The 55,129-nt window shown below is 66.4% G+C and carries 54 protein-coding genes, 1 tRNA gene and 1 pseudogene (2 of these 56 only partly in view); 26 read left to right on the top strand and 30 right to left on the bottom strand.

Going from position 1 to position 55,129, the window contains the following annotated elements:
• A protein-coding gene (locus AC6UUM_RS04885; protein WP_500804215.1) for an argininosuccinate synthase crosses the window boundary here: on the bottom strand, positions 1 to 170 show its beginning. 1,048 nt of this gene lie to the left of the window's left edge; 170 of the gene's 1,218 nt are visible here — the first part of the coding sequence; it begins with the start codon at positions 168 to 170; the stop codon falls past the left edge of the window.
• Positions 171 to 394: 224 nt separating this feature from the next.
• Between AC6UUM_RS04885 and AC6UUM_RS04880 the strand changes: the two genes are divergently transcribed.
• Entirely contained in the window at positions 395 to 793 is a 399-nt protein-coding gene (locus tag AC6UUM_RS04880) for an acyl-CoA thioesterase (RefSeq protein ID WP_500804214.1), read from the top strand.
• Positions 794 to 1,032: 239 nt separating this feature from the next.
• Here AC6UUM_RS04880 and AC6UUM_RS04875 read toward each other — a convergent pair whose 3' ends face one another.
• The 3 genes from AC6UUM_RS04875 to AC6UUM_RS04865 form a co-directional block, all read right to left on the bottom strand.
• Positions 1,033 to 1,467, bottom strand: a complete 435-nt coding sequence (locus AC6UUM_RS04875; RefSeq protein WP_500804213.1) for a hypothetical protein — start codon at positions 1,465 to 1,467, stop codon at positions 1,033 to 1,035.
• Between the two features lie 450 nt (positions 1,468 to 1,917).
• Complete coding sequence (locus tag AC6UUM_RS04870; RefSeq protein ID WP_500804212.1) at positions 1,918 to 3,414, bottom strand: S10 family peptidase; 1,497 nt, start codon at positions 3,412 to 3,414, stop codon at positions 1,918 to 1,920.
• Positions 3,415 to 3,629: 215 nt separating this feature from the next.
• Complete coding sequence (locus tag AC6UUM_RS04865; RefSeq protein WP_500804211.1) at positions 3,630 to 3,923, bottom strand: hypothetical protein; 294 nt, start codon at positions 3,921 to 3,923, stop codon at positions 3,630 to 3,632.
• 94 nt (positions 3,924 to 4,017) lie between these two features.
• On the opposite strand from AC6UUM_RS04865, the gene AC6UUM_RS04860 reads away from it, so the two are divergent.
• Positions 4,018 to 4,419: a hypothetical protein gene (locus AC6UUM_RS04860; RefSeq protein WP_500804210.1), complete on the top strand. Its 402-nt coding sequence runs from the start codon at positions 4,018 to 4,020 to the stop codon at positions 4,417 to 4,419.
• On the opposite strand, the gene AC6UUM_RS04855 is transcribed toward AC6UUM_RS04860, so the two are convergent.
• Positions 4,403 to 5,080, bottom strand: a complete 678-nt coding sequence (locus AC6UUM_RS04855) for a hypothetical protein (protein WP_500804209.1) — start codon at positions 5,078 to 5,080, stop codon at positions 4,403 to 4,405. The genes AC6UUM_RS04860 and AC6UUM_RS04855 overlap by 17 nt on opposite strands.
• Position 5,081: 1 nt before the next feature.
• A complete protein-coding gene (locus AC6UUM_RS04850; protein ID WP_500804208.1) occupies positions 5,082 to 5,759 on the bottom strand; it encodes a DJ-1/PfpI family protein in 678 nt (225 codons plus the stop codon).
• Positions 5,760 to 5,889: 130 nt separating this feature from the next.
• Between AC6UUM_RS04850 and AC6UUM_RS04845 the strand changes: the two genes are divergently transcribed.
• From AC6UUM_RS04845 to AC6UUM_RS04835, 3 genes are all read left to right on the top strand, one after another.
• Positions 5,890 to 7,794: a potassium transporter Kup gene (locus tag AC6UUM_RS04845; RefSeq protein WP_500804207.1), complete on the top strand. Its 1,905-nt coding sequence runs from the start codon at positions 5,890 to 5,892 to the stop codon at positions 7,792 to 7,794.
• Positions 7,795 to 8,267: 473 nt separating this feature from the next.
• Positions 8,268 to 9,644 carry an HD domain-containing phosphohydrolase gene (locus tag AC6UUM_RS04840; RefSeq protein WP_500804206.1) on the top strand — a complete coding sequence of 459 codons (1,377 nt, stop codon included), beginning with the start codon at positions 8,268 to 8,270 and terminating at the stop codon, positions 9,642 to 9,644.
• Positions 9,645 to 9,724: 80 nt separating this feature from the next.
• Positions 9,725 to 10,720, top strand: coding sequence for an NADP-dependent oxidoreductase (locus AC6UUM_RS04835; RefSeq protein ID WP_500804205.1), 996 nt, complete (start codon positions 9,725 to 9,727; stop codon positions 10,718 to 10,720).
• Between the two features lie 147 nt (positions 10,721 to 10,867).
• Here the strand turns inward: AC6UUM_RS04835 and recR are convergent, their stop codons facing one another.
• A complete protein-coding gene (gene recR, locus AC6UUM_RS04830; protein ID WP_500804204.1) occupies positions 10,868 to 11,464 on the bottom strand; it encodes a recombination mediator RecR in 597 nt (198 codons plus the stop codon).
• Between the two features lie 144 nt (positions 11,465 to 11,608).
• On the opposite strand from recR, the gene acnA reads away from it, so the two are divergent.
• Both acnA and AC6UUM_RS04820 read left to right on the top strand, forming a co-directional pair.
• Entirely contained in the window at positions 11,609 to 14,290 is a 2,682-nt protein-coding gene (gene acnA, locus AC6UUM_RS04825) for an aconitate hydratase AcnA (RefSeq protein WP_500804203.1), read from the top strand.
• On the top strand, positions 14,290 to 14,538 hold the full coding sequence (locus tag AC6UUM_RS04820; RefSeq protein WP_500804202.1) for a CBU_0592 family membrane protein: 249 nt from the start codon (positions 14,290 to 14,292) through the stop codon (positions 14,536 to 14,538). The genes acnA and AC6UUM_RS04820 overlap by 1 nt, the downstream gene beginning before the upstream one ends.
• 3 nt (positions 14,539 to 14,541) lie before the next feature.
• Here the strand turns inward: AC6UUM_RS04820 and AC6UUM_RS04815 are convergent, their stop codons facing one another.
• A complete protein-coding gene (locus AC6UUM_RS04815) occupies positions 14,542 to 15,258 on the bottom strand; it encodes an HAD family hydrolase (RefSeq protein ID WP_500804201.1) in 717 nt (238 codons plus the stop codon).
• A gap of 50 nt (positions 15,259 to 15,308) precedes the next feature.
• On the opposite strand from AC6UUM_RS04815, the gene AC6UUM_RS04810 reads away from it, so the two are divergent.
• The 7 genes from AC6UUM_RS04810 (at position 15,309) to AC6UUM_RS04780 (ending at position 21,795) form a co-directional block, all read left to right on the top strand.
• Positions 15,309 to 16,439 carry an ABC transporter permease gene (locus AC6UUM_RS04810; RefSeq protein ID WP_500804200.1) on the top strand — a complete coding sequence of 377 codons (1,131 nt, stop codon included), beginning with the start codon at positions 15,309 to 15,311 and terminating at the stop codon, positions 16,437 to 16,439.
• Entirely contained in the window at positions 16,439 to 17,266 is an 828-nt protein-coding gene (locus tag AC6UUM_RS04805) for an ABC transporter ATP-binding protein (RefSeq protein WP_500804199.1), read from the top strand. The genes AC6UUM_RS04810 and AC6UUM_RS04805 overlap by 1 nt, the downstream gene beginning before the upstream one ends.
• A complete protein-coding gene (locus tag AC6UUM_RS04800; RefSeq protein WP_500804198.1) occupies positions 17,266 to 18,225 on the top strand; it encodes an MlaD family protein in 960 nt (319 codons plus the stop codon). Before AC6UUM_RS04805 ends, AC6UUM_RS04800 begins: the two co-directional genes overlap by 1 nt.
• Positions 18,222 to 18,833 carry an ABC-type transport auxiliary lipoprotein family protein gene (locus AC6UUM_RS04795; protein WP_500804197.1) on the top strand — a complete coding sequence of 204 codons (612 nt, stop codon included), beginning with the start codon at positions 18,222 to 18,224 and terminating at the stop codon, positions 18,831 to 18,833. The genes AC6UUM_RS04800 and AC6UUM_RS04795 overlap by 4 nt, the downstream gene beginning before the upstream one ends.
• Positions 18,834 to 18,911: 78 nt before the next feature.
• Entirely contained in the window at positions 18,912 to 19,847 is a 936-nt protein-coding gene (locus AC6UUM_RS04790) for an alpha/beta hydrolase (RefSeq protein ID WP_500804196.1), read from the top strand.
• Positions 19,844 to 20,341: an RNA pyrophosphohydrolase gene (locus AC6UUM_RS04785; RefSeq protein ID WP_500804195.1), complete on the top strand. Its 498-nt coding sequence runs from the start codon at positions 19,844 to 19,846 to the stop codon at positions 20,339 to 20,341. Before AC6UUM_RS04790 ends, AC6UUM_RS04785 begins: the two co-directional genes overlap by 4 nt.
• On the top strand, positions 20,338 to 21,795 hold the full coding sequence (locus AC6UUM_RS04780) for a CehA/McbA family metallohydrolase (protein WP_500804194.1): 1,458 nt from the start codon (positions 20,338 to 20,340) through the stop codon (positions 21,793 to 21,795). Before AC6UUM_RS04785 ends, AC6UUM_RS04780 begins: the two co-directional genes overlap by 4 nt.
• On the opposite strand, the gene AC6UUM_RS04775 is transcribed toward AC6UUM_RS04780, so the two are convergent.
• From AC6UUM_RS04775 to rpmH, 7 genes are read right to left on the bottom strand one after another with little or no spacing between them, the layout of a single operon-like run.
• Positions 21,792 to 23,048, bottom strand: coding sequence for an MFS transporter (locus tag AC6UUM_RS04775; protein ID WP_500804193.1), 1,257 nt, complete (start codon positions 23,046 to 23,048; stop codon positions 21,792 to 21,794). The two genes, AC6UUM_RS04780 and AC6UUM_RS04775, sit on opposite strands and share 4 nt — an antisense overlap.
• A gap of 57 nt (positions 23,049 to 23,105) precedes the next feature.
• Entirely contained in the window at positions 23,106 to 24,089 is a 984-nt protein-coding gene (gene thiS, locus AC6UUM_RS04770) for a sulfur carrier protein ThiS (protein ID WP_500804911.1), read from the bottom strand.
• The gene (yihA, locus tag AC6UUM_RS04765; RefSeq protein WP_500804192.1) at positions 24,089 to 24,736 is read right to left on the bottom strand and encodes a ribosome biogenesis GTP-binding protein YihA/YsxC; all 648 of its coding nucleotides are present in this window, start codon (positions 24,734 to 24,736) and stop codon (positions 24,089 to 24,091) included. Before yihA ends, thiS begins: the two co-directional genes overlap by 1 nt.
• Before the next feature lie 2 nt (positions 24,737 to 24,738).
• On the bottom strand, positions 24,739 to 26,541 hold the full coding sequence (gene yidC, locus AC6UUM_RS04760) for a membrane protein insertase YidC (RefSeq protein ID WP_500804191.1): 1,803 nt from the start codon (positions 26,539 to 26,541) through the stop codon (positions 24,739 to 24,741).
• 50 nt (positions 26,542 to 26,591) lie between these two features.
• On the bottom strand, positions 26,592 to 26,801 hold the full coding sequence (gene yidD / locus AC6UUM_RS04755; protein ID WP_353200261.1) for a membrane protein insertion efficiency factor YidD: 210 nt from the start codon (positions 26,799 to 26,801) through the stop codon (positions 26,592 to 26,594).
• Positions 26,798 to 27,202, bottom strand: a complete 405-nt coding sequence (gene rnpA, locus AC6UUM_RS04750; protein ID WP_500804190.1) for a ribonuclease P protein component — start codon at positions 27,200 to 27,202, stop codon at positions 26,798 to 26,800. Before rnpA ends, yidD begins: the two co-directional genes overlap by 4 nt.
• Before the next feature lie 5 nt (positions 27,203 to 27,207).
• The gene (gene rpmH / locus AC6UUM_RS04745; protein WP_310475467.1) at positions 27,208 to 27,342 is read right to left on the bottom strand and encodes a 50S ribosomal protein L34; all 135 of its coding nucleotides are present in this window, start codon (positions 27,340 to 27,342) and stop codon (positions 27,208 to 27,210) included.
• A 140-nt stretch (positions 27,343 to 27,482) separates the two neighbouring features.
• Here rpmH and argJ point away from each other — a divergent pair, with 140 nt between their 5' ends.
• Both argJ and AC6UUM_RS04735 read left to right on the top strand, forming a co-directional pair.
• The gene (gene argJ / locus AC6UUM_RS04740; protein WP_500804188.1) at positions 27,483 to 28,706 is read left to right on the top strand and encodes a bifunctional glutamate N-acetyltransferase/amino-acid acetyltransferase ArgJ; all 1,224 of its coding nucleotides are present in this window, start codon (positions 27,483 to 27,485) and stop codon (positions 28,704 to 28,706) included.
• 47 nt (positions 28,707 to 28,753) lie between these two features.
• The gene (locus AC6UUM_RS04735; RefSeq protein ID WP_500804187.1) at positions 28,754 to 29,668 is read left to right on the top strand and encodes a glutathione S-transferase N-terminal domain-containing protein; all 915 of its coding nucleotides are present in this window, start codon (positions 28,754 to 28,756) and stop codon (positions 29,666 to 29,668) included.
• A 144-nt stretch (positions 29,669 to 29,812) separates the two neighbouring features.
• On the opposite strand, the gene trxA is transcribed toward AC6UUM_RS04735, so the two are convergent.
• The 6 genes from trxA to AC6UUM_RS04705 form a co-directional block, all read right to left on the bottom strand.
• A complete protein-coding gene (gene trxA / locus AC6UUM_RS04730; protein ID WP_500804186.1) occupies positions 29,813 to 30,130 on the bottom strand; it encodes a thioredoxin in 318 nt (105 codons plus the stop codon).
• A gap of 49 nt (positions 30,131 to 30,179) precedes the next feature.
• Positions 30,180 to 33,701, bottom strand: a complete 3,522-nt coding sequence (gene addA / locus AC6UUM_RS04725) for a double-strand break repair helicase AddA (protein ID WP_500804185.1) — start codon at positions 33,699 to 33,701, stop codon at positions 30,180 to 30,182.
• Entirely contained in the window at positions 33,659 to 36,679 is a 3,021-nt protein-coding gene (addB, locus tag AC6UUM_RS04720; protein WP_500804184.1) for a double-strand break repair protein AddB, read from the bottom strand. Before addB ends, addA begins: the two co-directional genes overlap by 43 nt.
• 34 nt (positions 36,680 to 36,713) lie before the next feature.
• Entirely contained in the window at positions 36,714 to 37,493 is a 780-nt protein-coding gene (locus tag AC6UUM_RS04715; RefSeq protein ID WP_500804183.1) for a winged helix DNA-binding protein, read from the bottom strand.
• A 16-nt stretch (positions 37,494 to 37,509) separates the two neighbouring features.
• Positions 37,510 to 37,866 carry a hypothetical protein gene (locus tag AC6UUM_RS04710; protein WP_500804182.1) on the bottom strand — a complete coding sequence of 119 codons (357 nt, stop codon included), beginning with the start codon at positions 37,864 to 37,866 and terminating at the stop codon, positions 37,510 to 37,512.
• 146 nt (positions 37,867 to 38,012) lie between these two features.
• On the bottom strand, positions 38,013 to 38,273 hold the full coding sequence (locus AC6UUM_RS04705; protein WP_500804181.1) for a hypothetical protein: 261 nt from the start codon (positions 38,271 to 38,273) through the stop codon (positions 38,013 to 38,015).
• A gap of 216 nt (positions 38,274 to 38,489) precedes the next feature.
• Between AC6UUM_RS04705 and AC6UUM_RS04700 the strand changes: the two genes are divergently transcribed.
• The 4 genes from AC6UUM_RS04700 (at position 38,490) to AC6UUM_RS04685 (ending at position 40,505) form a co-directional block, all read left to right on the top strand.
• Entirely contained in the window at positions 38,490 to 38,873 is a 384-nt protein-coding gene (locus AC6UUM_RS04700; RefSeq protein WP_500804180.1) for a VOC family protein, read from the top strand.
• Complete coding sequence (locus AC6UUM_RS04695; protein WP_500804179.1) at positions 38,873 to 39,361, top strand: GlcG/HbpS family heme-binding protein; 489 nt, start codon at positions 38,873 to 38,875, stop codon at positions 39,359 to 39,361. Before AC6UUM_RS04700 ends, AC6UUM_RS04695 begins: the two co-directional genes overlap by 1 nt.
• Before the next feature lie 125 nt (positions 39,362 to 39,486).
• Positions 39,487 to 40,008: a translation initiation factor IF-3 gene (infC, locus tag AC6UUM_RS04690; protein ID WP_500804178.1), complete on the top strand. Its 522-nt coding sequence runs from the start codon at positions 39,487 to 39,489 to the stop codon at positions 40,006 to 40,008.
• Positions 40,009 to 40,013: 5 nt separating this feature from the next.
• Positions 40,014 to 40,505: a GAF domain-containing protein gene (locus AC6UUM_RS04685; protein WP_500804177.1), complete on the top strand. Its 492-nt coding sequence runs from the start codon at positions 40,014 to 40,016 to the stop codon at positions 40,503 to 40,505.
• Positions 40,506 to 40,551: 46 nt separating this feature from the next.
• On the opposite strand, the gene AC6UUM_RS04680 is transcribed toward AC6UUM_RS04685, so the two are convergent.
• Together AC6UUM_RS04680 and AC6UUM_RS04675 are read right to left on the bottom strand one after the other, a co-directional pair.
• Positions 40,552 to 42,117 carry a M56 family metallopeptidase gene (locus AC6UUM_RS04680; protein WP_500804176.1) on the bottom strand — a complete coding sequence of 522 codons (1,566 nt, stop codon included), beginning with the start codon at positions 42,115 to 42,117 and terminating at the stop codon, positions 40,552 to 40,554.
• Positions 42,114 to 42,479 (bottom strand): BlaI/MecI/CopY family transcriptional regulator, encoded by a 366-nt coding sequence (locus tag AC6UUM_RS04675; protein WP_500804910.1) that lies wholly within the window; start codon positions 42,477 to 42,479, stop codon positions 42,114 to 42,116. Before AC6UUM_RS04675 ends, AC6UUM_RS04680 begins: the two co-directional genes overlap by 4 nt.
• A gap of 151 nt (positions 42,480 to 42,630) precedes the next feature.
• Here AC6UUM_RS04675 and AC6UUM_RS04670 point away from each other — a divergent pair.
• Together AC6UUM_RS04670 and AC6UUM_RS04665 are read left to right on the top strand one after the other, a co-directional pair.
• A tRNA-Gly gene (locus tag AC6UUM_RS04670) sits at positions 42,631 to 42,704 on the top strand.
• Positions 42,705 to 42,805: 101 nt separating this feature from the next.
• The gene (locus AC6UUM_RS04665) at positions 42,806 to 43,282 is read left to right on the top strand and encodes a D-Ala-D-Ala carboxypeptidase family metallohydrolase (protein ID WP_500804175.1); all 477 of its coding nucleotides are present in this window, start codon (positions 42,806 to 42,808) and stop codon (positions 43,280 to 43,282) included.
• 14 nt (positions 43,283 to 43,296) lie between these two features.
• Here the strand turns inward: AC6UUM_RS04665 and AC6UUM_RS04660 are convergent, their stop codons facing one another.
• The 4 genes from AC6UUM_RS04660 to AC6UUM_RS04645 all read right to left on the bottom strand — a co-directional run bounded on the left by AC6UUM_RS04660 (position 43,297) and on the right by AC6UUM_RS04645 (position 47,914).
• On the bottom strand, positions 43,297 to 43,464 hold the full coding sequence (locus AC6UUM_RS04660) for a hypothetical protein (RefSeq protein WP_500804174.1): 168 nt from the start codon (positions 43,462 to 43,464) through the stop codon (positions 43,297 to 43,299).
• Between the two features lie 64 nt (positions 43,465 to 43,528).
• Positions 43,529 to 44,659 carry an aminotransferase class I/II-fold pyridoxal phosphate-dependent enzyme gene (locus AC6UUM_RS04655; protein ID WP_500804173.1) on the bottom strand — a complete coding sequence of 377 codons (1,131 nt, stop codon included), beginning with the start codon at positions 44,657 to 44,659 and terminating at the stop codon, positions 43,529 to 43,531.
• 41 nt (positions 44,660 to 44,700) lie between these two features.
• Positions 44,701 to 46,692 carry a S41 family peptidase gene (locus AC6UUM_RS04650; protein ID WP_500804172.1) on the bottom strand — a complete coding sequence of 664 codons (1,992 nt, stop codon included), beginning with the start codon at positions 46,690 to 46,692 and terminating at the stop codon, positions 44,701 to 44,703.
• A gap of 88 nt (positions 46,693 to 46,780) precedes the next feature.
• A complete protein-coding gene (locus AC6UUM_RS04645; RefSeq protein WP_500804171.1) occupies positions 46,781 to 47,914 on the bottom strand; it encodes a helix-turn-helix domain-containing protein in 1,134 nt (377 codons plus the stop codon).
• 81 nt (positions 47,915 to 47,995) lie between these two features.
• On the opposite strand from AC6UUM_RS04645, the gene AC6UUM_RS04640 reads away from it, so the two are divergent.
• The 3 genes from AC6UUM_RS04640 to AC6UUM_RS04630 are packed head-to-tail and all read left to right on the top strand — an operon-like array spanning position 47,996 to position 50,740.
• Complete coding sequence (locus tag AC6UUM_RS04640; protein ID WP_500804170.1) at positions 47,996 to 48,970, top strand: NAD(P)H-dependent flavin oxidoreductase; 975 nt, start codon at positions 47,996 to 47,998, stop codon at positions 48,968 to 48,970.
• Positions 48,967 to 49,788, top strand: a complete 822-nt coding sequence (locus AC6UUM_RS04635; RefSeq protein ID WP_500804169.1) for an enoyl-CoA hydratase-related protein — start codon at positions 48,967 to 48,969, stop codon at positions 49,786 to 49,788. Before AC6UUM_RS04640 ends, AC6UUM_RS04635 begins: the two co-directional genes overlap by 4 nt.
• Positions 49,789 to 49,816: 28 nt before the next feature.
• Complete coding sequence (locus AC6UUM_RS04630) at positions 49,817 to 50,740, top strand: MBL fold metallo-hydrolase (protein WP_500804168.1); 924 nt, start codon at positions 49,817 to 49,819, stop codon at positions 50,738 to 50,740.
• Between the two features lie 27 nt (positions 50,741 to 50,767).
• Here AC6UUM_RS04630 and alr read toward each other — a convergent pair whose 3' ends face one another.
• On the bottom strand, positions 50,768 to 52,048 hold the full coding sequence (gene alr, locus AC6UUM_RS04625) for an alanine racemase (protein WP_500804167.1): 1,281 nt from the start codon (positions 52,046 to 52,048) through the stop codon (positions 50,768 to 50,770).
• Complete coding sequence (locus AC6UUM_RS04620) at positions 52,045 to 53,571, bottom strand: N-acyl-D-amino-acid deacylase family protein (protein WP_500804166.1); 1,527 nt, start codon at positions 53,569 to 53,571, stop codon at positions 52,045 to 52,047. The genes alr and AC6UUM_RS04620 overlap by 4 nt, the downstream gene beginning before the upstream one ends.
• 120 nt (positions 53,572 to 53,691) lie before the next feature.
• On the opposite strand from AC6UUM_RS04620, the gene fumC reads away from it, so the two are divergent.
• A complete protein-coding gene (gene fumC, locus AC6UUM_RS04615; RefSeq protein WP_500804165.1) occupies positions 53,692 to 55,077 on the top strand; it encodes a class II fumarate hydratase in 1,386 nt (461 codons plus the stop codon).
• Between the two features lie 25 nt (positions 55,078 to 55,102).
• Here fumC and AC6UUM_RS04610 read toward each other — a convergent pair.
• Positions 55,103 to 55,129, bottom strand: a pseudogene (locus AC6UUM_RS04610) (PEPxxWA-CTERM sorting domain-containing protein); its annotated part runs 90 nt beyond the window's last position; the annotation flags it as partial.

Raw genomic sequence — 55,129 nt, 5'->3', positions numbered from 1 at the left:
ATGCCGAGCAGCAACGCCTTGGCCCGCGCCGGCTCCAGCTCCTCGCCCTGCCCCAGATCGGCGGTGAAGGTCACCACCTCGCAGCCATATTCCGTCTGCAACCATTTCAGGATGACACTGGTATCCAGCCCGCCCGAATAGGCGAGAACGACCTTGTTGACGTGCGACATGGGCGGTTCCTTGAACGTCGTGATTCGTATGGCGGCCTTGTGCGGCGCTTGTCCTCATCCTGCAACAGGCGAGGCCAATCCTGCCCGGCATAGCGGACGGCAATCACCGGTGAAAAACCCCTGTTGTCTCGGCGGGTTTTTGCCATAGTCCGCACGGGGCTCCGGATCGCCGGTTCTGGCCGGGGACGGGGCGGGGCCCGTGTCAATCAAGTTGGGGGCTTCACATGGCAACGCAAACCGGTTTTCGGGAACCCGCCATCCGCATCACTGCGATGCCGGCCGATGCCAATCCGGCCGGCGACATCTTTGGCGGCTGGCTGATGGCGCAAATGGACATGGCGGCCGGGATTGCGGCCGCGCGGCGGAGCAAGGGCCGGTGCGCAACCGTGGCCGTGGAGGCCATGACCTTCCTGCAACCGGTGCGCATCGGCGATGAAGTCACGGTCTATGCCGATCTGGTCAAGACCGGGCGAACCTCCATCACCATCGAAGTGGAGGCCTGGCGCCGACCCCGCAGCGCCGAAGAGCGGACCCAGGTGACCCACGCCCGCTTCATCTTTGTGGCCATCGACGCCGACGGCAAGCCAAGGCCGATACCGCCAGCGGAAGGCGCGCCGGCATGAGGGAAGAACGGGGGCCTCCGGCGGCAAGGGTCGCAGACCCTTGACCCATAAGTTTTGGGGCGGCCCTTCACCACATCACCTCTCCCCCTGGGGGAGAGGTCGAGAGACGGCGCAGCCGGCCCGGGAGAGGGGTTTGACACCACCCGTGGTCACGAACAACCCTTCTCCCGCCCCCGGATCAAGTCCGGGGCAGGCTGCGCTGCACGCGAGTCGACCTCTCCCCGGCGGGGAGAGGTGAGTCAGAACAACTTGCCCTGTTCCTTCGCCTCCACCGGCGCGGCCTTGAACATCGCCGGGTTCACATTGGGAATCACCGGGCGTTTGCCGGCAAAAAGTTCAACCAGCCGCGCCGCCATCATCGCCAGATAGGCCATCAACGCATTGTCATGCAGGAAACTGCGCATCGCGCTCAGCAATTGCGCCACATCGGTGTTGTGGCCCCTAATCACCCGATCATAGGCGGCCTCGGCCGAAACGCCCCAGTTCCACGTGTCTTCAAACGCCTCGATCTGGCTGTCCGCCGTCTTGCCATCGGGGGATTTGAACAACTGGCTGTAGGTGGCGTTCGAATTGAACGGTGGATCGAGATAGACCAGATCAACGCTCTCATCGGGAAAGGCTTTTTCATTGGAAAGCCAATCGAGACTGTCGCCATAATAAAGCCGGTTGGTCATGGGCCTGTTGTATCAGGCACAACAGCGATTGCCAGTGCCGTGCATGGCCGTTTCTTCCCTCTCCCCTCGCGGGAGAGGGCGACTCGCCGCAGGCGAGCGGGGTGAGGGGGTGCGATCGTGGCCACGTTGGCAGCCCCCTCACCCCGGGCCGCCTACGGCGTCTCTCGCCCTCTCCCGCACGGGGAGAGGGGTTAGGGCAAGGCCCGCCCGAAAACAAACGGGTCAAGGGTCTGCGACCCTTGCCGCCGGAGGCTCCCTTCTACTTTCTTCGGTCCCTGCTATCGCGGCCGGCGGCAAAGCCGCCGAGTCCGCTTGGGTGTGCGAAGGAAGAGAGAAAGGGCGCGGCGGAGCCGCGTCGTCGAAGCTGCTCGGATGGCCTTAGGGCCATCCGCCAGCCCGGCCGGGCGCTGCGGCGAGTCCGTGGCCGGCACGGCCACGGCCGCCTTGGCCTCACTTCTGCCGGCGGATGAAATCGCGGATGTCGGTGGAGAGCTTCAGCCGATCCTGCTGCCGCACATACATCATGTGGCCGGCGTCATAATAATGATACTCGACCCGGTCGGTCGGCCAGCCGGGGCGGTTCATCGAATATTCGGCCATGTGGAACGGCGTGGCGAAATCATACCAGCCCTGGCCGACCCAGACCTTCAAGTGGCTGTTTTCGCGCATCGTACGCGCCAGGCCAGGGGCAACGTTGATATAAGAGTCGCGGCCATTGCCCAGCCGCCAATCCCAGCGGCCGACACCGCCGATGGAAACATAGGAGCGATCGGTCTTGTAACCGAGATCACCGCGCAGATAGGCGTTCACCGCCGCTGGATAGGAGGCATCGATGCCATAGAAGCTGGGATCATTGTCAGGGGTTTCGCCGGCATTGTCATAATCCTTGCCGGTGTAGCGCGCGTCCAGCCGGCCGATGCTTAGGCCGCGGTCGCGCAGCAGTTCCTTGTAGAAGCGGCCGGGCGTGACGCGCAGATTGGCCTGTTCGAGATAGGTTTCGCTGAGGCCGGTGAAGCGGGCGAGCTGCTTGCGGATGGCGGCGCGTTCATCGGCGGGCAGGCTGTTGCCCTTGATCAGCGCGGTGATGTAGGGGCCGCCCGCAAAGGCGCGGGCTTCGGCGGCCCAATCGGCGACATTGGCGGGCTTGTTCGCCACCTTGCCGTGATACCAGGCGGCGGTGGCATAGCTGGGCAGCAGGCCCATATATTGCATTTCATTGCCTTCATCCTCGGCCTCCAGCCCGAAATCGAGGATGGTGGAAATCAGGATGACGCCGTTCAGCGCGACGTCATTATACTGCCGGTTGAGCTCATAGGCGACCGCGGCAGAGCGGGTGGTGCCATAGGATTCGCCGCCGAGGAATTTCGGCGCGTTCCAGCGGTTGTGCTCATTGAGCCACAGGCGGATGAACTCGGCGACCGATTTGGCATCGCTGGTGACGCCCCAGAAATCCTTGGGATCGGTCTTGCCCAGCGCATGGCTCCAGCCCGTTCCCGCCGGATCGATGAACACCAGGTCAGCGACATCGAGCAGGGATTCAGGATTGTCGGTGATGTCATAGGGCGGGGCGCCATCGTCCTTGGCATCGGGGATATTCACCCGCTTCGGCCCGAAGGCGCCCATGTGCAGCCACAGGCTGCCCGAACCGGGGCCGCCGTTGAACAGGAAGAACACCGGCCGGTTCGGTTCGGGCGCGTCCTTCAGATAGGTGGTGGAGAAAATGGCGGCAGTGGGCTTGCCGTCCTTGTCCTTCAGGTAGGTTTCGCCGGCGATGGCGGTGTAGTTGATCTTGATGCCGCCGAACGTGCCGGCGCGCTTGGCGGTGACGCGGTTGGGGGCCGGGATGGCCTCCGCAGCCTTTTCGGCGGGCTTGTCGACGGTTTGCGCAACGGCCGGCAATGCGAGCGCGAGAGCCAGTGCGGCCAGCGAAATACCACGGACGATCATAGAGCCTCCCCAAACATGCGTTGGAGATAGCGATGCGTCGGAACGGGTGCAATCCATTACCCCTCTCCCCCTGCGGGAGAGGGAGGGGCCCGCGCCGCAGGCGTGGGAGGGTGAGGGGGTGCGAGGGTGGTCACCCGCAGCACCCCCTCACCCCGCTCGGCTATGCCGAGTCGCCCTCTCCCGCCCAGAAGCCATCGGGGGGAGAGGGGCCTTCTTCAATAATCCGCCGGCCCGCTCCACGCGATCGGCGGCGGCGTCACGGTCGGGGCGCGATCCGCGGGCGCGGGCGCGGCCGGCGCGGCCACGTCCTGCGCCAGGCGGCCCACGGCCCAGGCGCCCACCGCCACCGCCGCCAGCCCGAGCGGCGACACGCGGCTGAGCACGAAGGGCAGCGCCACCGCCGCGGCATTGCCGACCGGCCCCAGCCCGCCATGCGCCACGCGCGCGGCGATCTGGCGGGTGGCAACGGCGGCCAGCGAGCGGGTGACAAAACGGGTGATCAGCGCCATTTCAACTTCCTTCCAAACCAAATTACCAAATTGGGGCGCGAAGGTTCATTGCGCCAGTCTCGCGCTGGGCGATCCGCCGCGCTATGGCCACATCATGCCGGAAAAGTCCCCAAACACGGCCGATGCGCTGTTGCGGCTGTGGCTGCTCGCCGAACTGGCCATGGCCGGGCTTCATGCTTGGCAGGGCTGGCTCTTGTGGCCCTACCCCGGCGATTGGGCCGCGCCACCCACCCGCCGCGCCGTGACGGTGGTGGAGGGCTTGTCCCTGTTCCTGCTGGTCCCGGCGCTGATCGTCGTCGCCGGGCGCTGGCGCGCCACACGCGACCGGCAACTGGGCGGGTGGGGGTTTGCCTATGGCATCGCCTTGGCGTTGTCGTCCGCGGCATCGGCCATGGCCGACACGCTGGGCGCTGTGCGGGGGATGTTCTTCGCCGATGGCCTGATCGCGCTGATGGCGGTGCCAATCGCGCTGCGGGCGCTCAGGGCGTCAGCTTGACCGCGCTGCTGGCGCCAGACAGCGCATCGAGCGCCGTCACCCAACCCGCGCCGGCCGGCACTTCACCCGCGAACCGTCCGGTCTGCCCCGCAAAGCTCAGCGGCACCCGCTTGTCGCCCACCCAGGCATCGATGCGGAAGCGCTTGGCATCCCACAGCGAGCCGGGCGCGATCGGGCAGCCGCACAGCATCGACACATCGGCCACCACGCGCCCGCCCTCACGCTTCGCGGTCAGCGCCAGGCCGGGCAGCTCCACCACCCAGCCATCACCGGCAATCGGCTGGCCGGGGATCAGCCAGCGCGTGGTGGTGAGCGACACCGCGGTGCCGGCGGGCTTCAGCGGGCCGTTCACCGTCAACTGCAACTGCGTCGGCACATCGATGTCGAGCATGGTGGCAAAGGTCGCCACGCCTTCGGTGGCCAGCCGTTCGCCGCGCGGCGCACCATTCATGATGCGCGCGGTGTCGCCGGTGCCGCCGATCACCTTGCCCTGCTTCACCGTCTTGCCGGTGGCGACATCGACCAGCGTCACCTCGACGCCGCCCATGCCATCGCCGATGAACTTGGCCCCCTGGGACAGCACGCGCACCACCACCGGGGTGGGAACGGCAAAGGCCGGCGCGGCAGCGAGCAGGGCGGCAACGGCGAGGATCTTCTTCATGTCAGGCCTCCAGAAAACGGGCAGCAGCGCTGCGGATTTCGGCATCGCGTTGGCCGATACGGGTGGTGTTGATCGCCTGCACCTGCGCCAATATCTCCGGCCGGGCGCTGGCCGGGGTACCGCCCGGTGCCTGGTCCGGATCATATTCCAGCGCCAGCCGCAGCACATCGGCCAGATCGCGGCCGTGCAGATGTTCGGCGATGCGAAAGGCGAAATCGATGCCGCTGGTGACGCCGCCGGCCGTGATGATGTTGCCATCGATCACCGTGCGCTCCGCCACGAACTGCGCGCCGAACGCCCCGAGATAATGGCCCCAGGCCCAGTGGCAGCCGGCGCGGCGGCCCACCAGCAGGCCGGCAGCAGCGAGGATCAGCGATCCGGTACACACGCTGGTGAGATAGCGAAGGCCCGGCGCCTGCGCCCGCAGCCAATCCAGCACCACCGCGTCGTTCATCACCGCCGAACAGCCAAAACCGCCCGGCACGCAGAGCAGATCAAACTGGCCGGCGTCGGCCATGGTGATGGTGGGCATCAGCGCCAGCCGGCAATCGCTCATCACCGGGTCCAGCGTGGCGGCCACATAATCCACGGTCGCACCCGGCAGGCGGCTGAGCACCTGCGCCGGCCCGGTCAGATCGAGCTGGGTGAGATTGTCGTAAAGCAGAAAGCCAATGCGCACGGGTTTGCCTCCGGTCACCCTTGCCATAGCCCGGCTTGGTGCGCTTCACCAGCATCTCTGCCGGCCTGCCGCATTGCAGCATGGCAGGCCCTGTGATAGGCCGCGCGTCCTGCAACAAGTGGGCACCTGCATGTCGAACCACGGCGCACCGTCCGCAGCCGCTCAGACCGATCACGGGCACTCCCAATCGCTGCTCAAGCTGGCGGTGGGTGCTGTCGGTGTGGTGTTCGGCGATATCGGCACCAGCCCGCTTTATGCCTTCAAGGAAACCTTTGGCGGCCACCACAAATTGGCGGTGGATGGGCTGCATGTCTTTGGCGTCGTCTCGCTGATTTTCTGGACAATGATGCTGGTGGTGACCCTGAAATATGTCATGGTCATCATGCGCGCCGACAATCGCGGCGAGGGCGGATCGCTGGCGCTGCTGGCGCTGATCTCGCGCCTGTCGCCGGGGGACACACGCTCGGCGCAGTTGATCCTGCTCGGCGTGCTGGCCACCGCACTGTTCTTTGGCGATGCCATCATCACGCCCGCCATGTCGGTGCTGTCGGCGGTGGAGGGCATCACCGTGGTCGAAGCCAGCATGGCCCCCCTGGTGGTGCCGATCGCCATCACCATCCTGCTGGCGCTGTTCTTCTTCCAGAGCCGCGGCACCGCCAAGGTTGGCGCCATCTTTGGCCCGATCGTGCTGGTGTATTTTGCCACGCTGGCGGTGCTGGGGGTGGTGAACATCCTCACCTATCCCGGCATCCTCGCCGCGCTGAATCCCTGGCATGCCGCCGCCTTCATCCTCGATTCGCCGCTGGCCGCCTTCCTGGCGCTGGGCAGTGTCGTGCTGGCGGTGACCGGCGCGGAGGCGCTCTATGCCGACATGGGGCATTTCGGCCGCAAACCGATCCGGCTGGCCTGGTATGCGCTGGTGCTGCCGGCGCTGATGATCAACTATCTCGGCCAGGGCGCGCTGCTGATGGTCACTCCGGAAGCGGTGGCCAACCCGTTCTTCCTGATGGCGCCGGAATGGGCGCGGCTGCCGCTGGTGGTGTTGGCAACGCTGGCCACCATCATCGCCAGCCAGGCAGTGATTTCGGGGGCGTTTTCCGTCACGCAGCAGGCGATTCAGCTGGGCTTCCTGCCGCGCATGAAGATCGTCCACACCTCCGCTTCGGCGTTCGGGCAAATCTACATTCCGGCGGTGAACTGGACGCTGCTGGTGCTGGTGATGGCGCTGGTGTTCGGCTTCCGGTCTTCGTCCAACCTGGCTGCGGCCTATGGCATCGCCGTGACCGGCACGATGTTCATCGATACGCTGCTGCTTGGCGTGCTGGTGCTCACCATCTGGCGTTGGCCGATGTGGTGGGCGGCGCCGCTGCTTGCCGTGTTTGGCATTGTCGATTTCGCCTATTTCGCCTCCAATCTCACCAAGGTGCCCGATGGCGGCTGGTTCCCGCTGGTCATCGGCCTTATCGGCTTCACGGGTCTTACCACCTGGTCGCGTGGCCGCGCGCTGATGCAGGAACGGTTGCGCGATTCATCGATGCCGATCGAGGTGTTCATCAAATCCGCCGCCGCCGCCGCCACCCGCGTGCCCGGCACCGCGGTGTTCATGACAACATCGCCGGTGGGGGTGCCGCAGGCGCTGCTGCACAATCTGAAACACAACAAGATCCTGCACGAACGCATCATGATCCTGACCGTTGCGATCGAAGAAGTGCCCTATGTGTCCGACGAGGATCGCATCGGGGTGCGCGAACTGGGTGGTGGTTTCTATCGCATCCTCATCCGCTATGGCTTCATGCAGGAAATCGACATTCCGGCCGTGCTGAAAACAGTGGAAAATTGCGGGCCGAAGCTGAAGATGATGGAAACCAGCTTTTTCCTGTCGCGGCAGACGCTGTTGGCCAGCGACAAACCCGGCATGGCGATCTGGCGCGAACATCTGTTCAGCTGGATGATGCGCAACGCTGAAAGTGCGATGGATTTCTTCAAACTGCCGACGAACCGCGTGGTGGAACTGGGCAGCCAGGTCGAAATATGATCGTCCGCTGCAGAGGGTTGCACGGATTTTGCGCCAGCCAACTGTGATCGTACTGATCTTGTCCCATTGTTCAAACGCAGGCCACCGCTGCGCTTTGGTTGATCAACATCACAACCTCAATTGCAAGCCTACGTCATGCGATCACTGATGATCCGCAACATGTCATCCAAGCGCCTCTAGATGATGGCATCGACACTTCATCCTCCGGGACTTGCTCGGATAGATCGATATTGGAGTACTCCAGAAAAATTCTGCAAATTATCGGCAGGCACGCCGCTGGGTGTTTATTGAAAGCCAATTCACCCGGATTTTGGCGCGACCACATGACGATCTTCTATACCAAAGGATCAAACCCGACGAATCCGATGTCAATTGCAATTTCTTCGTGATAAACTTCCTACGGTGGGTTAATGCGAGACGGTGTCCGGGTGGAAGCGCCCGTCGCCGACAAGCAGTGTTGAACCGGGGGCCTGATGCTTAACACACGCACGAAACCTGCGCTGGCGAAGTCGCTTGCGGATGACCTCATCGCCCAGATGACCGACGTGGTGCTGGTGATGGGTTACCCCGGCTTCGAGCTCATATACGCCAATGATGCCGGCAATGCCTGGCTGTCGCGCGCGATGGGATTGGATGATCCCGCCGGCGTCGATCTGCGCAAGAGCATCAACAATGCAAAACAGACCAACTGGAAGGCCTATTTCGACGAGGTGCTGGCAAACGGCACCTCCGAACATCACCATATCGGTGCAATGGGACGGCGCTGGCATCTGCGCCTCAAACGCCAACCGGCGCAGGGCCCTTGCACCAGCATCACCTTGACCGCATCAGACATGACCGATCTGGCCGATGCGCGGGACCAGTTGCAGCACAGCGATCTCCATTATCGCGTGCTGTTCGAAACCATGAGCACCGGCGTCGTCTATCACCATGCCGATGGCCGCGTGATCCGGGTCAACCCGGCGGCCGAAGCCATTTTGGGCTATAAAGAGGCCGACATGATCGGCTGGAGCCCGTTGCAGGGTGAATGGCATGTGATCCGGGAAGATGGATCGGTGTTTGCCGGCCGGGAACATCCGATCATGGAGGTGGTGCGCACCGGCATCGGGCTGGACAACCAATTGCTCGGCGTTCCCCACCCCGATGGCCGTCGCCGCTGGATCCGGCTCAGCGCCCGGCCCGTGCGGCGCGCCAGCGATGGCACCCTGGAAAATCTGGTGGTCAGCTTTCACGATGTGACCGAGCAGCAGGAGCTGCGCGAACAGACCAAAGCCTATCTTGCCCAGCAGGACCGCGCCCTCGAGCAATCCCTGTTGGCCATGGCGGAAATGATCGAGATGCGCGATCCCTACACCGCCGGCCACCAGCAGAATGTCTCCGGATTGGCCGATCGGATCGCCCGGGAAATGGGCCTCAGCGAGGAACGCTGCCGGATCGTCCGCCTGGCGGCGCTGGTCCACGACATCGGCAAGAATGCCATCCCGGTGGAACTGCTGGTGAAACCGACCGGCCTGTCCGCGTTGGAACATGATCTGGTCAAGCTGCATGTCGAGGCCGGTTATCAGGTGCTCAGCCGCATCCAGTTCGCGCAGCCCGTTGCCGATATCGTGCGCCAGCATCATGAACGGCTGGATGGGTCCGGCTATCCCTTCGGTCTTTCCGGCGACCAGATCCTGCTGGAAGCCCGAATATTGACTGTGGCCGATACAGCCGATGCGATGGTCAATCACCGGCCTTACCGCCCGGCGCTGGGCCTGGACGCGGCGCTGGCCGTTCTGGAGCAGGCGGCCGGCACCCATTATGACCCTGACGTGGTCGCTGCCTTCAAGCGCACGCTGAAACGCGCCTGACCCTCCGCCCCTCCCTCAGCCAAGAGGTGGCGTTGCCGCCATTTGCGCCTATGACAGGCGCAAACAGGAGAAACCAAGCCATGCCCCGTGAAATCCGCCTTGCCGCCCGCCCCGTCGGCGTGCCCGCCGCCACCGATTTCGACCTGGCCGAAAGCGCGCTTGCCGGCCCCGGCGACGGCGACGTGCTGGTGCACAACAAATTTATGAGCGTCGATCCCTACATGCGCGGCCGCATGTATGACCGGCCAAGCTATGTGCCGCCGTTCGCGCTTGGCGAAGTGCTGCAGGGCGGCGCCGTCGGCGTGGTGGTGGAGAGCAAGAGCGACAAGCTGAAAGCAGGCGACATCGTCATGTCGATGTTCGGCTGGCGCGAGGCGTTCGTGGCGCCCGCGGCGGCGCTGGAAAAGCTCGACGTACCGTCGGGCATTCCGATGGAGGCCTTCCTGGGCGTGCTCGGCATGCCGGGCCTCACCGCCTGGGCCGGCCTCACCCAGATCGGCAAGCCCAAGCCCGGCGACGTGGTGTTCGTGTCAGGCGCCGCCGGCGCGGTCGGCAGCATCGTCGCCCAGGTCGCCAAGCTGAAGGGCTGCACCGTGGTCGCCACCGCCGGCAGCGATGAGAAATGCGAATGGCTCAAGGGCCTCGGCATCGATCATGTCATCAACTATCGCACCTGTGGCAGTCTGCTGGCCGCGGTGCAGGCCGCCGCGCCCAAGGGCATCGACATTTATTTCGACAATGTCGGCGGCGAGCATCTGGAAGTCGCCATCGAAGTCGCCCGCCCGTTCGCGCGCCTGATCGAATGCGGCATGATCTCCGCCTACAACGACAGCGAACCCGCGCCCGGCCCGAAGAATCTGATCCAGATCGTCGGCAAGTCGCTGATGATCCGCGGCTTCATCGTGATGGAATTCGCCGGCCTGCGCAGCGATTTCCTCGCCGAAGTCGGCCCCTGGATCCGCCACGGCAAGCTGAAATGGCAGGAAACCGTGCTGGACGGCATCGCCGAAGCGCCCAATGCCTTCATCGGCCTGTTCGAAGGCAAGAACACCGGCAAAATGCTGGTGAAGCTGTAGGACAGCCCGCTCAAAAAGGGACCCCGTCATGCTGGCGAAGGCCAGCATCCATAGTGCCGCCTGGGCCGTCCGCGCCGACCAAAGCCCGCGCTGCACAATGGATGCTGGCCTTCGCCAGCATGACGGGGTTTTTATGGCAACATCGCCCTACCCCACCGGCCGCCGCGCATTCATCGCCAGCGCCAGCGTGCCCTCATCCAGATAATCCAGCTCCCCGCCCATCGGCAGGCCTTGCGCCAGCTGGGACACCTTCACCCCCGTCCCGGCCAGCGCCTCGGCGACATAATGCATCGTCGCCTGCCCCTCCATGGTCGCCGACAGTGCAAGCACCACCTCGCGCACCTCCCCGTCACCGGCGCGCGCAATCAACGACGGGATGGCCAGATCATCCGGCCCCACCCCATCCAGCGCCGACAAGCGCCCGCCCAGCACATGATAACGCCCGGAAAACAAATGCCGCCCATCCAGCGCCCACAGATCGGCGACGTCGGCAACCACGCACAGCAACGAAGGATCGCGGCGCGGATCGCGGCAGATGCTGCACGGATCGCGCGTCTCGACATTGCCGCACACCCCGCACACCGTCAGATTGGCCGCCACGGCGCGCAGCGCATCCAGCAGCGGCACCAACGCCACCTCCCGCCGCTTGATCAGATGCAACACCGCCCGCCGCGCCGACCGCGGCCCAAGGCCCGGCAGCCGGGCCAGCGCATTGGTCAGCGCGTCGATCTCAGGGGAAGCCATGAGCCCCTTATCGGTGAAGCTTTTTACCCGCGCAACCTGTGCGCGCTTTGACACGAATGTTGCGGTCTCAGGCTTTGCGCGGTGCAGCATCTCGGCTAGACCGGTGCGACAACTTGTCAAAAATCACACACAGGAAACAGCGCCATGACCGCCATCGGGCACGACAGCCTCAACACCCGCCGCACGCTGAACGTCGCTGGCCAAGGATATGCCTATTACAGCCTGGAGGCCGCGGCCGCGCAGTTGGGCGACGTGTCGCGCCTGCCCTATTCGATGAAGGTGCTGCTCGAAAATCTGCTGCGCTTTGAAGATGGCAGCACGGTGAAGGTCGCCGATGTGCAGGCGATTGTCGATTGGCAGGGGCCGCGCACGTCGAACCATGAGATCAACTATCGCCCGGCTCGGGTGCTGATGCAGGATTTCACTGGCGTGCCCTGCGTCGTCGATCTGGCGGCGATGCGCGATGCCATCACCAAGCTGGGCGGCGATCCGGTGAAGATCAATCCGCTGGTGCCGGTCGATCTCGTCATCGATCACAGCGTGATGGTCGATGAATTTGGCAATCCGCAAGCCTTTGAAGACAATATGGCGCTGGAATATGCCCGCAATCTGGAACGCTATGAATTCCTGCGTTGGGGCAGCAGCGCGCTGAAGAATTTCCGCGTGGTGCCGCCGGGCACCGGCATCTGCCACCAGGTGAACCTCGAATATCTCGCCAAGACGGTGTGGTCATCCGAAGACACGTCCGGCGCGATGGTCGCCTATCCCGATACGGTGGTGGGCACGGACAGCCACACCACGATGATCAACGGCCTCGGCGTGCTCGGCTGGGGCGTCGGCGGCATCGAGGCGGAGGCCGCGATGCTGGGCCAGCCGGTTTCGATGCTGATCCCCGAAGTCGTCGGCTTCAAGCTGACCGGCAATCTGGCCGAAGGCGTCACTGCCACCGATCTGGTGCTCACCGCCACGCAGATGTTGCGCAAGAAGGGCGTCGTCGGGCGCTTTGTCGAATATTATGGCCCCGGCCTCGATGCGCTGACGCTCGCCGATCGCGCCACTTTGGCCAACATGGCGCCGGAATATGGCGCCACCTGCGGTTTCTTCCCGGTCGATACCAAGACCATCGATTATCTCGTGCTGTCGGGCCGCACGCCGGAAAATGTCGCGCTGGTCGAAGCCTATTCCCGCGCCCAGGGGCTGTGGCGCGATGCCGACACGCCCGATCCCGTCTTCACCGACACGCTGGCGCTTGATCTGGGCAGCGTGATGCCCAGCCTCGCCGGCCCGCGCCGCCCGCAGGACAAGGTCCTGCTGTCCGATGCCAAGCCGGCCTATGAACGCGAACTCGCCGGCAGCTATGGCAAGGCCGACCAGATGACGCAGCGGGTGCCGGTGGCCGGCGCCAATTATGATATCGGCCACGGCGATGTCGTGCTGGCCGCCATCACCAGTTGCACCAACACCTCCAACCCCGCCGTGCTGGTCGCTGCCGGCCTGGTGGCGCGCAAGGCGCGCGCGCTCGGCCTGAAGAACCAGCCATGGGTGAAAACCAGCTTCGCGCCGGGTTCCAAGGTCGTCACCGATTATTTCGACAAGTCCGGCCTGTCGGCGGACATGGACGCGCTGGGCTTCAACCTGGTCGGCTATGGCTGCACCACCTGCATCGGCAATTCCGGTCCGCTGCCGGAGCCGATTTCGGACGCGATCAACAGCAATGATCTCGTCGCTTGCTCGGTGTTGTCGGGCAATCGCAATTTCGAAGGCCGCGTGTCGCCGGATGTGAAGGCCAATTATCTGGCCAGCCCACCACTGGTCGTCGCCTATGCGCTGGCTGGCACCATGCGCAAGGATCTGACCGTGGAGCCGATCGGGCAGGGCACCGATGGCCCGGTCTATCTGAAGGACATCTGGCCGACCAACGCCGAAGTCGCCGGCATGGTGATGGCCAATGTGACGCCGGAAATGTTTGCCGCGCGCTATGCCAATGTGTTCGATGGCGATGAACGCTGGCAGGCCGTGCAAGTCGAAGGCGGCGCCACCTATCGCTGGAACCCGGCCTCCACCTATGTGCAGAACCCGCCCTATTTCGACGGCATGACCATGACGCCGACGCCGGTGGCCGACATCATCGGCGCGCGCGCGCTGGCGATGTTCGGGGACAGCATCACCACCGATCACATCAGCCCGGCCGGCAGCATCAAGCAGGCGAGCCCCGCCGGCCGTTATCTGAACGAGCGCCAGGTTTCGACCGCCGAGTTCAATTCATACGGCGCACGGCGCGGCAACCATGAAGTGATGATGCGCGGCACCTTTGCCAATATCCGCATCCGCAACGAAATGGTGCCGGGCGTGGAGGGCGGCGTGACGCGCCATGTGCCGACGGGTGCGCAGCTCGATATCTATGATGCGGCACAAGCCTACAAGGCGGATGGCACGCCGCTGGTGGTGATCGCCGGCAAGGAATATGGCACCGGCTCCAGCCGCGATTGGGCGGCCAAGGGCACCACCCTGTTGGGCGTGCGCGCGGTGATCGCCGAAAGCTTCGAGCGCATCCACCGCTCCAACCTGGTCGGCATGGGCGTGTTGGCGCTGGAATTCGCGCCGGGCACCGATCGCAAGACGGTTGGCCTGACCGGCACGGAGACCTTCGAGCTGACCGGCCTCGATGATCTGAAACCGCGCCAGATGCTCACCGTGCGCTTCACCCGCGCCGATGGCAGCAGCGGTGATTTCCAGGTGCTGTGCCGCATCGATACCGAGCAGGAGCTGGAATATTATTATGCCGGCGGCATCCTGCCCTATGTGCTGAGGAAGCTCGCCGCCTGATGGATTATCTGCCGTTGGCGGTGGAGATCGCAGGCTGGACGGGGGCGGTGCTGGTGCTGATCGGCTTTGCGCTGGTCAGCGCCGGGCGCATCGAGCCGCGCGGTGCGTTGTTCCAGTGGCTGAACTTGCTCGGCGCGGCCGGCTTTGTGGTGAACAGCGGCTGGCACGGCGCCGTGCCGTCGTTCGTGCTCAACATCATCTGGTGCGCGATTGCGGCCTTCGCGCTGCTGCGGTTGCGGCGGGCGTAGCCCTCAGGCCCGTTCCAGCAGACTGCCCTGAATCCGGCCCCACACCGCCATCGGCCAGCCCCGCGCCGCGGCAATCGCCACCAGCTTGCTGGACGGGTTGGCGCACAGCACGCTGCCACCGCTGGCCAGCGCCAGTTCGAAACAGGGCAGATCGCTGTGATGGTCGCTGGTGAAATGCACCATCGCGCCGCTGAGGCCCTCGCGCACCAACCAGGCTTCCAGCGCGGCCGCTTTGGCGGCGCCGTAATTATTCTCGCCATCCAGCGCCGGCAGCACATTATCGCCCACCCGCACCGCTTCGGTGGCGATCACATCCGCCACGCCCATGCGTTCCGCGATGGCCCGCACATAATAGCCATGGCTGGCCGAGGCGATCACCACCCGCCGTCCGGCCAGGGCATCGGCCGCGATGGCGAGTCGCGCCGGCGCCAGCGCATGCGCTGCCACGAAGGCTTCGGCAAAATCCGCGGCCACCGCCGCCAGTTGCGCCGCCGGCACGCGGGCCCCGATCAGCCAGCGATGCGACCAGGCCTTCAAGGCGCCGCGTGACATCAGCCCCAGGCCGTGTGCCGCCCCGCCCAATAGCACCAAAGGCAACAGCAACAGTCGCCACGGCGCGACGCGTTGCATCCAGAAGCGCAGAAATGGCACCCAGCTGCCGGTATCGGTCAATGTCCGATCCAGATCATAAACCGCAATTTCGATGCGGGGAGGGGGCATTGCGACACTTGGCATTTGCGATGCGATAGCCCAGTTTGCGCTCGATGGTTATGGATAAGCTTTGGGGCGTCGATTGGTCCCCGGCAGAACAGGCAGACGCGCGCGTCGTGCTGTCTGGCCGGCTGACGCTCGATTCGATTACCGAGCTGGATGATGCGCTCACCGATCGTCGCCCCGCGGGCAGCGGTCTGGCCATCGATCTGAACGGCGTGACCGGCATCGACACCGCTGGTGCCTGGGCGGTCAACGGCCTGGTGCAGCGCTGGAATGAAGCCGGTGTGCCGGCCCGGCTGGAAGGCGCAGCGCCGGATGTGGAGCGCTTGGTTGGCGCGCTGATCGTGCGGCCGCTGCGCGTGGTGCGCCGCGCGCGGGGCAACCCCCTCATCGATCGGCTGGAACGCATCGGCCGCGCTGTCACTGCGCAAACGAAGAATGTCGCATCCTTTGTCGGCTTTCTCGGCGAGGTGCTGGTGGTGCTGGGCCAGACGCTGATCGGCCGGCGCCGGCTGCGCGGCCATGCCGTGATCCACCAGGCCGAAGCCGTCGGCGTGAGTGCGCTCGGCATTGTTGGCCTGTTGCTGTTCCTCGTTGGGCTGGTGGTGGCGCAGCAGGGCGCGGTGCAGCTGCGCCAGTTCGGCGCCGATATCTTCACGGTCAACCTGATCGGGCGGGCCACAACGCGCGAACTGGGCATCCTGCTGACGGCGATCATGGTGGCGGGGCGATCGGGATCGGCGTTTGCCGCGCAGATCGGATCGATGAAGCTGAATCAGGAAATCGACGCGCTGCGCACCATCGGCCTTGATCCCATCGAAGTGCTGGTGATCCCGCGGGTGATCGCCGCTTCGCTGATGATGCTGGGCCTTGCCTTTTATGGCAGCGTCTGCGCGCTGATCGCCGGCGGACTGTTTGTGTGGGGGGAACTGGACATGCCCCCCGGCGCTTATCTGTTGCGATTGCAAGAGGTGATTCCGCTGTCGGATTTCGTCATTGGCATGGTCAAGGCGCCAGTGTTCGGGTTCATCATCGCGCTGATGGGCTGTTTCCACGGCTTCAACGTCACCGGCAATGCCGAATCGGTCGGCAGCAGCACCACGCAGGCGGTGGTCGAATCGATCTTCGTGGTGATCGTGTTCGATGCGCTGTTCGCGTTTTTCTTCAGCTTTCTGGGTTACAACTGATGGATGCCCAGAACGCCAGCCTGTCCCCAACCCTGCCCGACACGGCCGATGTCGCGGTGCGCGTGCGCGGGTTGGTGACTGGCTTTGGCGACAAGCTGATCCACGACGGCCTCGATCTCGATGTGGCCAGGGGCGAGATTCTCGGCCTGGTCGGCAGTTCAGGCAGCGGCAAATCGGTGCTGATGCGCAGCATCATCGGTCTGCAAACGCCGCGCGCCGGCACCATCGCGATTTTCGGCCAGGATGCACTCGATCCCGACCCGGATGCGCAGCGTGCGCTGCGCCGCCAATGGGGCGTGCTGTTTCAGGAAGGCGCGCTGTTTTCCGGGCTGACCGTGGCGGAAAACATCGAAGTGCCGATGCGTGAGTATCTGACGCTGTCGGATGCGGTGCTGGCCGGGCTGGCGGCAGCACGGTTGCGGCTGGTCGGCCTGCCGGCCGATGCCGGCGCGAAGTTCCCGTCCGAACTGTCGGGTGGCATGAAGAAGCGCGCCGGCCTGGCCCGCGCGCTGGCGCTCGATCCGCCGTTGCTATTCCTTGATGAGCCCACCGCCGGGCTGGATCCGATTTCAGCCGCCGGCTTCGATGAACTGATCAAGGTGCTGAAAGAAACGCTGGGGCTGACGCTGTTCCTGATCACCCACGATCTCGATACGCTGATCGCCATCTGCGACCGGGTGGCCGTGCTGGGCGAGGGCCGCGTGCTGGCGTGCGGCACCATCGAACAGCTGCGCAAATTTGATCATCCCTGGGTGCAGGAATATTTCGCCGGCGCCCGCGGCCGCGCCGCCGCCAGCGGCACGCCGATCGCAACGAAAGCAGCCTGATGGAAAAGCGCAGCAATTTCGTCCTTGTCGGCGCGGTGGCGCTGGCCATGGTGATCGGCATCTTCGTGATGGTCGTCTGGCTGTCGCGCTATTCCGGCGGCGAGCATCAGGATTTCGACATTTTCTTCAAGCAATCGGTGAACGGCCTGGCAGTAGGATCGCCGGTGGCATTCAACGGCGTGCCGGTGGGCAAGATCACCGAAATCCGCATCCCGCTGGAATCGCCACAACTGGTGCGGGTGCGCATCCAGGTGAACGAGGATGTGCCGGTGCTGAAGGGCACCACCGCCGCTGTGGAAGGCGTCGGCTTCACCGGCGTGTCGCAGATCCAGCTGCGCGGCGTGATGCAGGGGGCAGAGCCGATCACCGAACCCGGCCGCTATGGCGTGCCGGTGATCCCGGCACGCACCGGCGGGCTGGGCGAACTGCTCAACACCGCGCCGGAGATCGTCGCCAATGTCGCGAAACTCACCGATCGGCTGAATGATGTGCTGCGCGACGAAAACCGGCGCGCCTTGAACGGCATGCTGAAGAACCTGGATGTGACCACGGCGGCGCTGGCCAAAAGCGCGCCGGACCTCGCCGCCGCGCTGACCGAGGCCCGTAGCACCATGGCCGCTGCCACCGCCGCGCTGCAACGCGTGGACGCGCTGGCGGCATCGGGCCAGACGCTGGTGGAAAGCGATATCCGCCCGCTCGCCGCCGATCTGCGCCGCGCCGCCGCCAGCACACAGGCGACCATGGCCAAGGTGGAGGCCATTGCCGGCAATGCGCAGCCGGCGGTAGACATGCTGTCGAACCAGACCCTGCCGGAAGTCACGCAGCTGATCCGCGAATTGCGCGAAACCAGCAGCCGGCTGGGCGCGGTTGCCGCCAAGCTGGACGAAGACCCGGCCGGCACGCTGATCGGTGGCCGCACCTTGCCCGAATATCAGCCACCAAAGGAGGACCAAAAATGATCCGAGCCCTCCTGCCCCGGATGCTGCTGTTTTCGCTGGCGCTGGCGTTGGCCGCCTGCGGCCCGCTGGTGCAGATCGGCGGCAATGCCCCGGCGCCGGCCGCCCTGCTGGTGCTGCGCAGCGACGCGCCGCCGCCGGCCTGGACCGGCCCGACGGCGCTGGCCGACACGCTCGCCATCGCCGTCCCCGATGTGCCGGCGGAATTGCAGACGCTGCGCCTGCCGGTGCAGCTGGATGGCGCCAGCGTGCAATATCTGGCCGGCGCCAGCTGGTCCGAACAGCCCAACCGGCAGTTTCAGCGCCTGCTCGGCGATCGGCTGGCGGCGGCCGGCATCCCCGTGCTCGATTCGCGCGGCGGCAATGTCGCGGCGGCCCGCGTGCTCACCGGGCATCTGCGCGAATTCGGCCTGGATGTGCGTGGGGACGCCAAGGTGCGCGTGCGATATGACGCGCAACTCGCCGGCCCGCGCGGCACCGGGACCGTCGCGCTGAAAAGCTTCATCGCCGAAGAACCGGCGCCCAGCCAGCAGCCGGCGGCGGTGGCCGCGGCGCTGTCGCGGGCAAGCAACCGGCTGGCGGCGGACGTGGCGGCGTGGGTGAAGTTGTAGGAACAGCCCCACCCAAATTCACCGGTTGCCCATCGCCACCGCCCGCCTACAAAGGGCAAAACCAGGGGAGCCACCACCATGCCGTTCATCCGTCCTGATGTGCATAACCTGCTTGGCATGATGGCCGCGCAGCCCGGCCCGCCGCTCAGCGCGCTGTCCCCACAAGAAGGCCGCGCGATGATGAGCGGCATGACCCAGATGCTCGAACGGCCGCGCGGCGAGATTGCAGCCACTGATCTGACCATCCCCGGCGACATCAAGGCCCGGCTCTACACGCTGGCCGACGCCGACCCGGCTGGGCCAGTGCTGGTGTATTTTCATGGCGGCGGCTGGGTGATCGGCGATCTTGATACCCATGATCCCCTGTGCGCGGACATCGCCCGGCTGTTGGCGATGCGGGTTGTTTCGGTGGATTATCGCATGGCACCCGAAGCGGCCTTTCCGGCGGCCATCGACGATTGCATGGCGGCCACACGCTGGGCCGCCGGGTCGCCGGCCGAATTGGGCGGCGCCGTTACGGGCGTGATTCCGGCCGGGGACAGTGCCGGCGGCAATCTGGCCGCCGCGGTTACCAACGCGCTGCATGGGCAATTGCCCGTGCCGATCCTGGCGCAATGGCTGATTTATCCGGTGACCGACATGACCGCGACGGCGGGTTCGATGGCCGAATTCGCCGATGGCTATGTGCTGACCGCCGATGCGATGGCGTGGTTCATCGGCCTGTACATGGCCGGCAGCGAAGCCAGTTTGCGTGAGCCCCACGCCAGCCCGCTGTTTGCCGAAACGCTGGCCGGCCGGCCGCCGACCCTGATCAACACCTGCGGCCTCGATCCGTTGCGTGATCAGGGCCGCGCCTATGCCGCCCGCCTGATCGAACATGGCGTGCGCGTCAGCTACCGCGAGGCCGCCGGCCAGATCCACGGCTGCTTCACCATGCGGCAGGGCATCCCGAGTGCGCATGATGATCTGCTCGGTTGCATCGCCGATCTGAAGCTGCTTTTGGGCCGCGCATGACCCCCTCTGCTGCCCCACGCGAACATCCCTCCGGCCTGCCCTATCGGCCCTGTGTGGGGGTGATGCTGGTCAACGCCGAAGGCCTGGTCTTCACCGGCCAGCGCCTCGATCAGATGGTCGAGGCCTGGCAGATGCCGCAAGGCGGCATCGATCCCGACGAAGACCCGTATGACACGGCGCTGCGCGAATTGTGGGAGGAAACCGGCGTCGATCCGGCGCTGACGCAGCTGCTCGGCGAAACGCCGGACTGGCATTATTATGATCTGCCCGACGAACTGATCGGCAAGATCTGGAAGGGCAAGTTCGCCGGCCAGCGCCAGAAATGGTATGCGCTACGCTTCCTGGGCACGGACGCAGACGTGAACATCGCCACCGCCCACCCGGAATTCCGCTCGTGGCGCTGGAGCCCGCTCGACTCGCTGGTCGAGATGGCGGCGCCGTTCAAGCGCGCGCTTTATGCCGACGTGATCGGCGTGTTGCGGCCCCACCTGTGAACCGGCGCGCGGGTCTGCGCGCGCTTTTCGCCCTGCTGCTGGGCTTGATACAGCCGGCCAGCGCTGCCGAGCCCGACCTGCGGCTGGGCGGCACCATCACCGGCGCCGATCATCAGCATTTCATCGCCGCACCCTTTGCGGTGCCGGCCGGAGTCACCGCGTTCAGCGTCGATTTCGCCTATGATCGCAGCGGCGGCACGGTGATCGACCTCGGCCTGTTCGAACGCGGGCGTTTTCGCGGCTGGAGCGGCGGCAACAAGGCGCAATTCGTGGTAGGGGACACGGTCGCGACGCCATCCTATCTCGCCGGCCCGGTTGAGGGGCGCCGCTTCACCCTGTTGATGGGGGTCCCCAACGCCAAGCCGGGCAGCCGCACCGACTGGCGCGCCGAAATCCGCTTCGCACCCGCCGCTGCCCCGCTGCGCAGCGGCCCCGGCTGGTATCGCGGTGATCTGCATGCCCACAGCGGCCACAGCGATGGCGTGTGTGCCAATGATGCCGGCGTGCGCGTGCCCTGCCCCGTCTATCGCAGCGTCGAAGCCGCCGCCCGCGCCGGCCTCGATTTCCTCAGCGTCACCGATCACAACACGGTCTCGCACCTGTCCGAACTGGCGGGCCTGCAACCGGCGTTTTCGAAATTGCTGCTGATCCCCGGCCAGGAGGTGACGACGTTCCAGGGCCACGCCAATGTGCTGGGCTTCACCGCGCCGGCCGAATTCCGCATCGGCACGCCGCAATTCCCCGATGGCGCCGCCTGGGGCCGCGCGATGGCCAAGCTGGGCGGGGTCTTCTCGGTCAATCACCCGGCGCTGCCGTCGGGCGCAGCCTGCATGGGCTGCGGCTGGACGCTGGCCAACACCGATTGGCGCGGCATCACCGCCATCGAGATCGCCAACGGCGGCGCCATGGCCATCACCGGTGGCCGGCTCGATACGCCATTGTCTGGCATCAAGTTCTGGGAATTGCTGCTCAACGCCGGCCACCACCTGGCGCCGATCGCCGGCAGCGACAATCACGATCCGACGCTCGCCGCGCCCGACGCCCGCGCCATCGGCCGCATCGTCACCGCCGTCTGGGCCGACGCGCTTTCCACCCAAGCCATCTTGGCCGGCCTGCGCAGCGGCCGCGTGTTTGTGGACGTTGACGCCGCTGCGGGGCGGACGCTCGACCTGTTCGTGATCACGCCCGCCGGCAAAATCCCCATGGGCGGCACAGCCCACCTGCCGACCGGCGGGGTGCTGCCGGTCGAAATCGCCCTCACAAGCTGCACCAATTGCACCGTTACGCTGATTGTCAACGGCACGCCCCAGCCACCGCGCACCGTCAGCGGGCCGGACACCCTCCTGGCCATGGATGCCCCCACCACCCGCCCCGGCTGGCTCCGCGCTGACGTGCGCGATGCGGCGGGCCGGCTGGTGCTGGTCGGCAATGCGGTGCATGTGGCGGCGCGTTAGAGCGCACCATGCGTGCTGCCGCGCTGTCGCTGCGGCCAGTCGATCGGCTCCGCCCGCGGCACCAGCACGGCCAGACTGAACAAGGCGATCAACGGCATCCCGGCCGCCAGCGCAAAGGCGGCATTGTAGCTGCCGGTCGCATCGATGATGGCCCCAGTGATCAACGGGTTGACGATGCCGGCGATGTTGCCAAAGCCGTTTTGGATGCCGGTCCATTTGCCCACGGCGCTGGGCCCGGCAAACATCTGCGCCATCATGTTGACGCAGACATGCATGATGCCGATCCCGAACCCGGCCAGCAGCAGCGCCGCGACAAGACTGAACTGCGTGTCTGACAGCGGAATGCCGGCCAGGCCTGCTGCGGTCAGCACCGTGCCGAGCATGGCACCGATCCGGCGCACCGGCCCCGGAGCCAGGCCGCGCTGCAACAGGCGATCATTCACCTTGCCGCCGATCAGCGCTGCCACCGCCTGCGCGGCAAAGGCCAGCGCGCCGATCCACGCCATGTCGGCCAGGCTGTAATGGCGCACGTCCACCAGCCACAGCGGCAGCCAGGTGACGAGGAAATACAGGCCGAAGCCCCAGCACACCTGCGCCAGCGACAGTGACAGGGCCGCGCGGGTCACCAGAATCTGCAGGTAAGTCGGGCCGCTGCCGCCAGCCGCGCCATGGACGATCGGCGGCGGCAAGCGACGGATTGTAACAATCCACGGCACCAGCCACAGCAGCGAGGCAACGCCCACGATGGCAAACAGCCAGCGCCAATCCAGCGCCGCCAGCAGCAGCCCGCCGGCCAGTGTGCCAAAGGCCGGACCCAGCGCCAGGCCGATCGACAGCGCCGCATTGGCCTCCCCCTGCCGGGCGGCATCGACATGATCGACAATCAGCTTGAACAAGGCCGGAAAGGTGACGGCCTCCCCCACCGCCAGCAACAGGCGCAGCAGCACCAGCGCCAGCAGGCCATTGGCCAACCCGGTCAAGGCCGTCGCCAGCCCCCACAGGCCGAGCCCCGCCGCCAGCAGCCAGCCGGCATGGCTGCGCCCGACCAGCCAGCCCGCCACCAATTGGCCAGGGGCATAAACCCAGAAGAAGGCGGACGCTGCGAGGCCATATTGGGTGGCGGTCAGCGCCAGATCGGCCTTCAGCCGCGGCGCGGCAATGCCCAGCGTGCCGCGATCGACATAGTTGATGAACACCGCCAGGCCGATCAGCCAGACCAGTGCGGTTACCGCCCGCGTGTTCGCTGCCGCCATGTCCCGAACCCCCGATGACAGAGCCTGGGGGTGGCCATGGATCGAGTCAAGCGACGGTCAGATCAACCCCGCCAACGGGCTCGACGGATCGGCATAGCGCCGCTTGCCCATACGCCCGGCGCGATAGGCCAGCCGGCCGGCTTCCACCGCTTGTTTCATCGCGCGCGCCATCAGGATCGGGTCCTTGGCTTCGGCAATCGCCGTGTTCATCAGCACGCCGGCGCAGCCCAGTTCCATGGCCACGGCAGCGTCCGATGCCGTGCCCACCCCAGCATCGATCAGCACCGGCACCTTGGCGTTCTCGACGATCAGGCGCAGGGTCACCGGGTTCTGGATGCCCAGACCGGAACCGATCAGGCTGCCCAGCGGCATGATCGCGGCGGCGCCCAATTCTTCCAGTTTCTTGGCGGCGATGGGATCATCGGCGCAATAGACCATCACCTCGAAGCCATCCTTCACCAATATATCGGTGGCGCGCAGCGTTTCGGCCATGTCGGGATAGAGGGTGCGGGCTTCGCCGAGCACTTCGAGTTTCACCAGATTCCACCCCCCCGCCTCGCGCGCCAGGCGCAATGTGCGGATGGCATCGTCGGCGGTGAAGCAGCCGGCGGTGTTGGGCAGATAGGTGAAGCGCTTGGGATCGATGAAATCGGTGAGCATCGGCGCATTGCGATCGGTGACATTCACCCGCCGCACCGCGACCGTGACGATCTCCGCGCCCGAAGCCTCCACCGCGGCGGCATTCTGGGCATAATCCTTGTACTTGCCGGTGCCGACGATCAGGCGTGATGTGAAGCGGCGGCCGGCGACCTCCCAGCCATCGTCATCAGCGGAGTCACTTTGGCCACCACCGACGAAATGCACGATTTCCAGCGCATCACCCTCGGCCAGCGCCACATCGGCGAACGAGGATCGCGGCACGATGCTCAGATTGCGCTCCACTGCCACCTTCTCGGCCGGCAGATCAAGCTCGTGCAGCAGGTCCGCCACGCTGCATCCGTCCGCAACCCGGCGCGGATCGCCGTTCAGGATGATCGTCATCATATCGTCGCCGCCGCCAAAATTGCCGCGCGCAGTTCCGGGATGCCCAGGCCCTTTTCGGCCGAGGTGGCAAACACTTGCGGATAGGCGGCAGGATGGATGCGGCTGGCGTTCAGCGTTGCCTCGGTCAGCGCCGCCAGCGCGCTCGGCTTGATCTTGTCGGCCTTGGTCAACACCACCAGGAAGCTCATCGCCGCCTTGTCGAGCAGGCTCATGATCTCGCGGTCCACCGGCTTGATGCCGTGGCGGCTGTCGATCAGCACCAGCACCCTGCGCAGCACGACGCGGCCGCGCAGATAATCGAACACCAGATGTTTCCATTGCCGCACCACATCCTTGGGCGCTTCGGCAAAGCCATAGCCCGGCATGTCCACCAGCCGGAACTGCACAGGCTCGCCCACTTCGAAGATGTTCAATTCCTGCGTGCGCCCCGGTGTCACCGAGGTGCGCGCCAGGCCATGCCGCCCGGTTATGGCATTCAGCAGCGAGGATTTGCCCACGTTCGAGCGGCCGGCAAAGGCGATCTCCGGCACATCCGGCGCAGGCAGGAATTGCAGTTCCGGCGCGGACAGCAGGAAATTGACTGGCCCGGCAAAGCGCCGGCGCGCCAGTTCGATCAGCTCATCCTGTTCGGCTTGTTCGTCCACGCTCACTTCCGGCGGCGCCCACCGGCAGGCGACCGCGGCGGTGGCGGATTGGGGCCCGGCTTGGCCGCGACCGGCTTGGCATCCACCACCATCTGGCCCGGCGGCGTCGCCGGGGTGGGATATTTGCGGTTCATGTAAAGCTGCTGGGCGATCGAAACCAGGTTGTTGATCGTCCAATACAGCTGCAGGCCGGCGGCGAACGGCGCCATGAAGAACATGAACAGCCACGGCATCAGCGCAAAAACCTGCTGCTGCACCGGGTCCATGGTGGCGGGGCTCAATTTCTGCTGCACATACATGGTGACGCCGAGCAGGATCGGCAGCACGCCCAAGGCGATCATCGCCGGCGGCTGCCAGGCGATCAGGCCGAACAGGTTGAGCGGCGTCAACGGATCAGGCGCCGACAGATCGTGCAGCCACAGCACGAACGGCTGGTGACGCATTTCGATGGAAACGAGCAGCGTTTTATACAGCGCGTAGAAGATCGGGATCTGCAACAGGATCGGCAGGCACCCGGCGAGCGGATTGACCTTTTCCGTCTTGTAGATCGCCATCATCTCCTGCTGAAGCTTCAGCTTGTCGTCCTTGTACTTCTCCTGGAGGGCCTTCATTTTCGGGCCGACCAGCCGCATCTTGGCCATGGATTCATATTGCTTGTTGGCAATCGGGAACATGGCGGCGCGCACGATCAACGTCAGGCCGATGATCGCCACACCGAAGTTGCCAGTGAACTTGAACAGCCAATCGAGCAGGTAGAAAATCGGCTTGGCGATCACTTCGAACCAGCCCCAGCTCACCGCCTTGTCGAGGCGCGGGATGCCGGATTCGGTGTAGCGATCGAGCAGATCGACCTCCTTGGCGCCGGCAAACAGCTTGGCCGTGCTGGTGATGCGGCCACCGGCCGGCACATTGATCGCGCCGGCCAGCCAATCGGTCTGATACTGCCCGCCCGCATATTGGAAGGTGGCGGTAATGCGCGCCTTCTGATCCGGCACACTGGCGGCCAGCCAATATTTCTCGGTGAGGCCCAGCCAGCCGCCGGTGGACGGGATGCGCTGCGGGCCATTGTCCTTCAGATCATCAAATTCGATATCCGTGTCTTTCAACGTGCCATCCAGCACGGCGACCGGGCCGACATGGATGTTGGTCTCGGCCTTTTTCGCTTCGCCGCGGCGCGAAACCAGGCCGAAGGGTTGCAGGCTGATCGACTGGCCGGTCGGATTGTCGATGCTCTGTTCAACCGTGAACATGTAATCGCGATCGACGCTGATTTTCTGGCGGAACACCAACCCCTGCACCGTGGTGCTCAGCGTGACCGGCGTGGCCGGTGTCAGCGTGGCGCGATCGGCGGTCCATACCGCGCTGGCCGGCGGCGCGGCACTGCCAACCCACCCGAACTGCGCGAACTGCGCGTCGGCGGTGCCACCCGGCGAGAACAGCCGGGTCGGCGGTGAATTGCCGTCCACCGTCTCGCGATAGCTGGGCAGCACCAGATCATCGAAGCGCGCACCCGTAAGGTTGATCGACCCGGTGAGGCGCGGCGTGACAATGCGCACCCTTGGGCCGGCCGCGAGCGCCGCAGCGCGCGGCACAACGGCGGCAGCGCCGGCAATCGCCGGGGCGCTGCCCGACGCCGCCGGGGCGGCCGCCGGTGCCGCCGGCGCAGTCGCGCTGGTCGGGGCTGGCACCGTATCGGGTGGCAGGAAGCGATCGGCCAGAAAAGTCCAGCCGATCAGCACCAGCGATGAAAGCAGTACGGCCAGCACGATGTTCTTCGTGTCGGGCGATTGATTGTCCTGGGCCAAGGCCTGTCTCTTTGCTGGCAGATTCGGGGATTGGGGCTGCCTATAGCCGGTCATGGCACCGGGTCATAGCCCGATGGTCCCCATGGATGGCAGCGGCCGATGCGGCGGATGGCCAACGCGCTGCCCTTGATGGGGCCATGGCGTTCGATGGCGGTGATGGCATAGGCCGAACAACTGGGGGTGAAGCGGCACGATGGCGGCATAACGGCCGAAAAAGTCGCCTGCCAGATGCGGATCGGCCAGATCAGCAGGCGTTTCACGGGCGCTTGTCGCGTTTTTCGTCCTGGCGGGGCCGGGCGGCTGGTGGCGGCAGATGGGCCTTGCCCAGCGCCTTGGCGAGATCGGCCTGCAACACGGCGAAATCCCGCGTCAGGCCGGTGTCGCGGCCGATCAGCACATGATCGGCGCCGGCATGGCCATGGGCCGGCAGCACCAGCCGGACAATCTCGCGCAGGCGGCGTTTCAGGCGGTTGCGCACCACGCTGTTGCCGACTTTCTTGGTGACCGTGAATCCGGCGCGCATCAGCGCATCGCCATCATCCCGCTGCCGCACCAGCAGCACAAAGCCGGCGGTTGGCACCCGCCGGCCCTGATTCGCGGCCAGGAAATCCCGCCGCAGCCGGATTGTGTCCGGCAGCCGGACACGCTCCGGCGCTTTCATTGGGATCAGGCCGAAAGCTTCTTGCGGCCACGCGCGCGGCGGGCGTGAATCACCTTGCGGCCACCAACAGTGGCCATGCGCGCGCGAAAGCCGTGGCGGCGGGCGCGAACGAGCTTGGACGGTTGATAGGTGCGCTTCATCGGAGCAGTCCTGAAAATAAGGTCATACCCGTGACGGAAGCCCGCCACCGGAAAGAGCGATGCCGATAATGCGGGGCTGCCGCAGAGTCAACCGTGGAAGCCTCTGGACACGGCGCGCGCGCGTGGCAAAGGCACAATCCATGACCATCTCGCCGCTCGCCCTGCCCTTCCCCGATCTGGCGCCGATCGCCGGCGTGCGCATCGGTACCGCCACCGTGCCATACAAGCAATGGACGCGTGATTGCGTGACGCTGGTGGAACTCGCCCCCGGCACTGCGGTGGCGGGCGTTACCACCAACAGCAAATGCCCGTCCCCCGAAGTCGAACTATGCCGCGCGAATCTGCTCGGCGGCCGGGCGCGCGGCCTGATCGTCAACGCCGGCAACAGCAATGCCTTCACCGGCCTTTCGGGCCGCCAGGCCGCGGCGGCGCAGGCAGCGCGGGTGGCCGAACGACTGGGCTGCGCGGCCGATCAGGTGTTCAGCGCCTCCACCGGTGTCATCGGTGTGCCGCTGCCGGTCGATCTGGCGCTGGCCGGGGTGGACCGCGCCCATGAAAATCTTGGCCAGGCGGATTTTCTGGACGCCACCCATGCCATCGGCACCACCGACACCTTCCCCAAGGCCGCCAACGCCGCCGCCATGCTGGGCAGCACCCGGGTGACCATCACCGGCATCGTCAAGGGCAGCGGCATGATCGCGCCCGACATGGCGACGATGCTGGGCTTCCTCTTCACCGATGCCGCCATCGCGCCGCCGCTGTGGCAGGCGATGCTGAGCGCGGCGGTGGCCGACACGTTCAACGCCATCACCGTGGACAGCGACACCTCGACGTCCGACACCGTGCTGGCCTTTGCCACCGGCGCGGCCGGCAATGCCGAACTGGCGACGATGGATGACACTGGCGCCGATGCGCTCGCCGCGGCGCTGGCGGATGTCTGCCGGCAGCTGGCTATATTGGTGGTGCGCGACGGCGAAGGCGCGAGCAAGTTGATCGAAGTGAACGTGACCGGTGCCGTCGATGATGAGTCGGCCAAGCGCGTGGCGATGAGCATCGCCAATTCGCCGCTGGTGAAAACCGCAATCGCCGGCGGCGATGCCAATTGGGGCCGGGTGGTGATGGCGGTCGGCAAGGCCGGCGAGCCCGCCGAACGCGACCTGCTGAGCATCCGCTTCGGCGACACGCTGGTGGCCGATCGCGGCGCGGTGGTGCCAGGCTATGACGAGGCGCCGGTTGCCGCGCATCTGGCTGGCAGCGACATCCGCATCACCGCCGATCTGGGCCTGGGCACGGGCCGTGCGCTTGTGTGGACCTGCGACCTCACCCACGGCTACATCAGCATCAACGCTGATTATCGCAGCTGATCCCCTCTCCATAATGGCACTGGGGGCAGGTGGCCTTGGCGCGCATCATGGCTGCCATGATCCCGATCCTTTATCATTATGATGCTTCCCCCTTTGCCGAACTGGTGCGCGCCGCCTTCGGGGTGAAGGGCCTTGCCTGGGGCAGCGTGAAGGTGCCCAATATCCTGCCCAAGCCCGACCAGACGCGGCTGACAGGCAGCTATGCGCGCACGCCGATGGTGCAGATCGGGGCCGACATTTACTGCGATACCGGCGCGATCCTGCCGGCGCTCGAAGCGCTGGGTGGGCGCTCGCTCTATCCCGCGCCGCTCGGCCCGCTGCATTGCATGATCGCCAGCTGGGCCAATGGCTCGCAGTTTTTCGCGCATGTCGGCGCGGCCATGGGCGCGATGCCGGCCGATGCGATGGGGGACGGCTTCATCAAGGATCGCCAGGCGCGCTTCGGCATGGATCTGGGCGCGCTCGGCAAATCGGCCCCACACCTCACCGGCCAGGCGATGGTGGCCAGCGCGTGGCTGTCCGACACGCTCAGCGATGGCCGGGCGTTCATCGGCGGCAATGCAGCGGGCGCGGGTGATCTGGCGCTCTACAGCAATCTGTGGTTCGTCAAGGCGGTGCCGTTTGCCGCCGATACCGCGGCAGCGATGCTGGCCGGGCCGCATGTTGCCGACTGGTATGCGCGACTGGCCGGCTTCGGCCATGGCGAACGGCAGGAATTGACCGCCGACGCCGCGTTGGCGCACGCTGCTGCCGCACCGCTGCCGGTGTCAGGCGGGGTGGATGCGCCATTCGCCGCCGGGATGCTGGTGGGCGTGAGTCAAGAGGGCACTCGCGATGCGCCGTCCGTGGGCCGCCTGCTGCGCTGCGATGCCGGCGGCATTGTCATCGCGCGCGACGTGGACGGCGCCGGCACTGTGCACGTGCATTTTCCAAGGCTGGGGCAGGTGGTGGTGCCGGCCTGAAACCCTCTCCCCTTGCGGGAGAGGGCGACTCGGCGCAGCCGAGCGGGGTGAGGGGGTGCCCAGCGTGCCAAAACGGGAACACCCCTCACCCCCGGCCGCGCTTAGCGCGTCTCTGGCCCTCTCCCGCAAGGGGAGAGGGAAGTCTCAGCCCAACTGCCCGACCAGCCACGCCTTCAGATCGCTCTTCGGCTTGGCGCCCACCGTTGTCGCCACCGGCTTGCCGTCCTTGAACAGGATCATGGTGGGGATCGACATCACGCCATAGCGGCCCGGCGCGTCGGGATTGTCGTCGATGTTGATCTTGACGATATCCACACCGTCCAGTTCGGCATCCAGTTCTTCCAGCGCCGGGGCGATCATGCGGCAGGGGCCGCACCATTCGGCCCAGAAATCCACCAGCACCGGCTTGCCGGCCTCCAGCACCTGGGCGTTGAAATCGGCATCGGTCACGGCTTTGGTCATCGTCTTGCTCCTTGATCCCGGCGAGAAACGCGCCCTCGCGGGAAACTACTCAGCCCGCCAAGATAGGCGCTGCCGCGTCACCATTCAATGCGGTGTTCGACTGGGCGGCGCTCACCGTGGCCTGCCATGTCGCCAGCACATCGCCGGGCAGTTCGATCAGGCGCGGCCCGGCGGTATAGAGCAGCGCGGCGCGCACGTCATGGCCGGGAAACACCGTCCGCAACGCCGCCGCATAGGCACCCAGCTGCGCGGCATGCGCCGGCGGCACGGCACCGGCATTGGCCGGCACGCGGCTGCCGGTCTTGTACTCCACCGCCAGCACCTGGGTTTCGCTCACCAGCAGCCGATCGATGCTGCCGGCGATCACCTGCCCGCCGATCACCGCCGCCACTGGCGCCTCCGTCAACGCGCCCCCACCCGCTTCTCTGGCTGCAAACACCGCGGCAAAACCCGGATCATCCAGCACGCGCAGCACGGTGCCGACCAGATCATCGGCATCCAGATCAGGCACATTCAACGCGCACCATTGCCGCGCCACATCGGCCCGCCGCCCTGCCGGCAGATCGGGCATTAGCTCGAACAATTTGTGCAGCGCCGTGCCGCGCCGCGCCGCCGCGCGCCGATCGGGGGAGGGCGGCGGATCGGCGACCGGATCCGGGCCAAGCGCGGAGGGGCTGAGCGGCCGCGGCGGCCGCGCCTCCGGCGGTGCGGGCTCGCGCCACCAATTGCCCAACGGCAACACGCCGGCCGCCGGGGTGATCGCAGGAGTCGCCAACGTAGCCGGCGTGCCACCGCGCAAATGGCGCACCGGCTGCGGCCAAGCGGCATGATCTTCGGCCACCAGCCCGGCATCCGCCAACGCGCCTTCCACCGCCGCATACCAACTATCGGGATGCACCTCCCAGTCCTTGGTCGGCTTGGTCGCGCCGCCGATGCACAATATCTCCTCGGCGCGGGTCAGCGCGACATAGAGCAGCCGGCGATCCTCGGCGTCGCCATCCTGCTTGCGCCGCGCCTGCGCTTGCGCAATCCGTTCCGGCGGCACCACCAGGCCGGGCGGCAGCCAGAGCGGCAGATTGGCGCCATCGCCGTCCAGCGGCAGCGTCACCACGCCGCTCCTCGTCTGTGGCGGCGCGCAGGCATCGGCGAGGATGACGATCGGCGCCTGCAAGCCCTTGGCACCGTGCACGGTCATCAGCCGCACCGCATCCAGCGCGGCTTCGGGGTCGCGTTTCACTTCCAGATCCTCGGCGGCCATCCAGGCCAGAAACGCTTGGCAACTGGCCGCGCCGGCGGCTTCGCAGGCCAGCGCCTGATCGAGCACCGTATCGATGGCGTCGCGCGCCTCCTCCCCCAGCCGGGCCAGCAGCCGCGCCCGGCCCTGCAAGGGGCCAGAGAGCAGGCTTTCCAGGAACTGATAGGGGGACACGTTCGCGCCCAGCCGCAGCACCCGGCCCAGCCAGTCGCGCGCCGCCATCACATCCGGCGCCTCGCTGGCCTGCACCGCCGCCCACAGGCTGCCGGTGCGCCCCGCCGCCAGATCGGTGAGCTGCGCGTGGCTCAGCCCGACCAGCGGTGACACCAGCAGCGCCGCCAGCGTCAGATCATCGCCGGGTTGGCAGACGAACTGCACCAGCGCCACCAGATCGGCGACGGCCAGCGGCTCCGACAGATTGAGCCGATCGACTCCGGCCACCGCCACGCCGTGTTCATGCAGCGCACCGACCAGCGCGCTCATCAACCGCCCGCGCCGCCGCACCAATATCATCACATCCTGCGGTGCCGCGCGCCGCCCGCTGCCGGGCAGCACCAGCGGCTTCGGCCCGGTCAGCCAATCGGCGATGGTCGCCGCAATGCGCCGCGCCAGATCGATCTCGCTGGCGAGCCCCGCCGTGCCCGGTTCGCCCTCCTCATCATCCTCGGCCACATCGGGCAGCAACGCGGGCAGCAGGGGCGGCCACAAGCTCACCACACCAGCCTTGGCCTGGAACGCGGTGTGGGCCGGCACAGCTTGGCCACCGAACGGCTCCGCGCCGATATCGGCAATCACCCGGTCCACCACATCCAGGATCACATCGGCAGAGCGGAAATTGCGCGACAGCGGCACTTCCATCCAGCGCTCCGGCTCCGCCTCGCACAATTGGAAGAACGTCTCGCGACGGTCGGCATAGACCAAAGGATCGGCACCCTGGAAGCTGAAGATCGATTGCTTGAAATCACCAACCACAAACAGGCTGCGGAACTGCTCGCGCTGGCCGCGCCCGGCGAAAAACTCCTCCACCAGCGCAGCGATCACCTCCCACTGCGCCAGATTGGTGTCCTGTGCTTCATCGACCAGCACATGATCGATGCGGCTGTCGAGCTTGAAGCGCACCCATTGCGCCGCCCCCGGCGCCGCCAGCAGGCGCACGGCCGCGGCGATCATGTCGGCATAGTCGATCACCCCGGCGCGCGCCTTGGCGCTGCGCCAATCCTGCGCCAGCGTGATGGCGAGGCGCAGGTGCCGGCCGGCGACCGCCAGGATCTGCCAACGCTCCTGATCGGCGCGGATGGTCAACAATTGATCCTGCACAGCGGCGCAGAATGGCTTCCAGTCGGGATTGGCGGTGTCGAGCGCCTTGGGAATCATGCTGAGCGCGCGCGGCGTGCCGGCCTGGGTGAAGAAACAGTCCCACAGCGCCGGCCAGCATTTCTGCGGATTGGCCATGCCCAGCGCAGCCGCCAATTTGTCGGCGAGCTTGAGGGCGTTGACGCCGCTCTGCTGGCCGAGCGCCATGCCGAGCGACCGCAGGCGGGCGAGCGGCAACGTCGCCAGCGCGGCGGCCAGCGCGTCTTCGGCGCTGCCGCCATCGGCCGGCAGGCCCAGGAACCGCCGCAGCAGCGGATCGACGCCTTCAATGCGCAGCGGCACCAGCGCTTCCTCGTGCGCAGCGGCCGCTGCCATCAGCTCGTGCAATCGGCCCTCGCCGCCATCCAGCGCCACGTCTTCCAGATCGGCGCGCAGCTGCGGATGGCGCGTCATTGCGCCGATCAGCGCTTCGTTCAGTACGCGGGTGCGCAGCAGGATGCCGGCGCGATCGTCCAGCGTCTGGAACCCGGGGCTGATCTCGGCCTCCACCGGAAAGGCCGCGATCAGGCCTTGCGCAAAGCTGTGGATGGTCTGGATGGCCAGCCCCGCCGGCGTTTCCAGAACGGCGGCAAACAGCGTGCGCGCCAGCCCCAGTGTATCGGTATCGGGCGTGCCCCCGATCGCCAAAACATCGCTGGCCAGCGCCGCATCGCTGCACCCGGCCCAATACGCCAGCCGCGCCATCACGCGGTTCTGCATTTCCGCCGCCGCCAGCTTGGTGAAGGTCAGGCACAAGATCGCTTCGGGCCGCGACCCCGCCAGCAACAGGCGCAGCACGCGCGCGGTGAGCACCTGCGTCTTGCCGGTGCCGGCCGATGCCGCCACCCAGGCGTGCACATCCGGATTGGCGGCCTGCGCCTGTTCGGGCAGCAGCGCGGCGAGCGGTTTGACGGCGGCGCTCATGCCGTCACGACCGGGTTGTTTCGGGGCCGGCTGATCCATTCCGGCACCCGCGCCAGATGATCATAATCGCCCCACGCCCATTCGGGGCGCAACTTGGGCTCGAACGGGTTCTCGTTCAGCAGATAGTGCGCGGCAAGCGCCCCGGCGCGGGCCACGGCGGCGTCCACATGCTCGGTCGCATCAATCGGCTCGCGGCCTTCCAGTGGCGCGTGAATGGTGCCGGCGGCCTTGCGCGCGCCTTGCAGCTGCCAATATTCGATGGTCGCGGGCACGCCGCCGGGCAGCGCCTGTCCATCCTTGATCAGCACGCCGGCCACGGCCATCGCCAGCCCCAGCGCCAGTTGATTGGCATCCAGCGCCCGCACCCGCGCCTTGGTGGGGGGCGGGCCGGTCTTGTAATCAATCACCATGATCTCGCCGGCTTCGCTGCGATCGACCCGGTCGATCTTGCCGGTCAGCTCGATGCCGCCGGGCAGTTCCAGACGGCCCTTGGCTTCGGCCACAAAGCTTGTGCCCAATTGTTCGCGCTTGAGAATCTCCACCCCCGCCCAGTGCAGGGCCACGCGCATGCGTGGCACCCAGGCTGCGGCCAGCAGCGGGAAATGCGCCGCCTCGCGTTCCAGTTCGGCAGCGATGATCCGGTCGAGCTGATCGAGCGTGCCGTGGCCGGCATCGATCCAGCGTTCGAGCACGGTATGCACCAGCGTGCCGCGCATCGCCGCCGTCGGATCCTGATCCAGCGGATCAAGGGCGCGCAGCTTCAATATATGCTTGGCGTGAAAGGCGAAGGGATCGGCGATCAGCGTGTCGATCTCGGTGATCGACAGCTTGCGCGGCCGCAGCCAGAGCGGCGGGTTCGGCCGGGGCGGTGGCTGCGGGCGCGGCGCGGCGGCGCCATCGAGCGCGCGGGCCAGCGCCACCAGATCATTGCGGCGGTGCAGGCGCTGCCCGTCCCGCGACCCGTGCGCCAGCAGCCGCAGCCACAGCCGCGATGGCAGGCGCGGCCCCCCGGCATCGCGGCGGGCACGGGTGATCAGCACGCGCGGCGCGGCGGCCGCGCGCAGGAAATCCTGCGCCGCCAGGCCCTGCGCCCGTGCCGTACCGGGCAGGCCAAGCCGGGCGCGGATCACCGGCGCCAGCCAGGGATCGGGCGCCGGCTGGCCGGGCCAGCTGCCTTCGTTCAGGCCGGCCAGGATCACCACGTCGGTGCGGGTCAGCTGCGCCTCCACCGGGCCCAATATGCTGAGGCGCGGATGGCCCTGGCCGGGCACGCGCACATTGCTGCCCAGCATCAGCGCGCCGAGCAGCGCCGGGGCTTCATCGGGCGTGAACGCGCCGAACAGCGCGCCATGCGCTTCCACCGCCGCCACCAGCGTGGCCAGTTGCCGGCCATCGGGGCCGGACCAGCCATCATCGCCAGCCAGCGCGGTGATGGCCTGGCGCAGCGCCGCCATCAGGCCGGCGAGATCGGCCGTTCCCGCCTCCCGAAGCGCCTCCAGCGGCGCGAGGGCCGCCGCCACATCATCCCACCAAGCCGCCATCGCCGCCGCATCGCCGCGGGTTTCGTCCACGGCGTTGAGGATCGCTTCGCCGGCCGCTTCCAGCCCCGGCGGCGGCCGCACACCGCGCAACGCGAGATCGGCGATCAGCACCGCCGCGGCAAAGCCGCGATCCCCGCGCCGGATCAGGCTGTGTTTCAGCACGGCGAGCAGCCGGGTGGGCGCGAAGGCCTCGGCCATCGCCGCGACCAGATCCTGCGCCAGCGCGCCGGGCGGCATCAGGCCGATCGGTGTGCCGGCGGAACTGTCGATGGCGATGCCCCAGCGCTGGCAGTGGGCGGCAACGCGCCGGGCCAGATCGGGATCGGGGGTGATCAGCGCAGCGCGCATGCCCGGCTGTTCCACCGCTTCGCGCAGCGCCAGCGCCACCACTTGTGCTTCCTCGGCGGCGGTCGCGCACTCGGCGAGCGCCACATGATCAAACACATGGGCGTCCGGCACCGGCTGCGCATGGGCGGCCACAGCCGGCGCCAGCGCCGCCACCAGCGCCGAAGCGCGGTCCGGTGGGCCATCCAGCGCACCGCCGCTGTGCGCCCAGCTTTGCACATCGGCCCGCGTCAGCCCCAGCCCGGTTAGCAGCGCCTTCAAGGCCCATTGCGGGTGGCCGGGATCGCCGCGCTGGCCCGTTTCCGCATCGGCCATGCGGATGCCATCCCAACGCGCCTGCCCGGCCGCGCCGGCATCATCATCCAGGCCGGGCAGCACCACCAGTCCCTGCGGCAGGCGCAGCACCGCGCCGAGCAGGCGCAGGATCGCCGGAGTCGGGTTGGCAATGCCGGCGGCCACGACCAGCCCCGAAGGCGCAGTCATGCTCCAGCGCGCGATCAGCGCATCGATCAACTGGCTCAGCCGTGTGGCGCCTTCGATGCCGCCATGGCCGGCGCGCGCCTGTGGCCACACCGCAATCACCAGTTCCAGAAACGCCAGCGTCTTCTGCCAATGATCGGCAAGATCCTGGCCGTCGGCGGCATCGCGCAGCGCTTCGGGATCAATCTCCTCGGCGAGCAGCGCATCGAGCACCTCGCCCAATGCATCGCCCAGCCGCAGCCGTTCCACCGCCGCCCGGTCACCGGGCAGCCTGGCCGCCAGCCGCGCCAGTTCGAAACGGCGCAGCAAGGGCGGCACCGCCGGCTGGATCGGCGCGTCCCCGGCCGCCAGCCGATCAAAGCCGACATCATCCAGATCGCCCACCGGCACCAGCCGCGGCAACAACAGCCCACCTGGCCCCAGTTGCCGCACGAAGGCCTCGGTCACCGCCGTCACCGCGCGCCGGTTGGGCAGCAGCACCAGCGACCTGGCCAGCAGCAACGGATCAGCCGCCGTGCGCGCCAACAGCCCCGCCGCCAGCGCATCGGCAAAGGCGACATGCAGCGGGATGTTGAACAACGGCAGCAGACGGGACGGCAGATCAGTCACACTGGCAGCATAGCCGGGAGGCGGCGCTGCACCAGCCCCCATGCCATATAGTGGGCCGTGAATTATGCGGGAAAGCTCATGCGGCGCGCTGGTAGCGCGCCCGCACCCTTTGTTCGGTGCGCAAACTGTCGGCCGCCATCGCCAGCATCGCCTGATACGTGTCTGGCGCGATAGCCAGAAAGCTGCGACGCCCATCGCGCTGGCAAGGGCGGCGCACGATCAGCCCTTCGCGTGTCATGCTGTTGATCCAGCGCAGCGCCGTGGTGCTGGGCACATCGGCCGCGATGCACAGGCTGGTGACCGAGGTTTCACGCCGCCAATACTGCGCCACCGCCAGATCGAGCAAAATGTCCCACGCCGGTTCCCCCAGCGACAGCGCCGGCAGGTGCCGCGCCCGCAGACGCCGGATGCGGAACTGGCTTTCCAGAAAGGCGACGCAATCGCCTTCGGCCACATCGATGGTTTCGGCCGGCACGGCCGTCCCTTGCCCGACCAGACGATCGGCCAGCGCCGCCAGCCCCTGCGCCATGTCGGCCACCTGGCGTGCAATTGTCATGGCCTGTTCCGATCCGCCTGGATCGGCGCCGAACTGCCCTGATCGCATCTGGCCGGCCAGCGCCTGCAGTGCCAGCAGATCGAGCCCGGCCCGGCCGACCCCAATGGCTTCGACGCCGGTTCGATTCGGGGCGCTGCCATCCAAATCATGCCCGTCTGTCTTTCGCAAGATGTTGATCCGGCCGTCATCCGGCGGGCGAGCCGACGCAATCTGCACGCGCGGGACCTGCCCTGCCGGCGCGAAATCACCTGAACCAAAGCCTTGGGAAAAGCCTGCATCCTGCCCGGCATCCATCATCATCACTGCGCCCCCGCGCTCACGGCCAATCGGCAGAAATTTGTAACAGTTGCTCAAGTTGCTGAATGCAGGGAGGCTGCTCCAATATGGACAGTCCTTGGCGGGAAATAAGTTCATTCAGGTTTTTGTTGGGTGACCAGACAGCGATCGGCGACAGCGGCGCGCCTGCGTCGGCCGGCAGCATGGCCAGGCACAGATCGGCCGGCGGCAACATGGCCGGGCCCGGTGGGGCTTCGCAAACGGCCCAACCCAGGATGTCGGCAATCATCACCACCGGTTCGGCCAGGGCCGGCGGCAAACCGAACAGCGCCAGCCGCAACGGCAGCTGTGGCGCGACGCCGGCCTGTCCAGCCGGGTTCGGGCCAGCACAGGCCATAGCCCGATCCGGGTCCCGGTCAGACGCACGGTCTGGATGCGCAAATTCAGGCTGCATTGCAGTCACAGCGGCTCCTGCCACGACGGCCCGGCGCCGCCCGGCCATGGCAACGGCCGGGTGCAAGCTTGGTTGTGCAACCAAAATGGTTAGCCAGCAAAAACCATCAGCTGTTCCAGCGCCGGCAGCGAGACCGGCATCACCAACCGATCAAGGCCAGCCGCTGCCATCTGCGCCATCACCTGCCGGTCATCACAGGCAACCCTGATGATATTGCCAGCGGCCCGCATCGACAGGCGTGCCGACTGCGCCCCGGCAACCACCCCTTGGTCGCCAATCACGACCGACCAGCCCATGATCTGGAACATCAGGCTGATCTTTTCAGCCTCCTCGATCGGGATTTCGGCCAAGCATAGCTGCCAACCACCACACACGTCCCTTTCCGACGGTGCAATTCCTTGTCTGAGCACGTTGCAACCCCTTGTTGACCCGCCCTCAGGATTAACCAACTGCTAACCAATCGCAAGGCCAACAAGCTCCAAACCGGACGCAAAGCCGCCATCTCGACACCCGCCCGCAGCCATGCTTGGATGGAGAGCAACAAACACCAAAGGGGAAGATTCGCGATGTTCAGCCATATCATGGTCGGTGCCAACGATACCGCCGCATCCAAGGCCTTTTACGATGCCACGCTGGGCGTCACCGGTGTCGCGCCGGGCTTTGCCGACGACAAGGGCCGGGTGTTCTGGATGACGCCCACCGGAATCTTCGCCATCACCCCGCCGATCGACGGCAATCCGGCGTGCAATGGCAATGGCAGCACCATCGGCTTTGCCATGGCCAGCCCGGAACAGGCCGATGCCTGGCACGCCGCCGGTCTGGCCAATGGCGGCACCGCCTGTGAAGACCCGCCCGGCGTGCGCGCCGGCGGCATGGGGCCGTTGTATCTGGCTTACTTGCGTGATCCGGCCGGCAACAAATTGTGCGCCCTGCACCGGATGCCCGCCTGATGCGTGCGCTGGCCCTGCTGGCGGCGCTGGCGCTCGCCGGCCCAACTGCTGCCCAACTGGTGAAGGACAAGCCGGTGCTGACGCTGGCGGGGGCGAAGATCGTCACCGAAGCCGCACAGGCCGAAGCCGAAAAGCGTGGCGTGAAGGTGACGATCGTGGTCGTTGATTTCGCTGGCGTGCCGATCGCGCTGCGCCGCATGGATGATGCCTCAATGGCCGGGCCGGAGATTGCCAGCGGCAAGGCGCAGACGGCGGCTCGGCTCAACAATCCGACGGCACTGTTCGAACAGCGGCTGCAAAAGGAAGGTCAGTTACGCTATCTGACCTTCCCCGGCGCGGTGGTCGCGTCCGAAGGCGGCATCCCCATCAAGCTGGGCGGCAAGACCATCGGCGCCGTCGGCGTATCGGGCGGCACATCCCAGGAAGACGGGCTGATTGCGACAGCGGGAATCACGGCACTCGAACAGCAACTCGCTGCCGGAAAATAGGCTGACGAAAAGGGCCGGGACAGCGCCTCTTGCCGCTGCCCCCGCTGCCGCGCTATTGGGGCTGCGGGCCGGCACAGGCCAAAGACTCAGGAGAGACTGTCATACCACCGCCACCACGCCGTTTCATGAACACGCCCGCGCCGATTTCCGGGCCGCTTTATGATGAATTCATCCGGGCGCCCAAGGTCAGGGTCATCGATCAGGACGGTGAGAATCTCGGCGTTCTCTACACGCGCGAGGCTATGGCCATGGCGCAGGAAGCCGGGCTGAACCTGGTTGAGGTCTCGCCTGGGGCAGATCCGCCGGTGTGCAAAATTCTCGATGTCGGCAAATTCAAGTACGAGGCGCAGAAAAAGGCCGCCATCGCACGCAAGAACCAGAAGACGCAGGAGATCAAGGAGATCAAGATGCGTCCCAACATCGACGAGCATGATTATCAGACCAAGATGAAGGCCATCCATCGCTTCCTGGAAGAAGGCGACAAGGTGAAGCTCACCTTGCGTTTCCGCGGCCGCGAATTGAGCCATGGCGAGCTTGGCCTGAAGCTGCTGGAACGCGTGCGCGACGACACGACAGAACTGGCCAAGGTGGAGCAACTGCCCCGCCTGGAAGGCCGCCAGATGCTGATGGTCATCGCGCCGCGCTGATCCGCATGTCCTTCGCTGCAGCCGCCCTTTCCGGCCCCAAGCCGGACCAGTATCGTGACCTGAGCCGGCAACTCGCCGCGCTGATCAGCGATGAGCGGGATTTTGTCGCCAACATGGCCAATATGGCGGCGCTGATCTTCCATCAGTTGCCTGATCTCAACTGGGCGGGTTTCTATCTGATGCGGGGCGGCGAGCTGGTGCTGGGGCCGTTCCAGGGCAAGCCGGCCTGCATCCGCATTCCGCTGGGCCGCGGTGTGTGCGGCACGGCGGCGGCCCTCCAAGAAACCCAGGTCGTGCCCGACGTCCACGCCTTCCCCGGCCATATCGCCTGCGATGCCGACAGCCGATCCGAAATCGTGGTGCCGCTGGTCGTCGGTGGGACGGTGATCGGCGTGCTCGATCTCGACAGCCCAAGGCCCGGTCGCTTCGATGAAGACGACCGGGCCGGGCTGGAAACGGCGGTCAGGCTGCTGATCGCCGCCAGTGCCCTGAGCTGACCACCACGCACTGGCCAAGGGGGCCAGCCAGAGTGCGTCGGCCGGTTTATCGGCGGATAGTGGCGACAACCTCCCGGCGAACACCCGATTCGGCCTGCTCAAGTCCCTTCAGCGCGCGCTTGCGCTCTTCGTCCGACAACCATTTCGCGTCGGCAATCGCCTTGCGGGCGGTGGCCATGGCCTCGCGCACTTCCTTCTGGATATCGCGACCACACACCGCCAGCGCGCCGACATCGGCCTCGGCCGGCATTGTGATGCCCTGCCTGGCGCAATCGGCGCGCAGCTCGCTCCGCATATTCGCCATTGCGGCTTCGGCACGCTTGCCGGCTTCGGCCGCGTGCGCACTGGCGGCCTCGGCGTGCCGGCGCACAATCACCATGCGGCGGCCATGATCGGCCTGGGTTTCGTGGGCGGCATCGGCAAGTTCGGCTTCCAGCGCGGCAACATCCAGGTCGTGCGCATCTGCCATGGCGCCGGGGCCGTCCTTCACGATCACCTGCACGATCTGATCCTTGCCGTCCTTGCCGGCACCCTTGTGCTTGAAAACCATCACCTTGCCGGCAGGAGGCGGCGCCGGGGCGGCGGGCGGCATCGGCAGTTCACTGGCGCGCGGCGGGACCGGCAGTTCGGCTGCAGTTGGCGGGGCCGGTGGGGCCGGTGGTGCGGGCGGGGCCGGCTGATCCCCCGATGCCGTGGCCGCCAGCGCCACGCCGGCCAACCCGGCCAACAACAGGCCGCCCACAGCGCGCGACAGCAAACCGATAGGGCGATCCTTCATCATGGCAATGCGTTCCTTCAATTGGGATTTGTGGTTCATGGCGCACGCCGCCACAGGTGTGGCCACGCAGGCGGATTTCAGCACGGCCTGGCCATAGGTGGCCCGCGTGTCGCCATCGCTGCCGGCCAGCACCGTGGCATCGCAGGCCAGTTCCTGATCGGCGCGAAACGCCCGCCAGGCCATGTGCGCCAGCGGATTCCACCAATGCGCCGCCAGCATAAGCAGCCCGGCCAGATTGGCCAGCAGATCGCCGCGATCATGGTGGGCGCCTTCGTGCAGCAAGGTCATGCGGCGTTCGGCAGCGCTGTAGCGGGCCAGGAAATCCGCCGGCAGCAGGATGCGCCGCCGCCAGATGCCCGCCGCCATCGGGCCGGGCACATGGGTGGACATGATCACCTCCACACCGCCAGCCGTCGTCAGCGGCGTGCCTTCCCGCACCGCCTGGCCAACAAAGCGCAAGTGTCGCGTCCATTGCGTCGCCAGCCATACCGCGGCACCCACTGCCCACAGGATCAGCAGCAACGTCGGCCAATCGGACACAAGCCCCAGCACCGAACCATTGTCAGCGGCCGGCAACGGCTGCGTATATAGCGCCGCATCGGCCCCCGGCATGATCGCGACCGCATAACCGCCATCCGGCCGCGCCGCGGCCACTGGCTCATACAGGGATTGCCAGCCCGGCAGCGGCGGCAGGATCATGCGCAGCAGCGGCAGCGCCCACAACGCATAGGCGAACTGCGGCCCCCACAGGCGCGCGACCGGGCGGCGCAGGATGAGCACCAGCAGCATCAACAGGCTGCTGCCGATCAGGGATTCCACCAGCCAGTCGGTCATTGCTTCAACTCCCGGATCAGGGCTTCGAGTTCGGCGATGTCAGCGCGCGAAAGCTCGCCGCGCTCGGCGAGATGCGCCACCAGCGGCGTCGCCCGGCCACCGAACAGCCGATCGACCAGCCGCCGCGATTCCCCCGCCGCAATGTCGCCGCGCGCCACCGCCGGCGCATAAAGGAACCGCCGGCCATCTTCCGTGGTGGACACCGCGCCCTTTGCGGCCAGCCGCGACAGCAAGGTCTTCACCGTTGCCAGCGTCCAGCCCATGCCGGCCAGTTCCACCGCCGCTGCCTGCGCGGTGAGCGGGCTGTTGGCCCACAGCACCTCCATCACCTGCCATTCGGCTTCACTGATCCGTTCGGTCATCATGTCCGCCTTGCGAGTCGATTACATCTGTCATCGCAATATCGTTTACACCTGTAATCGTCAAGCGCCGTGTTGCATGGCCCATACAGGCCGACCCTGGCACGTGACCGGTTGACCGCCGCCCACCACCATGGCAATGCCCACCCAGAGCGCGGGTATGATGTAATGGTAGCCTGCTAGCTTCCCAAGCTCGACGCGCGGGTTCGATTCCCGCTACCCGCTCCATCGATCGTTGCCGGCCACACGCACCGCGCAAGCTGCTGATTTTCCTACACCCCCCGGTTTGTGATAAATGCCTGCCCCCAATTGATTGGAGGGGCATCGCCATGCAGCTTTCGAAGCACTTTCACTTGCGCGAATTCACCAGAAGCCAGACCGCGGCGCGGCGGGGAATCGACAATGTGCCAGATCGGCACGTGATCGATGCGCTGGCGCTGTTGTGCGAGTCCTTGCTGGAACCGGTGCGACGCAATTTCGGGCGGGCGGTGGTGGTGAACAGTGGTTATCGCTCCCCGGCGCTCAATCGCGCCATCGGCGGGGCGCGCGGCAGCCAGCATGTGCTGGGTGAGGCGGCCGACATCGAGATCCCCGGCCTGGCCAATGCCCAGCTGGCGCGGTGGATCGCCGCCGAACTGGCCTTTGATCAGTTAATCCTGGAAGCGCATGTGCCGGGCGATCCGGCGTCGGGCTGGGTGCACGTGAGCCTCGCGCCGGGCCGCGCGCCGCGCCGGCAGGTGCTCACCGCGACGTCAAAGGGCGGCGGCCGGCCGGGGATGCTGTATCAGCAGGGGCTGCCAGGGTAGGGGCGGGCCGCGCATCAGCGCGTCAGTGCGTAATAAATCACGTAGAACCAGCCGAAAATGCCGTGGATAACCGCCCACAGCAGGGATTTGTGCAGGCTCCAGCTGATGGTGATGGCCAGCGCCGAACCAAAGCCGATGCCGGTGGAAACCACGTTGCCGCCATTCACGCGCCGCTCTGCCATGATCCGGTTCCCAATATTTCGCCGTTGCGCATGTGCACTACTCAAGCAATACAGTCAAGCATCGTCACAGGTTCGTGCGCGCTGCGTTCAAGCGCGCCGCTCCAGCATCCAGCACTGCATCGGATTTGGCAAAACACAGCCGGATGAACTTTGTTTGCCCACCATCCGGCATGAACGCACCAAGGGGGATAGCCGCGACGCCGGCGCTGGCAACAGCGGCCTCGCAGAAATCGCGATCCAGCATGGTCACGCCCGATGCTGCCAGATCGGCCATCACGAAATAACTGCCTTGCGCCGGCAACAGTCGCCAGCCGCCAGCGCTCAGCGCCGCCACCAGCCGATCGCGCGCGGCCACGAACCGCGCGCGGGTCGCAGCGAAATAATCATCCGGCAGCGCCAGCCCGGCCGCGACGGCCACCTGCAAGGGCGGCGGCGTGGTGAAGGTAAGAAACTGGTGTACCTGCGCCACACGCTCGGCCAAGCCGGCTTGTGCCACCACCCAGCCGACCTTCCAGCCGGTGAGCGCCAGCAATTTGCCCGCCGAACCGATCTTGATGGTGCGTTCCGGCGCGAAAGCAAACGGCGAGACATGCGGCGCGGCACCGACGATGACTTCTTCCCACACCTCATCGCTGATGATGATCAGATCATGCGCGGCCGCCAGTTCGGCGATTCCCGCCAGCATGGCGGCGCCGGCGATGCTGCCGGTGGGATTGTGCGGCGTGTTGAGCAATATGGCGCGGGTGCGCGGGGTGATGGCGGCGGCAATCGCGTCGGCACTGGCCTGCCAATCGGGCGGCTGCAGATCGACGAACACCGGCACCGCACCGGCACGGCGCACCAGCGGCGCATAGGCATCATAGGCCGGCGCAAACAGGATCACGTCATCGCCCGGCGCCGCGACCGCCATGATGCTGGCCGCCAGCGCCTCGGTGGCGCCCGACGTGACGATCACTTGGGCAGGCGTGAGCGCCAACCCCTGCCGTCGCGCGTAAAAGGCACAGACGGCGGCGCGCAATTCGGGCAGCCCGCGCATCGGCGGATATTGATTGTTGCCGTGCTGGATGGCGTCTGCGCCGGCGGCCAGCACCGCTTCGGGCCAGCCGAAATCCGGAAAGCCCTGCCCCAGATTGACCGCGCCATGCGCGCGCGCCAGCCCGGACATATGTTCAAAGATGGTGGTGCCGGCCTGCATGGACCGTGTTTTGCCATGCAGGCCGGCAAACGGCCAGTGGGTCAGGCGGCGGGGCGCAACTGATAGCTGTGGCGCATGATGAACGGCTGGCCGGTCGTCCGGCTCTGCCTCGTGATGCGCAGCGTGTCGCCGTCGCGGGTCAGGATCGTGCGGATGATCACCGGCTTGTCATTCTCCTCGCCGGTGCCATCCAGCACCAGGGTAAGCGCGCCATTGCGGCTGCGGCGCAGTTCCGAAACCGCCATGCGTTCCTTGCTGTTCTTGCCCGTGATGGTCAGCGCTTTTCCATCCGGCGTGAACGCCCAGGTTTCGGCGCTTCGGATGGTCTTGCCCGGCCCGTCATCATAGGTCCAGGCCAGCGCCAGGCCGTTTGCGGTCAGCACGGTCGGCAGGCTTTCGCGCGTGTCGTTGCCATAATCGCGATAGTCCAACCGGCCCGTCCAGTTGCCGGCCAGCGCCTTGGCCAGTTCGGCGCCCGCATCCAACGCCGCCGCCGGCTTTGCAAGATCGGCGGCCACCTCCACTGCGCGATCCCGTCCGGCGCTGAAATCCGCCAGAGTCGGCACCACCAGCACATCCGCCGCCACCCCGCGCCGCGGCGTGAAGCGGGCGATATTGGTGCGGTTCCACGCATTGGGCACGCGCACCTTGATGCCGCTGGCCGGCAGGGTGACCAGGAAAATCTGCCCGGCGGTTGGCCCTTCGGCGCTGCCGGATCCGTCTTCGCCCACCAACGTCGCGCCGCGCCGTTCCTTCAGCCAGGCGATGGTGCGGGTCGCGCCCGAACCGTTCTGCGGCCCGGTCAGCACCGTCAGCCGGCCAGTGAAACGTTGCGCAACGGGGAGCACCTGATGTTCGATCGTGCTGTCGTCATCGTTGCGTTCATCGGTGCCGGCCGGAATGCGGTCATACATGCCATCGGCGGTGCGCACGAAATCCCTCTCAGGCGGGTTGAACAAGGCATCGCGATCACCCCAGCTGTCGATATATTTGGGCAGATCGCCAAAACGGATCGCCTTGTACCGCACCGGCTTCGACCAGGTGAACGGCGCATCGAACAGATAGCGGCCGAGCGCGATCGACACATCTTCCGAACCGCCGCCGTTGTTGCGCAGATCGAGGATCATATGCTCGGTGCCGGCATCCTTCATCGCCTTGAAGAAGCCGCCCAGATATGGCGTGGGCGCCACCGGATTGCGATAATTGACGAACGTGTCGATCCGCAGCCGCGCCGTCTTGCCGGCCATGCGCCAGGTGACCCCGTTGTAAAACTCCACGCGGTGGTTGCCGCCCGCCGTGGCCAGCTGCGTCCAGGCGTCAAAGCTGATCGGTGCCAGCTTGGCTGGCGCCGTCGTTGCATCGCCCGGCATTTTCCAGGCGATGTCCCAGCTGGTCGGCGCGCCGAACAGGCCGGGCCAATATTCATCCAGATCGCTGCCCGACAAATCGCTGTCGTCGGCGATTTTCACGGCGACATGCTGATCGGTGTCCCCATCATAAGACACCAGCGGTGCGACGGCGGTGAGGATCTGCGGGACCTGCCGGCCATTGATCGCGGTGATCTCCGCGCCCTTGGGCAATGCGCCCGACACCACGATCATCCGCCCTTCGATCAAGGCGAAGCGCAGCGGCAGATGGCTGGCGTTGGTCCGGCGCCAGCGTTCGATGGCGGCCGGCAATTCCGGCTTGCTGTGATCGCAATGGATGCTGGCCACCAGGCGCGCAATCTCGCGATGCAGGGCAAGCGTGCTGATCGGCGCGCGCGCCAGCGCCTCCAGCCGGGCGAACCCGGCATCGACATCACGCTTGGGCACATAGCGGTAAAGGCCGGGATGGATGGTTTCCATGGCACGGCGCAGCAGGGCGACATCGCTGCCGGCCTGCGCCGGCGACAACATCGGGTTGGGCATCTCGGCCGGCACGGCCACAGCCGGTGTTTCGGCCTTTGCGGCGGCGCACAGCGGGCCGGGGCCATCGATCGCCATCACGGTGACAGAGGCAAGCAGGCTGATGATCAGGGCGGAACGCGACATGTGCAATCCTTTCGGGTCGGGGTTGGTGCGCCCCCCTTGGCCGTCCGCCCGGCCAGCATCGCCCGGATGATTGAAAAAATGCGCGTTTTCAGGATTTGAGACGCGGGCCTGCCGAATTTGCCCGCACTGCGCTGGGGGACGTGCCGGCAAATTCGGCGAAGGCCCGGTTGAAGCTGGCCTTGGACCGGAATCCCGCATCCATCGCCATGGTGAGAATCGCGCGGCTGTCCGCCGGGTCGGCCAGCCAGGCCTGCACCTGCTGCACGCGCCGCCGATTGATCACGGCGTTGAAGTTTGCGCCCAGCCCCTCGTTGAAGGCGCGGGCGAGGTAATTGCCATTGGTGCCCAACGCGCGGGCAAGGCTGGTCGCGGTCAGATCGGGATCGCGCCACAGGCCCTGCTGTTCGATCTGCGCCAGAAACCGCACACCCATCGCGGCCCAATCACGCCCCGGTGCCGCAGCAGGCGTCATGGCTGGTTCGACCGCTGCGGCCACAACTTCCCCTGGCAGCGGATAGCGCATGCCGGCATGGCGCCAGCCTTCCACCCCCAGATAGATCACCAACCCGGAGAAGATCACATAGAGCCAGAATTGATCGAAATAATTGCGCTCCGGATCGCGCAGATTGGCAATGAAAAATCCCAGCCACACGCACACCACCAACCCCAGCGCGATCAGGAAATTGCGCAGCCACAGCACATCGAAATCCACCGCATCCGTCACATTTTCGCCCAGCCAGCGGCGATAATCCGCCCAGCAGCGCCAGGCCATGCGGCCATAGACGGCCATCGACACAAAGCTGCCCACGGTGAACGCCGGATCGATGTAGCGGCCGTGCGCGACCTCATCCCACCAGTTCTTGGTGGCCAGCGGCAACGGAAACACCAGCGCATCGGCCGCAAACTGTACGGCAAAGGCCGTGAAATGCGGCCATACAAGCGCCGGCGCCCGCCCGGTCAGGCTGGCCGCATACAGCCAGAGCAGCGGCCCGAAGGCCAGCGTATAGCTGAACGGCGCAAAGCTGAGCCAAGGATACGCATCATAAAAGCCGGCAAAGCCGATGATATAGGGCGTGATCAGCGCCGCCACCGCCACGATCAGCAGCGCCAGCCAGCGATTGGCGGCGCGATTGGCCGGCGCGCGCCACAGCAGCGCCGCCAGCACCAGCCCCTGCACGCAGCCGATCAACAGCGTTATGCTGAACACCCCAAACTCGATCATGGGGCCAACCCTCCCACAATCGCGGCATTGCTGCCAGCAGGCACGCGGGTTAGCCTGCCGCAAAATCATGGGGACTTGTACATGAAGACGCGCATCACGGAATTGTTCGGCATCCAGCACCCGATCATGCAGGGCGGCATGCACTATGTCGGCTTTGCCGAAATGGCCGCCGCCGTTTCCAACGCTGGCGGCCTCGGCATCATCACCGCCCTCACCCTTGGCACACCCGAAAAGCTCGCCGCCGAAATCGCCCGCTGCAAGACGATGACCGCCAAGCCGTTCGGCGTGAACCTGACCTTCCTGCCCAGCGTGACCCCGCCCGATTACCCCGGCCTGATCCAGGCGATCATCGATGGCGGCGTGAAGGTGGTGGAAACCGCCGGCAACAACCCGGCCAAATATCTGCCGGCCCTGAAGGAGGCCGGCATCAAGGTGATCCACAAATGCACCAGCGTGCGCCACAGCCTGAAGGCGCAGGCGATCGGCTGTGACGCCGTGTCGGTGGATGGCTTCGAATGCGGCGGCCACCCCGGTGAGGATGATGTCGGCAACTGGGTGCTGCTGCCGCGCGCCGCCGAGGAACTGGAGATTCCCTTCGTCGCGTCGGGCGGCTGTGCCACCGGCAGCCAGCTCGTGGCGGCGCTGGCGCTGGGCGCCGAAGGCGTCAACATGGGCACGCGTTTCATCGCCACGGTCGAAGCCCCGGTGCACGCCAATGTGAAGGCCGCGCTGGTTGCCGCCACCGAGCTCGACACCCGCCTGATCATGCGGCCGCTGCGCAACACCGAACGCGTGCTCAACAATGCCGCCGTCGAGCGCCTGCTCGAAAAGGAGCGCACACTTGGGCCGGCGCTGAAGTTCGAGGACATCATCGCCGAAGTGGCCGGGGTCTATCCAAAGATCATGCGCGATGGCGACATGGACGCCGGTGGCTGGAGCTGCGGCATGGTCGCCGGCCTGATCCACGATATCCCCACCGTGCAAGCGTTGATCGATACCATCATGGCGGACGCCGAACGCATCATCGCCCAGCGCCTGAACCGGTTCGCAGCATGAGCGAAATCCTCTACGATCTGGCGGACGGGGTGGCGACCATCACCCTCAATCGGCCCGAAAAGCTGAACGCGCTCACCCCGCAGATGCTGACGGACTTTTTCGCCGCGGTTGCCCGCGCTGGTGCCGATCCAGATGCGAAAGTGATCCTGATCACCGGCGCCGGCCGCAGCTTCAGCGCCGGCCTCGATCTGGGCATCATCGGCACCGGCGGTGGTGGCCGAGTCGAGACGCACCCCGATGCCGCACCGCAATGGGGCGACGACATCGGGCCCAAGCTGGCACCCTATTACAGCGGCGGCTGGCCGGTGCTGATCACCTGCCGCAAGCCGACCATCGCGGCGGTGAATGGCCCGGCGTTCGGTTGGGGCTTCATCCTCGCCCTGCATTGCGACATCCGCTTTGCGGGCGCGTCGGCGCTGTTCAACGCCACCTTCGCGCGCATCGGCGTGCCGGGCGAAAAGGGCTCGGCCTGGCTGCTCACCCGCCTCATCGGCCAGGCCCGCGCCATGGACCTGCTCTACACTGCCCGCCGCTTCGATGGGGCGGAGGCCAAGGCGCTCGGCCTGGTCAACGACTGCATTGCCGACGATGAGCTGCTTGCCCACGCCAGGGCCTATGCGCAGAATATCGCCACCTTCAGCGCCCCGCGCAGTCTCGCCGCGATGAAAGCGCAAGTGTGGACCGCGCTCGACGAAGATTATAGCACCGCCTTCGCCGCCGCCGACCACGAGCAGGACCAGGCCACCAGGACGGCGGATTTCCGTGAGGCCTTCACCAGCTATCGCGAAAAGCGCGCGCCCAATTTCACCGGCCGCTAAACCAGCGCCGACAACGCGGAGACCGACCATGTTCAGGCGCATCGCGGTGATGTTGATCTTGTTGTGGCCGGCAATGCTGGCGGCGCAGCCAGTGAAGGCCCTGAAGATAACCGTGCTGTCCACGATGCTCAGCGACAGCCATATCGGCGAATGGGGCTATGCCGCGCTGGTCGAGGTGGATGGCCGGCGCATCCTGTTCGATACCGGGGCGCGGCCCGACACCGTGCTGGCCAATGCGCGCGAACTGAACATCGATCTGTCCACGGTCGAGGATGTCGTGCTCAGCCACAATCATGATGACCACACCGGCGGCTTGCTGGCGCTGCGCAAGGCCCTGCAGGCCCGCAATCCGCGCGCGCTGTCGCGCGTTCATGTCGCCGCGCATTTCTTTGATCCGTGGCGGGGCGAACAGCCGCCGATCCTGCGCGACCGCGCTGCCTATGAAGCCACTGGCGGCCGCTTCATCATCGTCGATCGGCCGACCCAGCTGCTGCCGGGCGTGTGGTTGACCGGCCAGGTGCCGCGCCATACCGACGAGGCCAATTATGAACCCGGGCTGCTTGCCAGCGGCGCACCCGCGCCTGAGGTGCCCGAAGATCAGGCGATGCTGTTCGAAACCGCCGAAGGCATGGTGATTCTCACCGGTTGCGGCCATGCCGGCATCGTCAACATCATCGATCAGGCCGCCAGCATTGCGCGCGCGCCACGGATGCTGGCGGTGATCGGCGGCCTGCACCTGTTCCGGGTCGACGAGGCGCGGCTGGCAAGCACGGCCGCCGCCTTTATGGCAGCCGGCGTGCGTTATCTTCTGGCCGGGCATTGCACGGGGATCGAAGCGACGATGCGGCTGCGGGCGCTGGCCGGGCTGACCCGCACGACCGCGGCCTATGGCGCCGTCGCGTCCAGCTTTACCCTGGGCAAGGGCATCAACGCCGGGCTGATCGGGCGGTGACAGGGCGCGAACGCCGCGGCCTGCCGATCATCGCGCCAACACGCTGTTTCTGAGGACCCGCGGCAATCCCGCCCCCAGCATCGCCAGCAGTTCCGGCCCATAGCCGCTGCCGGCGGATTCAAACTCCGCCTGGGTGATGCGCTCGCTGCCTTGCGCGCCGAACAGCACCACTTCATCGCCCAGCGCGACCCGATTCTGCCGGCCGGTCACATCGACCATCAGCGTATTCATCGTCACCCGGCCGACGATTGGAAAGCGCTGCCCGCCGATCAGCACTTGTGGGGTGCGGCCGAGATCGGCGGGGAATTCCGGCCGGTTGGCGTGGCTGAAGCTGCGGCGGATGCCGTCGGAATAGCCGATGGGGATATTGGCCAGCCAGCTTTCGCGGCCTAAGCGGAAAGTGCGATCATAATTCACCGTCTGCCCGGCCGGATAATGGTTCACCGCCGCGACACGCGACTTGATCGCCATGGTCGGTGCATAATCGCTGGTTTTCACCGAACCGGGATCGCCATAGAGCAGCCCGCCGACACGCACCATGTCCAGCCGCGTTTCGGCATGTTGCAGCGTGGCGAAGCTGTTGGCGGTGTGGCGTTCAACCGGGCCAAGGCCGGCGCTGCGCAGCCAGGCCAGATCGGCTTCATAGCGCGCCAGTTGCGCCAGGATATCCGGGCCTTCCTCGCTGGGGAAATGCGTCATCACCCCGCGAATGTGCAACGCCGGCAGCGCCAGGATCGCCCGCGCGTCGGCCTTGCCATAATCGGTGGAAAGCTCGATGCCGTTCCTCGACATGCCGCCGCTGTTCAGCGCCAGGATCACCGGCAGCGCGCGGCGCTTGGCCTTCTGCCGCCACAGCATCGCCAGCCGCGCCGCAGCGTCGGCATTGCCGATCGGCTCCTCGATGTTGAGCGCGAAGCCATCCGCCATCTCGTCCGGCGTGGCGGTGCGGATGCGCAAGATGCGCCCGCGATAGCCGAGCTTGCGCGCCACCATCGCCTCGTCGTTCGAGGTGATCGCCACCTCGGTGATGCGCTTGGCGATGATCGATCGCATCAGCAGCGCGATGCCGTTGCCATAGGCATCGGCCTTCAGCACCGCGCACAGCCGGGCCGTACCGATGACGCTGCGCACCGTATCGATATTCGCCTCGAACGCGGCGGCATCCACCTCCACCCAGCCGTTGCGCCGCGCCGCGCGTGCCAGCGTCAGCCGGTGATTGTCTGCCACCAGCACCGGGGATGCGGCCGCGCCGGTGGCCAGCAGCGCCCCGGCCAGAAACTGGCGACGACCAAGCAGCTTGGCAATCATGGTTGGCCGCGCTTCAGATAGCGCCCCGGAAACGCGCCCGTCGCCGTGCCATCGCGATACACCACCTGGCCTGCCACCATCACCATGGTCATGCCCACCGCCAGCGCATTGGGCTGCACCACCGTGGCCTTGTCGGCAAAGCGTGTCCCATCGAACAGCACCAGATCGGCCTGGTAACCAGGGCGGATCAGGCCGCGCCCGGCCAGGCCGAGATGCTCGGCCGTCAGCCCGGTCATCTTGTGCACCGCTTCGGCCATGGTCAGCAATTTGTCCTCCCGCACATATTGGCGGACGATCTTGCCGAAGGTGCCGGCGCCGCGCGGGTGGCGACCGCCGATACCGCCATCGGAACAGATGTTGCTGTGCGGCCAGGCGATGAAATCGGCCACATCGGCGGGCGCCATTGCGGTGCCGATCACCGACTCCACCCGCGTCGCTTCCGGATGGGCGGCGCGCCAGGCCTCGGCGGTCTGGATCAGCCACAAATAGGTTTTCGCCGGCTCCTCGCCGCGCATGGCGGCAATCTCGGCGATGGTCTTGCCGGCCAGCGCCGGATCGGGCGCGTAAAAGCCGATCAGCATGCCGGCCGGCGTCGTCAGTTCGGTCAGCGCAAAGCGCGCCGCGGCCAAATCGGTGAAATCGCGCTTGGGAAACAGCACGGTCAGCGTGGCCTGCCAATATTCATAAGGGTACACATCCGCCGTCACCTGGATGCCGCGCGCGCGGGCAGCGTCCAGCTTGGCCAGCACCGCCTTGGCACCGCCCCAGCGGCTGACCATGCCCAGCTTGATGTGCGACACCTGCACCGGCACGCCCGTCTTGGCGCCCAGATCGATCAGCTCATCCAGCGCCGCGTCGACCGCCACATCCTCGCTGCGGATGTGGCTGATGTAACGCCCGCCGCCCGCCTGCGTGGTGCGGGCCAACGCCAGCACTTCGTCGCGGCTGGAATAAATGCCGGGATCATATTCGAGGCCGGTGGACAGGCCGAGCGATCCCGCCTTGATATCGGCGGCCAGCAGCGCTTGCATCTTGCTCACCTCGGCGGCGGTGGCGACGCGCTTGTAATCCTTGCCCATCACCGTGTCGCGCACGAAGCCATGGCCGGTATAGGCCGCGACATTGATGGCAGCAGGCTTGGCGTTGAATTTCGTCGCCATCTCGGCAAACGGCGCATCGCTGCCGCCATCCTGGCCGACGACGATGGTCGTCACCCCCTGCGCCAGCAGCGGCAACATGGTGCGATCGGCATAATCATCGCGATCATGGTGGCTGTGGCCATCGATGAAGCCCGGCGCCAGCACCAGGCCCTTGCCATCGATCAACGTCTCGCCCGGCTGCGGCGCCAGATCGCCGACGGCAACGATGCGCGTGCCATCGATGCGCACCGCTGCCTGCCGGGGTGCAGCGCCCGATCCATCATGTACCACCGCCCCACTGATCAACGTGGTCGCCGCAGCAACGCCGGCCCATAGTGCGCCAATCAGCGCCGCCGCGCCGCGCCCGAATATCCTGACCCGCATGGCATTCCCCCCTGATTGCGCGCAGTGTGGCAGTGCCGGGCAGCGATGACCACTTGTTGTTTGCGGCAGGCGGGTTTCCCGGCCCTCGCTGCGCGCCGGCGGCTGCCCTATGCTGCGGCCATGGCCGACACCCGCATCGAACAGGATTCCATGGGCTCCATCGCCGTAGCGGCGGACGAGCTGTGGGGCGCGCAAACCCAGCGCAGCCTGGAACAATTCCGCATCGGCACGGAGCGCATGCCGCTGCCGATCATCCATGCCCTGGGCGTGATCAAGCTGGCGGCCGCACGCACCAACGCGCGATTGGGTATACTCGACCCCACTATCGCCGCCGCCATCGCGGACGCCGCAACGCAGGTGGCCGAAGGCCGGCTGGATGACGCATTCCCGCTGGTGGTGTGGCAGACCGGTTCGGGCACGCAGACCAACATGAACGCCAATGAAGTGATCGCCAATCTGGCCAGCGAAGCGCTTGGCGGCCAGCGCGGTGCGAAATGGCCGGTGCACCCCAATGATCATGTGAACCTGTCGCAATCCTCCAACGATGTCTTCCCCACTGCCCTGCACATCGCGGCGGCGCGCGCGATCCACGATCGCCTGTTGCCGGCTTTGCGCGCCATGCATGAAGATCTGGCCGCCAAGGCGACGAAATGGGAGAATATCATCAAGATCGGCCGCACCCATGGTCAGGATGCAACGCCAATCACGCTGGGGCAGGAAATTTCCGGTTATGCCGCGCAGGTCGCGGGCGGCATCGCACGGATCGAGCTGGCGCTGCCCGGCATATATGAACTGGCGCAAGGCGGCACCGCGGTCGGCACCGGGCTGAACACGCCGCCGGGCTTTGCCGAAGCGGTTGCGGCCGAGATCGCCGCCATCACCGGCCTGCCCTTTGTGACCGCGCCCAACAAATTTGCTGCACTTGCGGGCCAGGATGCGCTGTTGTTCCTGCACGGCGCGCTGAACATGCTCGCCACCAGCCTGCACAAGATCGCCAATGATATCCGCCTGTTGGGCTCAGGCCCGCGCGCCGGGCTGGGCGAACTGGCGCTGCCGGAAAATGAACCGGGCAGCTCGATCATGCCCGGCAAGGTCAACCCCACCCAGGTCGAGGCGCTGACCATGGTGTGCGCAGCCGTGTTCGGCAATCAGGCGACGCTCAGCTTCGCCAACAGCCAGGGCTTGCTGGAGCTGAACACCTACCGCCCGGTGATGGCCCAAGCCTTCCTGCAAAGCGTGCGCCTGCTGGCCGATGCGGTGAGCAGCTTCACCACCAATCTGCTGCATGGCCTGGAACCGCGCCGGGACAATATCGCTCGCGGTGTCACCAATTCGCTGATGCTGGTCACCGCGCTTGCCCCCAGCATCGGCTATGACGCGGCCGCCCGCATTGCAAAGACGGCCCATTCACAAGGACTGACGTTGCGGGAGGCCGCGATCAAGAGCGGTTTGGTGACTGCGGAAACCTATGATGCGATCGTGGACCCGGCCAAGATGCTGGGGTGAGCGCGGGGGCCAGATGGGCTGCGCGTCAGGCCAGCATCGCTGCGGCCTTGCG

The sequence above is a fragment of the Sandarakinorhabdus sp. genome, from assembly GCF_987265915.1.
Note: the sequence above shows the minus strand (reverse complement) of the source record. Positions and strands in the feature narration are given on the sequence as shown.

Bases quoted from the DNA above. Each gene is read 5' to 3' on its own strand.
- AC6UUM_RS04880 (WP_500804214.1), top strand. From the start codon at position 395: ATGGCAACGCAAACCGGTTTTCGGGAACCCGCCATCCGCATCACTGCG.
- AC6UUM_RS04875 (WP_500804213.1), bottom strand. From the start codon at position 1,467: ATGACCAACCGGCTTTATTATGGCGACAGTCTCGATTGGCTTTCCAAT.
- AC6UUM_RS04870 (WP_500804212.1), bottom strand. From the start codon at position 3,414: ATGATCGTCCGTGGTATTTCGCTGGCCGCACTGGCTCTCGCGCTCGCA.
- AC6UUM_RS04865 (WP_500804211.1), bottom strand. From the start codon at position 3,923: ATGGCGCTGATCACCCGTTTTGTCACCCGCTCGCTGGCCGCCGTTGCC.
- AC6UUM_RS04860 (WP_500804210.1), top strand. From the start codon at position 4,018: ATGCCGGAAAAGTCCCCAAACACGGCCGATGCGCTGTTGCGGCTGTGG.
- AC6UUM_RS04855 (WP_500804209.1), bottom strand. From the start codon at position 5,080: ATGAAGAAGATCCTCGCCGTTGCCGCCCTGCTCGCTGCCGCGCCGGCC.
- AC6UUM_RS04845 (WP_500804207.1), top strand. From the start codon at position 5,890: ATGTCGAACCACGGCGCACCGTCCGCAGCCGCTCAGACCGATCACGGG.
- AC6UUM_RS04840 (WP_500804206.1), top strand. From the start codon at position 8,268: ATGCTTAACACACGCACGAAACCTGCGCTGGCGAAGTCGCTTGCGGAT.
- AC6UUM_RS04835 (WP_500804205.1), top strand. From the start codon at position 9,725: ATGCCCCGTGAAATCCGCCTTGCCGCCCGCCCCGTCGGCGTGCCCGCC.
- recR (WP_500804204.1), bottom strand. From the start codon at position 11,464: ATGGCTTCCCCTGAGATCGACGCGCTGACCAATGCGCTGGCCCGGCTG.
- acnA (WP_500804203.1), top strand. From the start codon at position 11,609: ATGACCGCCATCGGGCACGACAGCCTCAACACCCGCCGCACGCTGAAC.
- AC6UUM_RS04820 (WP_500804202.1), top strand. From the start codon at position 14,290: ATGGATTATCTGCCGTTGGCGGTGGAGATCGCAGGCTGGACGGGGGCG.
- AC6UUM_RS04815 (WP_500804201.1), bottom strand. From the start codon at position 15,258: ATGCCCCCTCCCCGCATCGAAATTGCGGTTTATGATCTGGATCGGACA.
- AC6UUM_RS04810 (WP_500804200.1), top strand. From the start codon at position 15,309: ATGGATAAGCTTTGGGGCGTCGATTGGTCCCCGGCAGAACAGGCAGAC.
- AC6UUM_RS04805 (WP_500804199.1), top strand. From the start codon at position 16,439: ATGGATGCCCAGAACGCCAGCCTGTCCCCAACCCTGCCCGACACGGCC.
- AC6UUM_RS04800 (WP_500804198.1), top strand. From the start codon at position 17,266: ATGGAAAAGCGCAGCAATTTCGTCCTTGTCGGCGCGGTGGCGCTGGCC.
- AC6UUM_RS04795 (WP_500804197.1), top strand. From the start codon at position 18,222: ATGATCCGAGCCCTCCTGCCCCGGATGCTGCTGTTTTCGCTGGCGCTG.
- AC6UUM_RS04790 (WP_500804196.1), top strand. From the start codon at position 18,912: ATGCCGTTCATCCGTCCTGATGTGCATAACCTGCTTGGCATGATGGCC.
- AC6UUM_RS04785 (WP_500804195.1), top strand. From the start codon at position 19,844: ATGACCCCCTCTGCTGCCCCACGCGAACATCCCTCCGGCCTGCCCTAT.
- AC6UUM_RS04775 (WP_500804193.1), bottom strand. From the start codon at position 23,048: ATGGCGGCAGCGAACACGCGGGCGGTAACCGCACTGGTCTGGCTGATC.
- thiS (WP_500804911.1), bottom strand. From the start codon at position 24,089: ATGACGATCATCCTGAACGGCGATCCGCGCCGGGTTGCGGACGGATGC.
- rnpA (WP_500804190.1), bottom strand. From the start codon at position 27,202: ATGAAAGCGCCGGAGCGTGTCCGGCTGCCGGACACAATCCGGCTGCGG.
- rpmH (WP_310475467.1), bottom strand. From the start codon at position 27,342: ATGAAGCGCACCTATCAACCGTCCAAGCTCGTTCGCGCCCGCCGCCAC.
- argJ (WP_500804188.1), top strand. From the start codon at position 27,483: ATGACCATCTCGCCGCTCGCCCTGCCCTTCCCCGATCTGGCGCCGATC.
- AC6UUM_RS04735 (WP_500804187.1), top strand. From the start codon at position 28,754: ATGGCTGCCATGATCCCGATCCTTTATCATTATGATGCTTCCCCCTTT.
- trxA (WP_500804186.1), bottom strand. From the start codon at position 30,130: ATGACCAAAGCCGTGACCGATGCCGATTTCAACGCCCAGGTGCTGGAG.
- addA (WP_500804185.1), bottom strand. From the start codon at position 33,701: ATGGATCAGCCGGCCCCGAAACAACCCGGTCGTGACGGCATGAGCGCC.
- addB (WP_500804184.1), bottom strand. From the start codon at position 36,679: ATGGGGGCTGGTGCAGCGCCGCCTCCCGGCTATGCTGCCAGTGTGACT.
- AC6UUM_RS04715 (WP_500804183.1), bottom strand. From the start codon at position 37,493: ATGATGATGGATGCCGGGCAGGATGCAGGCTTTTCCCAAGGCTTTGGT.
- AC6UUM_RS04710 (WP_500804182.1), bottom strand. From the start codon at position 37,866: ATGGCCTGTGCTGGCCCGAACCCGGCTGGACAGGCCGGCGTCGCGCCA.
- AC6UUM_RS04700 (WP_500804180.1), top strand. From the start codon at position 38,490: ATGTTCAGCCATATCATGGTCGGTGCCAACGATACCGCCGCATCCAAG.
- AC6UUM_RS04695 (WP_500804179.1), top strand. From the start codon at position 38,873: ATGCGTGCGCTGGCCCTGCTGGCGGCGCTGGCGCTCGCCGGCCCAACT.
- infC (WP_500804178.1), top strand. From the start codon at position 39,487: ATGAACACGCCCGCGCCGATTTCCGGGCCGCTTTATGATGAATTCATC.
- AC6UUM_RS04685 (WP_500804177.1), top strand. From the start codon at position 40,014: ATGTCCTTCGCTGCAGCCGCCCTTTCCGGCCCCAAGCCGGACCAGTAT.
- AC6UUM_RS04680 (WP_500804176.1), bottom strand. From the start codon at position 42,117: ATGACCGACTGGCTGGTGGAATCCCTGATCGGCAGCAGCCTGTTGATG.
- AC6UUM_RS04675 (WP_500804910.1), bottom strand. From the start codon at position 42,479: ATGACCGAACGGATCAGTGAAGCCGAATGGCAGGTGATGGAGGTGCTG.
- AC6UUM_RS04665 (WP_500804175.1), top strand. From the start codon at position 42,806: ATGCAGCTTTCGAAGCACTTTCACTTGCGCGAATTCACCAGAAGCCAG.
- AC6UUM_RS04660 (WP_500804174.1), bottom strand. From the start codon at position 43,464: ATGGCAGAGCGGCGCGTGAATGGCGGCAACGTGGTTTCCACCGGCATC.
- AC6UUM_RS04655 (WP_500804173.1), bottom strand. From the start codon at position 44,659: ATGCAGGCCGGCACCACCATCTTTGAACATATGTCCGGGCTGGCGCGC.
- AC6UUM_RS04650 (WP_500804172.1), bottom strand. From the start codon at position 46,692: ATGTCGCGTTCCGCCCTGATCATCAGCCTGCTTGCCTCTGTCACCGTG.
- AC6UUM_RS04645 (WP_500804171.1), bottom strand. From the start codon at position 47,914: ATGATCGAGTTTGGGGTGTTCAGCATAACGCTGTTGATCGGCTGCGTG.
- AC6UUM_RS04640 (WP_500804170.1), top strand. From the start codon at position 47,996: ATGAAGACGCGCATCACGGAATTGTTCGGCATCCAGCACCCGATCATG.
- AC6UUM_RS04635 (WP_500804169.1), top strand. From the start codon at position 48,967: ATGAGCGAAATCCTCTACGATCTGGCGGACGGGGTGGCGACCATCACC.
- AC6UUM_RS04630 (WP_500804168.1), top strand. From the start codon at position 49,817: ATGTTCAGGCGCATCGCGGTGATGTTGATCTTGTTGTGGCCGGCAATG.
- alr (WP_500804167.1), bottom strand. From the start codon at position 52,048: ATGATTGCCAAGCTGCTTGGTCGTCGCCAGTTTCTGGCCGGGGCGCTG.
- AC6UUM_RS04620 (WP_500804166.1), bottom strand. From the start codon at position 53,571: ATGCGGGTCAGGATATTCGGGCGCGGCGCGGCGGCGCTGATTGGCGCA.
- fumC (WP_500804165.1), top strand. From the start codon at position 53,692: ATGGCCGACACCCGCATCGAACAGGATTCCATGGGCTCCATCGCCGTA.